This is a genomic window from Burkholderia sp. Bp8994, from assembly GCF_003853805.1.
Classification (GTDB): Bacteria; Pseudomonadota; Gammaproteobacteria; order Burkholderiales; family Burkholderiaceae; genus Burkholderia.
This window is the reverse complement of record NZ_QTQH01000001.1, coordinates 115344-173014: the sequence shown is the minus strand read 5'-3', so window position 1 is coordinate 173014 and position 57671 is coordinate 115344. Positions and strand designations below refer to the sequence as shown.

At 66.8% G+C, this 57671-nt stretch carries 51 protein-coding genes (2 of these 51 cut by a window edge); 23 read left to right on the top strand and 28 right to left on the bottom strand.

Going from position 1 to position 57671, the window contains the following annotated elements; translation table 11 throughout:
- Positions 1-457 carry the 5' portion of a response regulator gene (locus DIE04_RS00750; protein WP_124519565.1) on the bottom strand. It extends 218 nt beyond the left edge of the window, so only the first 457 of its 675 coding nucleotides appear in the window; it begins with the start codon at positions 455-457; its stop codon lies off the left edge, out of view.
- A 125-nt stretch (positions 458-582) separates the two neighbouring features.
- Between DIE04_RS00750 and DIE04_RS00745 the strand changes: the two genes are divergently transcribed.
- From DIE04_RS00745 to DIE04_RS00730, 4 genes are all read left to right on the top strand, one after another.
- Positions 583-1683, top strand: a complete 1101-nt coding sequence (locus DIE04_RS00745; RefSeq protein ID WP_044842979.1) for an ABC transporter substrate-binding protein — start codon at positions 583-585, stop codon at positions 1681-1683.
- A 115-nt stretch (positions 1684-1798) separates the two neighbouring features.
- Positions 1799-3571 carry an iron ABC transporter permease gene (locus tag DIE04_RS00740; RefSeq protein WP_124519567.1) on the top strand — a complete coding sequence of 591 codons (1773 nt, stop codon included), beginning with the start codon at positions 1799-1801 and terminating at the stop codon, positions 3569-3571.
- Entirely contained in the window at positions 3564-4631 is a 1068-nt protein-coding gene (locus DIE04_RS00735) for an ABC transporter ATP-binding protein (protein WP_059450179.1), read from the top strand. The genes DIE04_RS00740 and DIE04_RS00735 overlap by 8 nt, the downstream gene beginning before the upstream one ends.
- A gap of 153 nt (positions 4632-4784) precedes the next feature.
- On the top strand, positions 4785-5876 hold the full coding sequence (locus tag DIE04_RS00730; protein WP_124519569.1) for a porin: 1092 nt from the start codon (positions 4785-4787) through the stop codon (positions 5874-5876).
- A gap of 175 nt (positions 5877-6051) precedes the next feature.
- Here the strand turns inward: DIE04_RS00730 and DIE04_RS00725 are convergent, their stop codons facing one another.
- Together DIE04_RS00725 and DIE04_RS00720 are read right to left on the bottom strand one after the other, a co-directional pair.
- Complete coding sequence (locus tag DIE04_RS00725; RefSeq protein WP_124519571.1) at positions 6052-7014, bottom strand: zinc-binding alcohol dehydrogenase family protein; 963 nt, start codon at positions 7012-7014, stop codon at positions 6052-6054.
- 46 nt (positions 7015-7060) lie between these two features.
- A complete protein-coding gene (locus tag DIE04_RS00720) occupies positions 7061-7312 on the bottom strand; it encodes a hypothetical protein (protein ID WP_124519573.1) in 252 nt (83 codons plus the stop codon).
- 95 nt (positions 7313-7407) lie between these two features.
- Between DIE04_RS00720 and DIE04_RS00715 the strand changes: the two genes are divergently transcribed.
- On the top strand, positions 7408-8187 hold the full coding sequence (locus DIE04_RS00715; RefSeq protein WP_044842973.1) for a helix-turn-helix domain-containing protein: 780 nt from the start codon (positions 7408-7410) through the stop codon (positions 8185-8187).
- 155 nt (positions 8188-8342) lie between these two features.
- On the opposite strand, the gene hpaI is transcribed toward DIE04_RS00715, so the two are convergent.
- Genes hpaI through DIE04_RS00680 form a run of 7 tightly spaced genes read right to left on the bottom strand, consistent with a single transcriptional unit; the run spans position 8343 to position 14247 of the window.
- The gene (gene hpaI / locus DIE04_RS00710) at positions 8343-9149 is read right to left on the bottom strand and encodes a 4-hydroxy-2-oxoheptanedioate aldolase (RefSeq protein WP_124519575.1); all 807 of its coding nucleotides are present in this window, start codon (positions 9147-9149) and stop codon (positions 8343-8345) included.
- A gap of 12 nt (positions 9150-9161) precedes the next feature.
- On the bottom strand, positions 9162-9965 hold the full coding sequence (gene hpaH / locus DIE04_RS00705) for a 2-oxo-hept-4-ene-1,7-dioate hydratase (RefSeq protein WP_124484945.1): 804 nt from the start codon (positions 9963-9965) through the stop codon (positions 9162-9164).
- 20 nt (positions 9966-9985) lie between these two features.
- The gene (locus DIE04_RS00700; RefSeq protein WP_124519577.1) at positions 9986-10378 is read right to left on the bottom strand and encodes a 5-carboxymethyl-2-hydroxymuconate Delta-isomerase; all 393 of its coding nucleotides are present in this window, start codon (positions 10376-10378) and stop codon (positions 9986-9988) included.
- 29 nt (positions 10379-10407) lie between these two features.
- A complete protein-coding gene (gene hpaD, locus DIE04_RS00695; RefSeq protein WP_124519579.1) occupies positions 10408-11256 on the bottom strand; it encodes a 3,4-dihydroxyphenylacetate 2,3-dioxygenase in 849 nt (282 codons plus the stop codon).
- 54 nt (positions 11257-11310) lie between these two features.
- A complete protein-coding gene (hpaE, locus tag DIE04_RS00690; RefSeq protein WP_124484947.1) occupies positions 11311-12774 on the bottom strand; it encodes a 5-carboxymethyl-2-hydroxymuconate semialdehyde dehydrogenase in 1464 nt (487 codons plus the stop codon).
- A 22-nt stretch (positions 12775-12796) separates the two neighbouring features.
- Entirely contained in the window at positions 12797-13561 is a 765-nt protein-coding gene (locus DIE04_RS00685) for a fumarylacetoacetate hydrolase family protein (protein WP_124519581.1), read from the bottom strand.
- The gene (locus DIE04_RS00680; RefSeq protein WP_124519583.1) at positions 13558-14247 is read right to left on the bottom strand and encodes a fumarylacetoacetate hydrolase family protein; all 690 of its coding nucleotides are present in this window, start codon (positions 14245-14247) and stop codon (positions 13558-13560) included. Before DIE04_RS00680 ends, DIE04_RS00685 begins: the two co-directional genes overlap by 4 nt.
- Before the next feature lie 153 nt (positions 14248-14400).
- On the opposite strand from DIE04_RS00680, the gene hpaR reads away from it, so the two are divergent.
- Entirely contained in the window at positions 14401-14841 is a 441-nt protein-coding gene (hpaR, locus tag DIE04_RS00675) for a homoprotocatechuate degradation operon regulator HpaR (RefSeq protein WP_044842965.1), read from the top strand.
- A gap of 82 nt (positions 14842-14923) precedes the next feature.
- Here the strand turns inward: hpaR and DIE04_RS00670 are convergent, their stop codons facing one another.
- Entirely contained in the window at positions 14924-16135 is a 1212-nt protein-coding gene (locus DIE04_RS00670) for an SDR family oxidoreductase (protein ID WP_124519586.1), read from the bottom strand.
- Between the two features lie 640 nt (positions 16136-16775).
- Here DIE04_RS00670 and DIE04_RS00665 point away from each other — a divergent pair.
- The 3 genes from DIE04_RS00665 to DIE04_RS00660 all read left to right on the top strand — a co-directional run bounded on the left by DIE04_RS00665 (position 16776) and on the right by DIE04_RS00660 (position 19476).
- Positions 16776-17123, top strand: coding sequence for a DUF3564 family protein (locus DIE04_RS00665; protein ID WP_044842963.1), 348 nt, complete (start codon positions 16776-16778; stop codon positions 17121-17123).
- Between the two features lie 139 nt (positions 17124-17262).
- The gene (locus tag DIE04_RS29620; RefSeq protein ID WP_185500282.1) at positions 17263-17547 is read left to right on the top strand and encodes a hypothetical protein; all 285 of its coding nucleotides are present in this window, start codon (positions 17263-17265) and stop codon (positions 17545-17547) included.
- Positions 17548-17583: 36 nt separating this feature from the next.
- Positions 17584-19476, top strand: coding sequence for a penicillin-binding protein 2 (locus tag DIE04_RS00660; protein ID WP_124519590.1), 1893 nt, complete (start codon positions 17584-17586; stop codon positions 19474-19476).
- Between the two features lie 195 nt (positions 19477-19671).
- Here the strand turns inward: DIE04_RS00660 and DIE04_RS00655 are convergent, their stop codons facing one another.
- The 5 genes from DIE04_RS00655 to DIE04_RS00630 form a co-directional block, all read right to left on the bottom strand.
- On the bottom strand, positions 19672-21387 hold the full coding sequence (locus tag DIE04_RS00655) for a cation:proton antiporter (protein WP_124519592.1): 1716 nt from the start codon (positions 21385-21387) through the stop codon (positions 19672-19674).
- A gap of 209 nt (positions 21388-21596) precedes the next feature.
- Positions 21597-23024, bottom strand: a complete 1428-nt coding sequence (locus DIE04_RS00650) for a cytochrome c (protein ID WP_124519594.1) — start codon at positions 23022-23024, stop codon at positions 21597-21599.
- Entirely contained in the window at positions 23021-24799 is a 1779-nt protein-coding gene (locus DIE04_RS00645) for a GMC family oxidoreductase (RefSeq protein ID WP_124519658.1), read from the bottom strand. Before DIE04_RS00645 ends, DIE04_RS00650 begins: the two co-directional genes overlap by 4 nt.
- A complete protein-coding gene (locus tag DIE04_RS00640; protein WP_124484955.1) occupies positions 24799-25536 on the bottom strand; it encodes a gluconate 2-dehydrogenase subunit 3 family protein in 738 nt (245 codons plus the stop codon). Before DIE04_RS00640 ends, DIE04_RS00645 begins: the two co-directional genes overlap by 1 nt.
- Before the next feature lie 638 nt (positions 25537-26174).
- Positions 26175-26591 (bottom strand): DUF3995 domain-containing protein, encoded by a 417-nt coding sequence (locus DIE04_RS00630; protein WP_124519598.1) that lies wholly within the window; start codon positions 26589-26591, stop codon positions 26175-26177.
- 350 nt (positions 26592-26941) lie between these two features.
- On the opposite strand from DIE04_RS00630, the gene ald reads away from it, so the two are divergent.
- Complete coding sequence (gene ald, locus DIE04_RS00625; protein WP_124484957.1) at positions 26942-28057, top strand: alanine dehydrogenase; 1116 nt, start codon at positions 26942-26944, stop codon at positions 28055-28057.
- A 33-nt stretch (positions 28058-28090) separates the two neighbouring features.
- On the opposite strand, the gene polX is transcribed toward ald, so the two are convergent.
- Positions 28091-29884, bottom strand: coding sequence for a DNA polymerase/3'-5' exonuclease PolX (polX, locus tag DIE04_RS00620; protein WP_124519600.1), 1794 nt, complete (start codon positions 29882-29884; stop codon positions 28091-28093).
- A gap of 167 nt (positions 29885-30051) precedes the next feature.
- On the bottom strand, positions 30052-30444 hold the full coding sequence (locus DIE04_RS00615) for a TraR/DksA C4-type zinc finger protein (RefSeq protein ID WP_124519602.1): 393 nt from the start codon (positions 30442-30444) through the stop codon (positions 30052-30054).
- Positions 30445-30750: 306 nt separating this feature from the next.
- Between DIE04_RS00615 and DIE04_RS00610 the strand changes: the two genes are divergently transcribed.
- A complete protein-coding gene (locus tag DIE04_RS00610; RefSeq protein WP_044842953.1) occupies positions 30751-30960 on the top strand; it encodes a hypothetical protein in 210 nt (69 codons plus the stop codon).
- A gap of 73 nt (positions 30961-31033) precedes the next feature.
- Here the strand turns inward: DIE04_RS00610 and DIE04_RS00605 are convergent, their stop codons facing one another.
- Positions 31034-32425 (bottom strand): undecaprenyl-phosphate glucose phosphotransferase, encoded by a 1392-nt coding sequence (locus DIE04_RS00605; RefSeq protein ID WP_185500281.1) that lies wholly within the window; start codon positions 32423-32425, stop codon positions 31034-31036.
- A 32-nt stretch (positions 32426-32457) separates the two neighbouring features.
- Positions 32458-33240 carry a Crp/Fnr family transcriptional regulator gene (locus tag DIE04_RS00600; RefSeq protein WP_124519605.1) on the bottom strand — a complete coding sequence of 261 codons (783 nt, stop codon included), beginning with the start codon at positions 33238-33240 and terminating at the stop codon, positions 32458-32460.
- A 904-nt stretch (positions 33241-34144) separates the two neighbouring features.
- Between DIE04_RS00600 and DIE04_RS00595 the strand changes: the two genes are divergently transcribed.
- From DIE04_RS00595 to DIE04_RS00570, 6 genes are all read left to right on the top strand, one after another.
- A complete protein-coding gene (locus DIE04_RS00595; protein ID WP_185500280.1) occupies positions 34145-34927 on the top strand; it encodes a Crp/Fnr family transcriptional regulator in 783 nt (260 codons plus the stop codon).
- 168 nt (positions 34928-35095) lie between these two features.
- The gene (locus DIE04_RS00590; protein WP_044842951.1) at positions 35096-35347 is read left to right on the top strand and encodes an acyl carrier protein; all 252 of its coding nucleotides are present in this window, start codon (positions 35096-35098) and stop codon (positions 35345-35347) included.
- Positions 35344-36540 (top strand): acyl-CoA dehydrogenase family protein, encoded by a 1197-nt coding sequence (locus DIE04_RS00585; RefSeq protein WP_124519607.1) that lies wholly within the window; start codon positions 35344-35346, stop codon positions 36538-36540. The genes DIE04_RS00590 and DIE04_RS00585 overlap by 4 nt, the downstream gene beginning before the upstream one ends.
- Positions 36537-37508, top strand: coding sequence for an amino acid--[acyl-carrier-protein] ligase (locus tag DIE04_RS00580; RefSeq protein WP_124519609.1), 972 nt, complete (start codon positions 36537-36539; stop codon positions 37506-37508). Before DIE04_RS00585 ends, DIE04_RS00580 begins: the two co-directional genes overlap by 4 nt.
- Positions 37505-38560: a DUF1839 family protein gene (locus DIE04_RS00575; protein WP_124484966.1), complete on the top strand. Its 1056-nt coding sequence runs from the start codon at positions 37505-37507 to the stop codon at positions 38558-38560. The genes DIE04_RS00580 and DIE04_RS00575 overlap by 4 nt, the downstream gene beginning before the upstream one ends.
- Positions 38557-41031, top strand: a complete 2475-nt coding sequence (locus DIE04_RS00570) for a glycosyl hydrolase 2 galactose-binding domain-containing protein (protein WP_124519612.1) — start codon at positions 38557-38559, stop codon at positions 41029-41031. The genes DIE04_RS00575 and DIE04_RS00570 overlap by 4 nt, the downstream gene beginning before the upstream one ends.
- A gap of 63 nt (positions 41032-41094) precedes the next feature.
- On the opposite strand, the gene DIE04_RS00565 is transcribed toward DIE04_RS00570, so the two are convergent.
- Both DIE04_RS00565 and DIE04_RS00560 read right to left on the bottom strand, forming a co-directional pair.
- Complete coding sequence (locus DIE04_RS00565) at positions 41095-42486, bottom strand: sigma-54 dependent transcriptional regulator (RefSeq protein ID WP_185500279.1); 1392 nt, start codon at positions 42484-42486, stop codon at positions 41095-41097.
- A 472-nt stretch (positions 42487-42958) separates the two neighbouring features.
- Positions 42959-43489 carry a hypothetical protein gene (locus DIE04_RS00560; protein ID WP_124519614.1) on the bottom strand — a complete coding sequence of 177 codons (531 nt, stop codon included), beginning with the start codon at positions 43487-43489 and terminating at the stop codon, positions 42959-42961.
- 293 nt (positions 43490-43782) lie between these two features.
- Between DIE04_RS00560 and DIE04_RS00555 the strand changes: the two genes are divergently transcribed.
- Both DIE04_RS00555 and DIE04_RS00550 read left to right on the top strand, forming a co-directional pair.
- A complete protein-coding gene (locus DIE04_RS00555) occupies positions 43783-44367 on the top strand; it encodes a drug:proton antiporter (protein ID WP_124485079.1) in 585 nt (194 codons plus the stop codon).
- Positions 44364-45938 carry a mannose-1-phosphate guanylyltransferase/mannose-6-phosphate isomerase gene (locus tag DIE04_RS00550; protein ID WP_124519616.1) on the top strand — a complete coding sequence of 525 codons (1575 nt, stop codon included), beginning with the start codon at positions 44364-44366 and terminating at the stop codon, positions 45936-45938. Before DIE04_RS00555 ends, DIE04_RS00550 begins: the two co-directional genes overlap by 4 nt.
- A gap of 114 nt (positions 45939-46052) precedes the next feature.
- On the opposite strand, the gene DIE04_RS00545 is transcribed toward DIE04_RS00550, so the two are convergent.
- On the bottom strand, positions 46053-47342 hold the full coding sequence (locus DIE04_RS00545) for a nitrous oxide reductase family maturation protein NosD (RefSeq protein ID WP_124519618.1): 1290 nt from the start codon (positions 47340-47342) through the stop codon (positions 46053-46055).
- 434 nt (positions 47343-47776) lie between these two features.
- Between DIE04_RS00545 and DIE04_RS00540 the strand changes: the two genes are divergently transcribed.
- From DIE04_RS00540 to DIE04_RS00530, 3 genes are all read left to right on the top strand, one after another.
- Entirely contained in the window at positions 47777-48826 is a 1050-nt protein-coding gene (locus tag DIE04_RS00540; protein WP_124519620.1) for a glycosyltransferase family 2 protein, read from the top strand.
- A 439-nt stretch (positions 48827-49265) separates the two neighbouring features.
- Entirely contained in the window at positions 49266-50414 is a 1149-nt protein-coding gene (locus DIE04_RS00535) for a glycosyltransferase (RefSeq protein ID WP_124519622.1), read from the top strand.
- Positions 50415-50441: 27 nt separating this feature from the next.
- Complete coding sequence (locus DIE04_RS00530) at positions 50442-51521, top strand: glycosyltransferase family 1 protein (RefSeq protein WP_124519624.1); 1080 nt, start codon at positions 50442-50444, stop codon at positions 51519-51521.
- 59 nt (positions 51522-51580) lie between these two features.
- Here the strand turns inward: DIE04_RS00530 and DIE04_RS00525 are convergent, their stop codons facing one another.
- The 4 genes from DIE04_RS00525 to DIE04_RS29615 all read right to left on the bottom strand — a co-directional run bounded on the left by DIE04_RS00525 (position 51581) and on the right by DIE04_RS29615 (position 56645).
- Positions 51581-52750 (bottom strand): acyltransferase, encoded by a 1170-nt coding sequence (locus tag DIE04_RS00525; protein ID WP_124519626.1) that lies wholly within the window; start codon positions 52748-52750, stop codon positions 51581-51583.
- A gap of 111 nt (positions 52751-52861) precedes the next feature.
- A complete protein-coding gene (locus DIE04_RS00520; protein WP_124519628.1) occupies positions 52862-54292 on the bottom strand; it encodes an MBOAT family O-acyltransferase in 1431 nt (476 codons plus the stop codon).
- A gap of 52 nt (positions 54293-54344) precedes the next feature.
- Entirely contained in the window at positions 54345-55499 is a 1155-nt protein-coding gene (locus DIE04_RS00515) for an SGNH/GDSL hydrolase family protein (RefSeq protein ID WP_124519630.1), read from the bottom strand.
- 3 nt (positions 55500-55502) lie between these two features.
- A complete protein-coding gene (locus DIE04_RS29615; protein ID WP_185500278.1) occupies positions 55503-56645 on the bottom strand; it encodes an HAD family hydrolase in 1143 nt (380 codons plus the stop codon).
- 102 nt (positions 56646-56747) lie between these two features.
- On the opposite strand from DIE04_RS29615, the gene DIE04_RS29610 reads away from it, so the two are divergent.
- Positions 56748-57323 carry a hypothetical protein gene (locus tag DIE04_RS29610; protein WP_185500277.1) on the top strand — a complete coding sequence of 192 codons (576 nt, stop codon included), beginning with the start codon at positions 56748-56750 and terminating at the stop codon, positions 57321-57323.
- Positions 57324-57501: 178 nt separating this feature from the next.
- On the opposite strand, the gene DIE04_RS00505 is transcribed toward DIE04_RS29610, so the two are convergent.
- On the bottom strand, positions 57502-57671 hold the 3' portion of the coding sequence (locus DIE04_RS00505; protein WP_059666713.1) for an acyl carrier protein. The gene runs 76 nt beyond the window's last position; 170 of the gene's 246 nt are visible here — the last part of the coding sequence; its start codon lies beyond the right edge, outside the window; the stop codon is at positions 57502-57504.

The window sequence follows — 57671 nt, the reverse complement described above, 5'->3', positions numbered from 1 at the left end:
GCGGCGTGAGCGGCAGCGGTTCGCCGGCGAGGTGGAAGCTGCGGTCGATACTGTCATACGAAAGCGGCCCGCACTCGACCCGCGAATGCTCGTGGCCGAGGCTGCGCCGGATCAGCGCGCGGGCGCGCGCCTCCAGCTCGGTCAGCTCGAACGGCTTCGCGAGGTAATCGTCGGCGCCGAGATCGAGCCCCTTCACGCGGTCCTCGACCGAGCCGTGCGCGGTGAGGATCAGCACCGGCACCGGATTGCGGCGCGCGCGCAGCCGCCGCAGCACCTCGAGCCCGTCGAGCTTCGGCAGCCCGAGATCGAGTATCACCAGCGCGTAGTCCTGCGTGCGCAGCACGTGATCCGCCGCCTCCCCGTCCGCCATGTGATCGACCGCGAAGCGCGCGGCACTCAGCGCGTCGTTCAACGACTGCGCAAGGTTCGGGTTGTCTTCGACGAGCAGCACACGCATGGGGACCTCGGGAAATCCATGACACAAAGGACACTATTGTGAACCGAAATGAAAGCAGGCTGAAAGTGCCTCGCAATTAACATCCGCGTCACTCGAACAACACACACGCATAACTGGAGGAAGACATGCCGTTTGCACCGAAGCAGCTCGCCGCCGCGCTGGCGATCGTCCTGGGCACCGCCGCCGGCGCCGCCACCGCGCAGGTTCCGGCCGGGTATCCGGGTAACTACCAAGGTGTCGTCGACGCCGCGAAGAAGGAAGGCAAGCTGATCGTCTACTCGACGACCGACACGGGCCTCGTGCGCCCGCTGATCAAGGACTTCGAAAGCCTGTATGGCGTGAAGGTCGAGTACAACGACATGAACAGCACCGAGCTGTACAACCGCTACATCAGCGAGAACGCCGCGAGCAGCACCAGCGCCGACGTGCTGTGGAGCTCGGCGATGGACCTGCAGGTCAAGCTCGTCAACGACGGCCTGATGACGTCGTACGATTCGCCGGAAAGCGCGAACGTGCCGCAATGGGCGCAATACCAGAAGCAGGCGTACGGCACGACGTTCGAGCCGCTCGCGATCGTCTACAACAAGCGGCTGATTCCCGAGAACGAGGTGCCGAAAACGCGCACCGACCTGATCAAGCTGCTCACGTCGCAACCCGACAAGTTCAAAGGCAAGCTGACGACGTACGACGTCGAGAAATCCGGCGTCGGCTTCAACGCGCTGACGCAGGACGCGCACCTGAACGAGAAGGTCACGTGGGAGCTCGTGAAGGCGATCGGCGCGACCGGTCCGAAGCTGCAGTCGAGCACCGGCGCGATGATGGAGCGCATCTCGTCGGGCGAGAACCTGATCGGCTACAACATCATCGGCTCGTATGCGTACGCGAAGGCGAAGAAGGACAAGTCGATCGGCTACGTATTCCCGAAGGACTACACACAAGTCGTGAGCCGCCTGGCCACGATCTCGAAGAAGGCGAAGAACCCGAACGCCGCGAAGCTGTGGGTCGACTACCTGCTGTCGAAGCGCGGCCAGACGCTGATCGCGAACCAGGCGAACCTGTACGCGATTCGCACGGACGTGACCGGCGAAACGTCGGCCGCGAGCCTCACGAAGGAACTCGGCGATTCGCTGAAGCCGATCCCGATCGGCACCGGCCTGCTCGTCTATCTGGACCAGTCGAAGCGGCTCGCGTTCCTGAAGCAATGGCAGCAGGCGATCAAGAGCTGATCCACTGATCGGCTTCGGCCGACCGACGGCCGCCCGCCGCACGCCGCGCGGGCGGCCCCCTTCCCCTTACCGACTTCCTAGAGGCGGCCATCCGGATGGCCGCAGGGGCGAACTCATGCTTTCAACCAGCACACGCGGAGCGGCGCCGGCCGTTCCGCCCACCACCGGCCAGGGTGGCGCGATTCCCGCGCTGCAGGTCAGCAACCTGCAGCCGCTCGCCGGCATGCTGCGCTGGATCGTCGTCGCGGTGCTCACCGTCGCGGTCGCGCTGCCGCTCGGCTTCATCCTGTTCCAGAGCCTGCTGTCCGCGCCGTTCTTCGACGCGAACAAGACGCTCGGCGTCGAAGGCTTCCGCTTCATCTTCACCGACCCGGACTTCTGGTCGGCCGTGAAGAACTCGTTCATCATCGCCGGCGGCATGCTGTTCATCTCGATCCCGCTCGGCGGCATCCTCGCGTTCCTGATGGTGCGCACCGACCTGCCCGGCCGCCGCTGGCTCGAGCCGCTGCTGCTCACGCCCGTGTTCGTGTCGCCGATGGTGCTCGCGTTCGGCTACGTGGTCGCGGCCGGCCCGGTCGGCTTCTATTCCGTTTGGTTCAAGGAACTGTTCGGGGTGCATAACGTACCCTGGAACGTGTACTCGATCTTCGCGATCACGATGATCGTCGGCCTCACGCACGTGCCGCACGTGTACCTGTACTCGTCGGCCGCGCTGCGCAACCTCGGCTCGGACGTCGAGGAAGCGGCGCGCGTGACGGGTGCGCGGCCGTTCCGCGTCGCGCTCGACGTGAGCCTGCCGATGACGATGCCCGCGCTGCTGTTCGCCGGCGTGCTCGTGTTCTTCCTCGGCTTCGAGGTGTTCGGGCTGCCGCTCGTGCTCGGCGATCCGGAAGGCCACCTCGTGCTCGCGACCTACCTGTACAAGCTGACCAACAAGCTCGGCGTGCCCTCGTATCACCTGATGGCCGCGGTCGCGGTGTGCATCGTCGCGATCACGTTCCCGCTCGTGCTGCTGCAGCGCCGCCTGCTGAAGACCGCGAACCGCTTCGTCACGGTGAAGGGCAAGGCCGGCCGTGCGACGGTGCTGCCGCTCGGCGTATGGCGCTGGGTCGCGCTCGCGATCGTCGCGCTGTGGCTGATGCTGACGGTGATCGTCCCGATCTCGGGCATCGTGCTGCGCGCGTTCGTGACCAACTGGGGCGAAGGCGTCGCGCTCGCCCAAGCGCTGACGCTGCAGAACTTCATCGAGCTGTTCGAGCAGGACAACCTCGTGCGCGCGATCGTCAACACGCTCGGCATCGGCGTGATCGGCGGTGCGCTCGCGATCGGCTTCTACTCGCTCGTCGCCTTCGCCGGCCATCGCCGCAACGACTGGGCGACGAAACTGCTCGACTACCTCGTGCTGCTGCCGCGCGCGGTGCCGGGCCTGCTCGCCGGTCTCGCGTTCCTGTGGATCTTCCTGTTCGTGCCGGGCCTGCGCGAGCTGAAGAACTCGATGTGGAGCATCTGGATCGCATACACGGTCGTGTGGCTCGCATACGGGATGCGGCTCATCCAGAGCGCGCTGCTGCAGGTCGGCCCGGAACTCGAGGAAGCCGGCCGCAGCGTCGGCGCGACGCGCAGCCGCGTGTCGCTCGACGTGACGCTGCCGCTCGTGCGCTTCGGCCTGCTCGCCGCGTGGCTGCTGATCTTCATGATCTTCGAGCGCGAATACTCGACCGCCGTCTATCTGCTGTCGCCCGGCACCGAAGTGATCGGCGCGCTGCTCGTGTCGCTGTGGGCGACCGGCGCCGTCGACCAGGTTGCCGCGCTCTCTGTCATCAACATCGCGATGGTCGGCGCCGGTCTCGGCGTGGCCCTGCGCTTCGGAGTGAAACTTCATGGATAAGCTCATCGTCGACGACCTGCATCTCAGCTATGGCGCCAACCCGATCCTCAAGGGCGTGTCGTTCGAACTGAAGGCCGGCGAAGTCGTGTGCCTGCTCGGCGCGTCGGGCAGCGGCAAGACCACGCTGCTGCGCGCGGTGGCCGGCCTCGAACAGCCGTCCGACGGGCGCATCCAGCTCGACGACCGCGTGTTCTTCGACGGCGCGCGGCACGTCGACCTGCCGGTCGAACAGCGTTCGCTCGGCCTCGTGTTCCAGTCGTACGCGCTGTGGCCGCACCGCACCGTCGCCGACAACGTCGGCTACGGGCTCAAGCTGCGCCGCGTGGCGCCGGCCGAACAGAAGCGCCGCGTGCAGACCGCGCTCGACCAGCTCGGCCTCGGCCACCTCGCCGAGCGCTTTCCGCATCAGCTGTCGGGCGGCCAGCAGCAGCGTGTCGCGATCGCGCGTGCGCTCGTCTACAACCCGCCGGTGATCCTGCTCGACGAGCCGCTGTCGAACCTCGACGCGAAGCTGCGCGAGGAAGCGCGTGCGTGGCTGCGCGAGCTGATCGTGTCGCTCGGGCTGTCGGCGCTCTGCGTGACGCACGACCAGACCGAAGCGATGGCGATGTCCGACCGCATCCTGCTGCTGCGCAACGGCCGCATCGAACAGGAAGGCACGCCGGCCGAGCTGTACGGCGCGCCGCGCTCGCTGTACACGGCCGAATTCATGGGCAGCAACAACCGCATCGACGCGCGCGTCGCGGCCGTCGACGGCGAACGCGTGACGCTCGCCGGCGACGGCTGGGAGCTGCAGGCGCTCGCCCGCGACACGTTCGCGCCGGGCCAGGACGCGCAGGCCGTGATCCGCCTCGAACGCGTGCAGGTCGCCGACGGCCCGGGCGCGAACCGGCTGCAGGCCGACCTCGTCACGTCGATGTATCTCGGCGACCGCTGGGAATACCTGTTCCACTGCGGCGAGATGCGCCTGCGCGCGTTCGGCCACGTGCCGCGCGCGGCCGGCAAGCACTGGATCGAATTCCCGACCAACGACTGCTGGGCGTTCGCGAAAGCCGGCTGACCCGCTTCGCGGCGGCTCATGTGCCTCCGCGCGTGCATTCAACATGCTTTTGCGACTCGAATCGGCGGACGCCTCATGGCGTCCGCCGATGGCGCACCGAGTACGCGTTTTCCGTTTCGACCAACCCACAACAACCAAGGAGACACCGTCAAAATGAAGTCACGCGCAGAACGTTCTATTCGAACAGTAGTCCTCACCGGTTCGGCCGCGGCAGCCTGTCTCGCCGCGCCGGCCGCGCACGCGCAGTCGTCGGTCACGATCTACGGGATCATGGACGCCGGCATCGAATACACGAGCCATGCGGCACCGGATGGCGGCAATTCGTTCAAGCTGAAGTCGGGCAACAAGAACACGTCGCGCTGGGGCTTGCGCGGCGTCGAGGATCTCGGCGGCGGGTTGAAGGCCGTGTTTCGCCTCGAAAGCGGCATCGATCTCGCGAATGGCGCGTCCGACGACGGCCCCGACTCGATCTTCGCGCGCCGTGCGACGGTGGGCCTGAAAGGCAAATGGGGCGAGCTGACGCTTGGCCGCAACTTCACCGTCACGTACGACTACATGATGCCGTTCGACCCGATGGGTTACTCGCAAAACTATTCGTGGGCGTCGTCGTCGATGGCGACCGGCGGGCGCAAGGACGGCATGTTCACGCGCTCGTCGAATGCGGTGCGTTACGACGGTGAATTCAGCGGCTTCAAGTTCGGCGCGCTGTATGGCTTCGGCAACGTGCCGGGCAGCGTGAAGACCAGTTCGAAATACGACTTCGCGCTCGGCTACGAGACCGGCCCGTTCGCGGCGGTGCTCACGTTCGACCGGCAGAACGGCGCGGCCGACAGCGTCACGCCGGCCGATACCGTCAACTACATCCAGGGGATTCACGCGGGCCTGAGCTACGACTTCGGCAACCTGAAGACAATGGCCGGCTATCGCAACTACAAGCGCACGTTTCGCACCGCGGCGGCGAACCAGCTGAGCGATATGTACTGGCTCGGCGGGTCGTACCAGTTCACGCCGACGTTCTCGCTGATCGCGGCCGTCTATCACCAGAACATCAAGGGCGGCACGGATGCCGACCCGACGCTGGTATCGGTTCGGGCGCAATATGCGCTGTCGAAGCGCACGGTGCTGTATGCGGCCGGCGCGTTCGCGATCGCGAAGCACGACCAGAAGGTCGGCGTGTCGCGCGATTTCGCCGGGTATGGCACCACGCAGGTCGGCGTGACGGCGGGGATTCAGCAGCGGTTCTGAGTGTGACGACGCGGGCGGCGGGTGACTTTCATGTCGCGCCGCCCGTTGTCGGTACGCACCACCGCCCGTCTTCGCACTGCACGTTCGCATTCGTCGAACGGCTCAACGCGACGGTGGACGCCCGGCTGCCGATGGTGCGCGCACCGATCGCGTCACGTCCACGGCCTGCGGACGGTCAATCGCCGCGCATCGTGAATACCGGGCGCACCCGACTGTTCGCGTCGCCCCAGTGTTCGCCGACCGCCGACAGCGGCACCGTACGCGTTTCGAGCGTCAGCCCCGCCGGGCCCGCCGCGTCGAATACGCCGCGCACCGAAGCCAGCAACCCCGGCAGCGACACGCTGCCAATACCGCTGCCCAGCAATTCGATCGCGGTGGCACGCAATACGGCGCCCGGCAGCAGCACGTCCGCGCCGCCGATCGAGCCGATCTGCACGAAGCGCAACCGACGGCCGTCGGGCGTCGCCTTCGCGGCGGAAATCAGCAGTGCGAGCGCGCTCGCCCCCCAAAGATAGTCGAGCACGACGTCCACACCCGCGCGGAAATGCGGTTCGAGCGCGCGGGCCAGATGCGCGTCGTCCTGCTGCAGCGACACGACGGCGTCCGCGCCGGCGTTCAGCAACGCGTCCAGCGCGGCCACGTTGCGGCCCGTCGCGATCACCTTCGCGGCGCCCAGATGCTTCGCGATCCGCACCGCGAGCCCGCCCGAGGCGCCCGTCGCGCCGTTGACAAGCACCGTTTCGCCCGCGACCAGCCGCGCACGCTCGGTCAGCGCGGCCCAGGACGACATGCCGGGAATCGCGATCGCGGCGGCCGCCACGTCGTCGAGGTCGTCCGGCAGCGGCACGCACTGCGCGTCGGGCACGATCGTGCATTCGGCCATCGCACCGAACGGCGCGGGCGCGCCGAAGAAATAGACGCGCCGGCCGTCGTCGCCGCGCCCCACGCCGTCGACGCCGACGACGAACGGATAGCCGCCGCCGGACGAATAGTGCGTGCCCGCCGCGCGCGCCTGCGCAAGACGGCTCAACGCGGACGCCGTCACGTCGATCAGACGGTGGCCGGGTATCGCATGCGGCGCTTCGAACTCCATATGAACGGGGCGCTCGCCGGCGCCCGTCACGACTGCTGCTTTCATGCCGACTCCTTGATTGATGGATCTCGATCGACGGTTCCGTCGTGTATCAGCGTGCGTCGAGCCACGCGCGCAGTGCTGGATCGCGCACTTCCAGCACGTCGAACAGGCCGAGCGCACGCAGCGCGGGCAATGCGTCGAGCGCGTCGGCTTCGGCACGGGCGCGCTCGGCGGGCGCCGCATCCGGATCGGTCAGCACGCGCGCATTGACCAGGAACGCGCCGACGGTGCCCTTGCGGATCGTCGTTCCGCCGGCCTTGATCCGGTCGGCATGGTCGGGAAGCATCTGTTCGGCTCGCATCGCGTCGTACTCCGGTTGTCATCGATGGACGCAGTTTAGGCGTGCGCAGCCGGCCGATCTCCGGTATAACAGTCATTCGATACTGAAATCCGGCCATGACCGATCCACTCCTGCCCGCCCGATTCGTCACGTCCGACGACGGCCCGTTCGTCGTCGCCGCCGTGCTGTCGCAGCGCGACCCGCGCATCACGCCGCCGCATGCGCACGCGCGCGGCCAGCTCGTCGGCGCACTGAGCGGCGTGGTGTCGATCGGCCTCGACGACCAGGACTGGGTCGTACCGGCGATTCATGCGATCTGGATTCCGCCGCATTGCCGGCATTCGCTGCGCTCGTTCGGGCCGATTTCCGGCTGGTCGGCGTTCGTCGCCGAAGCGCGCTGCGCGGGGTTGCCTGACGCGCCGCGCGCGATCCGCACCACGCCGCTGCTGCGCGAAGCAGTGCAGCGCGCGGCAAGCTGGGGCGATGCGGAACTCGATGCCGCGCAGGCGCGCATTGCCGACGTGATCCTCGACGAGATCGCGTCGTCACAGGTAGAGGCACTGGGGCTGGTACGGCCGCAGGACCCGCGGCTCATGAAGATCACCGATGCGCTCGCCACGAACCTCGCGAACAACCGGCGACTGGAGGAATGGGCAGCATGGGCCGGCATCGGTGCCCGGACGATGAGCCGCCGCTTCGTCGCCGAGACAGGGCTGACGTTCGCGCAGTGGCGTCAGCAGGCACGGCTGCTGCGGGCGCTGGAGAAAATCGCCGACGGCGTGCCGGTCACGACGATCGCGCTCGATCTCGGATACGACAACGTGAGCGCGTTCATCGACATGTTCCGGCGGGCGACGGGGACGACGCCGGGAAGGTATATGGAAGCGGGACGATAAGGTCGGCGCGATGCGCGGCGATGACGCAAACCGATTTCTCGTATTCCGTGCGATTCAAATCATCGCCCGATCCAACCGGGCAGCTGTCCGGTCGAGTTGCGCAGCGGCCGGGGCTGCCCGGTTGCGCAGCAGATTCCTTATCCCGTCCGCTTCGCTCAATACGTCCCATCCCCCTTCTTCACCACCTCCCCATCGCTCCCCTTGAACAGCGCCGCCAACCGCTCCGCACTCCGCGCCAGCAGCGTCGTATCGACCCCCACCGCAACGAACAACGCCCCCGCTTCCAGATACCGCCGCGCCGCCGCCTCATCCGCGCTGAGAATGCCCGGCGCCTTGCCTGCCGCCTTGATCGCCCGGATCGCGCCGTCGATCGCCGCCTGCACGTCCGGATGCCCCGGATTGCCGAGGTGCCCGAGATCGGCCGCCAGATCGGCCGGCCCGATGAACACGCCATCGACGCCCTCCACCCGCGCAATCGCATCGATCGCGTCGAGCCCGGCACGCGTCTCGACCTGCACGAGCACGGCCATTTCGTCGTTCGCGCGATGCAGATAGTCGCCGACGCGGTTCCACCGAGACGCGCGCGCGAGCGCACTGCCGACGCCGCGAATCCCGTGCGGCGGATAACGCGTCGCGGCCACCGCCGCGCGCGCTTCGTCGGCGCTCTGCACCATCGGCACGAGCAGCGTCTGCGCGCCGAGATCGAGCACCTGCTTGACGATCACCGGATCGTTCCACGGCACGCGCACGACCGGATGCGACGGATACGGCGCGATCGCCTGCAACTGCGCGAGGATCGTCGGCACCGTGTTCGGCGCATGTTCGCCGTCGATCAGCAGCCAGTCGAAACCGGCGCCCGCGACGACTTCGGCGCTGTACGGATTCGCGAGGCCGAGCCACAACCCGACCTGCGCGTCGCCACGCTCGAGCGCGGCCTTGAAGACATTCGACGGAATCTGCATCGCTCGCTCACCTCACGCGAAATAGCACTGGATCGTCCCGAGCGGGCCGTAGTCGACGCTGAACGTGTCGCCCGAGCGCGCCGCGCACGGCCGCGTGAACGAGCCGCCGAGCACGACCTGCCCCGGCTCCAGCGCGACGTCGAAGCGCGACAGCCGATTCGCCAGCCAAGCGACGCCATTGGCCGGATGGTTCAGCACGCCGGCCGCGACGCCCGTTTCCTCGACCACGCCGTTGCGCGACATGATCGCCGCGACCCAGCGCAGGTCGACGTCCTGCGGCCGCACCGGCCGCCCGCCGATCACGACGCCCGCGTTCGCCGCGTTGTCGGCGATCGTGTCGAACACCTTGCGCGGCCGCTTCGTATCGGGGTCGATCGACTGGCTGCGCGCGTCGATGATCTCGAGCGCGGGCACCACGTAATCGACCGCGTCGTACACGTCGAAGATCGTGCAGTTCGGGCCGGTGAGCCGCTTGCCGAGCACGAACGCGAGTTCGACCTCGACGCGCGGCACGATGAAGCGCCCGGCCGGGATCGTGCCGCCGTCGTCGAAGAACATGTCGTCGAGCAGCGCGCCGTAATCGGGCTCGTCGATCTGCGACGTGTTCTGCATCGCCTTCGACGTGAGGCCGATCTTGTGCCCCTTGAGCGTGCGGCCTTCCGCGAGCTTGAGGGCGACCCACGCGCGCTGGATCGCATACGCGTCGTCGATCGTGATGTCGGGATGGTCGAGCGAGATCTGGCGGATCTGCTTGCGTTCGCGCTCGGCGTCGTGCAGACGCTGCGCGAGCTGGTCGATGATGGCGGGTTCGAGCATGGTCGGATCGGGAATGGGGTTCAGCCGGCCCGCTTGTAGCGGGCGTGAATGTTGTTGTGCTTGTACGAGCCACTTTCGCTGAACTCGGTCAGCTCCATCGACAGCGCGAGATAGCGCTTCGCATACAGCTCCGAGAAATGCGCCTTGATCGCATCGAACAGCGCGTCGCACGCGGCCTGCTTGGTCTCGTCGCTGCGGCCCGAGCCGATCTTCAGCGTCACGTGGACGAACGCGTCGTCCTCCGTGCCGTCGGCGACGCAGTAATCCTGCAGCTCGATCGCGCGCGAGCGGATGCCGCCGGTCGGAAACACGCCGCCCTGCGCGATCAGCGTCGCGTTGATCATGCGCAGCAGCGCGGGAATGCGCGCGTCGTCGCGGATGTTCGCGGTGTATTCGACGACGATGTGTGGCATGGCAACGCTCCGGATAAGTGATGTGGCGCTCAGGCGAGCGGGAAGATCGCGTTGATCTGCCCGGTGCCCGAGCTCGCGAAATAGTCGGTGACGATCTCGACGGGCTTGTCGTAACGATCCCAGCCGAGCAGGCCGAGCAGCATCGCCGTGTCGTGCATGCCGCCTTCGCCGTGACAATGCGTGTTGTACTCGGGCAGCATCGCGCAGAAGGTCTTGAAATCGCCCTGCTTCCACAGCTCGACCACGCGCAGGTCGACCTGCCGGAAGAACTCGCGGCTGATCTCGTGAATCGATTCCTCCGGACTGCCGTTGTCGTTGAAGCGATGCGACAGCGAGCCGCTCGCGAGGAACGCGACGTTCGAATCGCTCTTCTCGATCGCCTCGAGCAGCGCCTCGCCGAAGCGCCGGCTTTCGTCGAGCGTATGCCACATGCACCAGCCCGCGATCGACACGACCTTGAAGTGCTGGTCGGCGTTCATGTAGCGCATCGGCACGAGCGTGCCGTATTCGAGTTCGAGGCTGTCGATCTCGTGTGCGCGCGTCGCGATGCCGCGTGCGCTGGCCGTCTCCGCGATCAGGCGGCCGAGTGCCGGGTTGCCCGGATACGCGTACTGCATGTCGCGGATGAAGTGCGGCAGCTCGTTGCTGGTATACGTACCCGCGAACCGCGCATTGCAGTTCACGTGATAGCCGGCGTTGACGAGCCAGTGCACGTCCGACACGACGATCGTATCGACGCCGAGCGCGCGGCAGCGCTCGCCGATCAGCTGGTGGCCGCGGATCGCCGCTTCGCGGCAGCCGTGATGCCTGCCGGGCAACTCCGACAGGTACATCGACGGCACGTGCGTGATCTTCGCGGCGAGGGACAGTTTGCCCATCGTTCAAGTCTCCGTATCGTTCGTTCTTGCTGGCGGCGCCACGACCCGCGCCCGTCACACGCCCCAGCGGGGAATGTGATGCGAACCCATCGAGATGCACACGTTCTTGATCTCCGCGAACACCTCGAAGCTGTACTCGCCGCCTTCGCGCCCGGTGCCCGACTCCTTCACGCCGCCGAACGGCTGGCGCAGGTCGCGCACGTTCTGGCTGTTCACGAACACCATCCCGGCCTCGATGCCGCGCGCGAGGCGATGCACCTTGCCGACGTCCTGCGTCCAGATGTACGACGCGAGCCCGTAGGACGTGTCGTTCGCAAGCCGCAGCCCTTCCTCCTCGTTCTCGAACGGAATCAGGCACGCGACCGGCCCGAAGATCTCTTCCTGCGCGATGCGCATCCGGTTGTCGACGTCGGCGAACACGGTCGGGCGCACGAAATTGCCGTTGCGCAGATGGTCGGCGAGGCCGGCCGGCTTGTCCGCGCCGCCTGCCACCACGCGCGCGCCTTCCTGCTCGCCGATCCGGATATAGCCGGTCACCTTCTCCCAGTGCTGGCGCGTGATCATCGCGCCGAGCTGCGTCGCCTGATCGGACGGATCGCCGACCACCAGGTTGTTCGCACGGCGCGCGAATTCCTGCACGAAGCGGTCGTAGATCGTGCGCTGCACGAAGATCCGCGAGCCCGCGGTACAGCGCTCGCCGTTGATCGAGAAGATCGTGAACAGCGACGCGTCGAGCGCGCGGTCGAAATCGGCATCGTCGAAAATCAGCACGGGCGACTTGCCGCCGAGCTCCATCGAGTATTTCTTCAGGCCCGCGCGCTCCATGATCCGCTTGCCCGTGACCGTGCCGCCCGTGAACGACACCGCGCGCACGTCCGGATGGCGCACCAGCGCGTCGCCGGCCGTCGCGCCGTATCCCTGCACGACGTTCAGCACGCCTGGCGGAATGCCGGCTTCGAGCGCGAGCCGGCCGAGCTGGTCGGCCGTCAGCGGCGACAGCTCCGACATCTTCAGCACGGCCGTGTTGCCGAGCGCGAGACACGGCGCCGTCTTCCACGTCGCGGTCATGAACGGCACGTTCCACGGCGACACCAGCGCGCACACGCCGACCGGCTGGTACAGCGTGTAGTTCAGCATCTGGTCGTCGACCGGATACGTGCGGCCGTTCATCTGCACGCACACTTCCGCGAAGAAGTTGAAGTTCTCGGACGCGCGCGGAATCAACTGCTTGCTCGTCTGCGCGATCGGCAGGCCGGTGTCCTGCGTCTCGAGCGCGGCGAGCATCGGCACGTTCTTCTCGATCAGCTCGCCGAGCTTGCGCATCAGCTTCGCGCGCTCCTTCGCGGGCGTGTTCGCCCACTTCGGGAATGCGTCCTTCGCCGCGCGCACGGCCGCGTCGACTTCGGCCTCGCCGGCCGACGCGACGTCGGTGATCGCGTCGCCCGTCGCGGGATTCAGCGTCGTGAAGGTCTCGCGGCTCTCGACCTCACGGCCGCCGATCCAGTGCTTGATGGTCATGTGCTCTCCTTGGGCGACGGGCTCAGCCGGCGCGATAGTAGTCTGCTTCGCCGACGATCGTGTTCACGAGCCGGCCGATTCCTTCGATTTCGGTCACGACCTCGTCGCCCGGCTTCGTGTCGGCCAGCCCTTCCGGCGTGCCGGTCAGGATCAGGTCGCCCGGCGAGAGCGTCATGAAGCTGCTGATGTGCTCGATCAGCGCGGGCACGTCGAAGATCATGTCGCGCGTGCTGCCGCGCTGCGTCTCCCGGCCGTTCACCGTCGTGCGCAGCGTCAGGTCGCCCGCGTCGCCGATCTCGTCGCGGCTGACGAACCACGGCCCGAGCGGTGTGCAGGTGTCGCGGTTCTTCACGCGCAGGTTCGGGCGGTAGTAGTTTTCGAGGTAATCGCGGATCGCGTAGTCGTTCGCGACCGTGTAGCCCGCGACGTGGTCGAGCGCCTGCGCGCGGCTCACGTTGCGCGCCGGGCGGCCGATCACGACGGCCAGTTCGCACTCGTAGTGCATGTGCGTCGCGTCCGCCGGGCGCACGGTGCGCGAGCGGTGGCCGATGAACGTGTTCGGCCCCTTCAGGAAGATCAGCGGCTCGCTCGGCGCCTTGAACGCGAGTTCCTTCGCGTGGTCCGCGTAGTTGAGGCCGAGCGCGAACGTCGTGCGCGGCGCGACGGGCGGCAGCCACGTCACCACGTCCTCGGTGACCACGCGGCCCGTGTCGAGGCGGATCGCGCCGTCGCCGGCCGGTTCGGCCGCATGCAGTGCGCCGTTGTAGATCACGCGCGCCGTCTTCATCGTGCTTCCTCCGCAATCAGCGTATGCCGCAACGTGCCGATGCCGGCGGCGGTAATCCCGATCGTGCTGCCCGCGCGGGCACGCGGTGCGCGACCCGCGACGCCGAGCAGCAGCACGTCGCCCGCGTCGAACGACATGAACGCCGTCACGTCGGCGATCAGTTCCCGCACCGGGCGGATCAGCGTGGCGGTCGACGCGGACACCACGGCGTCGCCGTCGATCCGCACGGTCAGGCCGATCGCGTCGACATCGCCGAGCGCGGCCGCCGGCACGATCGCCGGGCCCAGCGGGCAGAAGCCGTCGCGACACTTGAAGCGCACGGCCGGACGGTAGTAATCGGGATGCGGGACCGACACGTCGCTCGCGAGCGTGAAGCCGTGCACGTAGTCGAGCGCCTGCGCGGCCGGCACGCGCGTCGCGCGCCGCGAGAACACGACGGCCAGCGACGCGCCGATCTCCAGCGCATCGACGCCCGCGGGCACCACGACGGCCGCGCCATCGGCCGCGTGCGTGTTGGCCGGTTTGATGTAAAGGATCGGCGCCTGCGGCGGACGACCGTAAGGCGGTGCGTGCACGGCATCGCCGAGCGCGTCGAGTGCGGCGCGCTCGTTGAGCAGCGCACCGTAGACGGTACCGATGGCGACCGGCAGCGGCGGCGCCGCGGCGGTCCTGCAAGACAGCTCCATGCGTCATTCCCCTGCCGCGCGTCGCGGCGCATCGTCAATAGTTAACATCTTAAGTAAACAATCGGACACTGGCAACCGCGATTACCCTGATACATGAAATTCAGCACCGTCGGCTGTTAAGATTGATGCGTCCCCGTCCATTCCCCACCCCCGATGAACCGTACGCTCGACCATCGCAACCTGGCCATGCTGCTGCTCGAGGCCCGCGAAACGCTGATGGGCCTGTTCCGCCCCATTCTCAAGGAATTCGCGCTGACCGAACAGCAATGGCGGATCATCCGCGTGCTCGACGGCGAGCCGGCGAATGCGCTCGAAGCGGGACAGATCGCGCGCCGCTGCTGCATCCTCAGCCCGAGCCTCACCGGCGTGCTGGAACGGATGGAGCGCGACGGCCTGATCACGCGCACACGCGCGCAGGAAGATCAGCGCCGGCTGCTGGTGAGCCTGACGCCGCAAAGCAGGAAGCTGGTGACCGAAATCGGCCCGCGCATCGACGAGCAGTATCGCCAGCTCGAAGCGCGTTTCGGCCAGGACGGCCTGGACGACATCTACCGCGCGCTCGACCGGCTGATCGAACTCGGCAACGCGTCGTAGGGCCCGCCGCGGCCGGACCGCGGCGAGCGGCGGCGGGCGAACCCGAACCCGGGAACCGGCAAGCCGCGGATCGCGCGGGCCGTCAGTGCAGCGCCCCGCGCATCAGTTCGGTCACCGCGACGCCGCGGGACGTGCGCATGCATTCCTCGACGTAATCGATGAACGGCAGCGGCTCGAAATCGATTTCGTCGCGCACGCGGCGGTTGTCGAACACGCGATCGACCGTCGCGAACTCCGCGCCACGCTGCAACGCCCGGCCGATCACGCGCTCGAGCGCCGGATCGGACCGCCCGAGCACGTCGCGCACCACGAACGGCAGGTCGGCCGGCGCACACGCGGCGTAACGCGGCGCGCCCGTCATGCCGGCCGCCTCGTCCATCGCACGCACGATCTGCGCGACCTGCGGCGCCTCGTCGCCGGCCGACACGTGGTACACGTCGTGCATCAGCGTCGGCTTCACGGCCAGCAGCATCGTCGCGCGTGCGACGTCGTCGACCGACACGATGTCGATGCGCGTCATCGGCCGTGCCGTGAAGCGGCGCGCCGCGTGCGCGACGCGGAACATCCAGAACGAGTTCGGCGCGGGCCGCGTGCCGAGCACCGTGTGACCGACGACGTGCGACGGACGCACGACGACGAGCGGCAGCCCGAGCGCGCGCAGGCGCTGCTCCGTTTCCGCCTTCGCCTGCAGGTAGCCGGCCGCGAGCACCGCGCCGTGCAGCCCGTCGCTGCCCTGCGCCGCGTCGCTCGCCGCCGCACCCGCCATCTCCTCGTAAACGATCCCGCCGCGGCCCGCATGCGCATAAGCGGTGCCGACGTACACGAAACGCTGCAGTTGCGGTGCGTGCGCGAACCGCTCGGCAAAGCGCAGCGAATCGGCGAGGTCAGCCCGCAGATGCCTGCCGTCGGCCGGCGACGCGTGGCCCGCGCAGTGAATCACGTGCGTCGCGCCGGCGAGACGCGGCGCGTCGGCGCCCTGCCACACGTCGCCGAGTGTACCGACGACCACGTTCGCGTCGCCGAGACGCGATGCCCAGTACGGCGCGAGCCCCGCGCGCAGCGCCGCTTCACGCAAACGCGCGACCGCGTGGCCGCGATTCCCGGCGCGCACGACACACACGATGCGCTCGAGCAAGCCTGCGTTGACGAGCGCCGTCAGCACGGTACTGCCGATGAAGCCGGTGGCGCCGGTGAGCACCAGCCGCCCGACGTTGGCCGCCGCGACCGGTGCGCTGGCCGGCGACACGAGGCTCGTGCGCCAGTTGAGCGACAACGCGGTTTTCCAGATCAGCACGATAGTCTCCTTCGAAGAATCGGCCGGACGGCGCGGCAGCCCCGGATCGCGGCGCTGCGCACGGCGGTCGGCCGGGCCGGGGCCGACGCTCGCCCCGGCAGTCCCGACCGGCTGCGGCCCGCGATCGCGTCGATCGCGTCTCTGACACGAGGCGGCGGCCCGCCACGGACGGACGTCCGCGGCGCAGGATCGGGAAAATCCAAGTGTGGGGCCGGATCGTCCGCAAGTCTGTCCTGAAAGTTTCGTGAAAGTGTGTGGATTTGTGCACGAATGTCGGGGTGTGTCGTGCCGGCCGGCTCGTCAAATCGGTGAAACGCCCGGTCGGGCAGCTTGCGACGGAGGTTCGCCGGCGTGCTGCGGGCCAGCGCTTCGGCGCGACACATCGACGCGCCCCGGCCTAGTCATCGCATATCCCGGGCAGACCCGGAGCGAGGCCGCGGCATGCAGATCGCGGTGTCGTCTGCGTTTGCGCGCGGGGCCGGAATCCGCGCGTATCGTCAGACGTCCTTTCATCCGAGACACCAATAGACACAATGCGGATTTATTGAGGATTATCGCTTGCGTTTCACTGCAGTCTATCTAGACTATCCAAACCAAATCGGTCGAATGTGTCATTTTCTACTTTCCAGGAGACGTTCCAATGCGCCTCACTATCCGGATTAATGGCAGCGAATCGGCAACCCGGCACTCGTACGCGGTGTTGTGGGTCGATACCGACGAGCGGCTGTGGTCGCGCGAGGCACACCAGGGCATCGATCTACCGGCCTGGGGCAAGGTTCGGGACGTGGAAGGCGCGATGGCCCTCTGCGCCGCCGACAGCGGGAATGCCGTGTGCCAGTTGAAGGGCCTGTCGTTCAGCGCGATGCAGCGCGAACAAGGTCCCGCGGTGCTCGCCGGCGAGCACCCCGACGGCGCGTGGCGCCTGCAGGCGGTCGATCGCTCCACGGCGGAGCCGGAATACCACGAATTCATTTCCGTCGCGCGATAGGTATTTTTGACGGCAATCCTCTGCGGTTTTCGGGTTTATTCCGGTTTCCGTGATATTCATTTCGATATTCAGAAATAACGGCGCCTCTCTTCGAGGCGTTTTTATTTTTCCGTCCCGAAAATAATCGGGGCCGGGTTGATTGAGTCGCATCCGCGGTCAAGACCCGCCGCGCCATTCCGATTCGGCGGCGACATCGGGCAATGCCCGCGCCGCCGTTCCTGCCTTCGTTCCTGCCTTCGTTCCTGCCTTCGTTCCTGCCTTCGTTCCTGCCTTCGTTCCTGCCTTCGTTCCTGCCTTCGTTCCCGCCTTCATCCCGCCTTTTCCGCCCGAAGCCCGGCCGCCGACGCGCATCTTTTACGGGGCCGAAGCACAGTTTCCCCACACGACGTTTACTCATTTATTACAATCACATTATTCCGATTGACTTGCCGCCCGTCCGGCGGCCCGACCCGGCCCTTGCATGCGCGTGAAAAAGAAGACCCACCCCGCCGATCCGTACGCCGCCGCGACCAAGCACCCGATGCTCGCGTCGCGCTTGCCGATGTGGCGCTCGAAGCTGGTCGTGATCATGGTGTCCCTCGGTTTCGCCGCGCTGATCGGACGCGCGTTCTGGGTGCAGGTCGCGAACCAGGATTTCTATGTCGGGGAAGGCCAGAAGCGGTACCAGCGCACGATCGAGCTCGACGCGATGCGCGGGCGCATCGTCGACCGCAACGGCGCGATGCTCGCGGTCAGCCTGTCGACCTATGAAATCTGGGCGAACCCGAAACAGGTCGCCGAAATCGACTATCCGCAGATCGCGAAGCTGCTCGACATGCCGCTCGCGGAGGTGAAGCGCCGCCTGCGCAACGACCGTACGTTCGTGCTGCTCAAGCGGCAGATCGACGCCGAGACCGCAAGCCGGCTCGGCAAGCTCGAAATCGACGGCATCACGCAGATCGCCGATTCGAAGCGCTTCTATCCGGAGGGCGAATCGGCCGCGCACGTGGTCGGCTTCACCAACGTCGAGGACAAGGGCCAGGAAGGCGTCGAGCTCGCGGCGAACGGGCGGCTGTCGGGTACGTCCGGGCAGCGCGAGGTGATCCGCGACCGGCTCGGCCGCATCGTGTCCGACACGCGCCCGCTCGTGCCCGCGCAGCACGGCGCGACGATCGAACTGACGATCGACCGGCGGATCCAGCAACTCGCGTTCAGCCAGCTCAAGGCCGCGGTGCTCGAGAACAACGCGGTGGCCGGCAGCGTCGTCGTGCTCGATGCGCAGAACGGCGAAATCCTCGCGCTCGCGAACTATCCGACCTTCGACCCGAACGACCGTGCACGCCTCACGGGCCAGCAGCTGCGCAACCGCGCGGTGATCGACACGTTCGAGCCGGGCTCGACGATCAAGCCGCTCGTCGTCGCGCTGTCGATCGACGAGCGCAAGGTCACGCCGAACACGATCATCAACACGTCGCCGGGCACCTACAAGATCGGCCCGGCCGTGATCCACGACACGTCGAACCACGGCTCGCTGACCGTCTCGCAGGCACTGCAGAAGTCGAGCAACGTCGCGCTCGCGAAGCTTGCGCTGAACCTGCCCGCCGAAACGATCTGGAACAAGTACCAGGAATACGGGATCGGCCGCGCGCCGGAACTGACGTTCCCGGGCGTCGCGTCGGGCCGCCTGCGCGGCTACAAGCGCTGGCGGCCGATCGAGCAGGCGACGATGGCGTACGGCTACGGGCTGTCGATGTCGCTGCTGCAGATCGCGCAGACCTACACCGCCTATGCGGGCGACGGCACGCTGCACCCTGTGTCGCTGCTGAGGAACGGTTCCGACCCGCAGACGATCGAGGCCCATCGCGGCCATCGCGTGACGTCGCCGCAGACCGCGGCGGCGATCCGTTCGATGCTCGAGTCGGCCGTCGGCGAAGGCGGCACGGGGCGCCGCGCGCGCGTCGACGGCTACCGGATCGGCGGCAAGACGGGCACGGCGCGCAAGCAGGTCGGCGCAACCTATGCGAAGGGCAAGTACCGCGCACTGTTCGCGGGGATGGCGCCGATGAGCAACCCCCGCCTGATCGTCGCGGTGATGATCGACGAGCCGCGCGGCAAGGGTTATTACGGCGGCACGGTGGCCGGCCCGGTGTTCTCGTCGGTCACGAGCGGCTCGCTGCAGCTGCTCGGCGTGCCGCCGGACGCGCCGGTCGAGCCGACACCGAATGCGCCGCTCAAGGCTGCCGCGCCGCAAAAGACGGTCGTGGCGCCGAAGGCCGCCGTGCAACCAAAGACGGCAGCCGGGCAACAGGCGTCGGCACCTGTGAAAACGGCCGCGCAATCCGGCACGGCCGTACAGACGAAGGCGGCGGGCTGAAGCCGCCTGGGCGTTGGTGAAGTCGCCGGGGCGTGGCGCGGCGGCGAACAGGTCGGCTGACCGATCGAGATCGGCTATTCGCTACGTAGAACCCGCCGCACGCGCCGTTCCGAGAGGCCGGCGCAATCCTGTAATCCCGGCGATCCGCGCAGTCGCAGCGATCCTGTCGATCCGAGCGATCCCGGCCGCTAACCATCAATGCGCGGCCGCCACCGGCTTCGCCATCCTGCCGAGCACGTGCTCGGTCATCCCGCGCGCGAGTTCGCTCTCCCCCATGAACACGATGCCGATGCCCTCGCTCGACAGCAGGTCGGCCTCGTCGCTGCTGTTCGTGCACAGCACGACCTCCAGCGCCGGATTGAGCGTGCGCGAGATCTCGACGATCTGCCGCACGTCGAATACGTCCGGCAGCGTGACGACCAGCATCCCGGCGCGCGCGATATGCGCCTGCACGAGCACGATCGGCTCGATCGCGTCGCCCGACACGGCCGCGACGCCGTCCGCGCGCAGCTTCTCGACGAGCTCGCGATTCTGCTCGACGACGACATAGGCGATCCCGCGCTCGTCCAGCGCATGCGCGATCCGCGTGCCGACCTTGCCGTAGCCGACGATCACGACCTGGCCGGTCAGGTGCGTCTGCGGCGTCGACATCGGCAGCGCGGCGAGCGGATCGTCGCGTGCCTCGAGCTTGCGCGCGAACGCCGAATGCTTGCGGATCCATACGAGCGCCGGATCGATCATCGCGAACAGCAGCGTGTTCATCGCGATCGAGATCAGCGCGACCGCGAGAATCAGGCTTTGCCCCTCGGCCGACAACAGCCCGAGCGCACGGCCGAGCCCCGCGAGGATGAACGAGAACTCGCCGATCTGGGCGAGGCCGGCGCCGACCGTCAGCGCGGTGTTCAGCGGATAGCGGAACGCGATCACGAGCGCGACCGCCGCGAGCGTCTTGCCGATCAGCACGATCGCCGCGACCTCGATCACATGCAGCGGCTCGGCGAGCAGCACCTTCGGGTCGAACAGCATCCCGACCGAAATGAAGAACAACACCGAGAACGCGTCGCGCAGCGGCAGCGTCTCGTCGGCGGCACGCCGGCTGAACTCCGACTCGCGCATCATCATCCCGGCGAAGAACGCGCCGAGCGCGAACGACACGTCGAACAGCTTTGCCGCGCCGAACGCGATGCCGACCGCCGCGGCGATCATGCACAGCGTGAACAGTTCGCGCGAACCGGTACGGGCGACGAGCCACAGGATGCGCGGGAACACGCGCTTGCCGACCACGAGCATCAGCGCGATGAACGCGGCGACCTTCAGCATCGTGACGCCGAGCGTGCCCCACACGCTGCCGCCGGCCGCGTGCGCATCGCCGGGCGGCGTGCCGCCGAGCAGCCCCGCGACGGGCGGCAGCAGCACGAGCACGAGCACCATCACGAGATCCTCGACGACGAGCCAGCCGACCGCGATGCGTCCGTTGACCGTCTCGACGAGCCCGCGCCCCTCGAGCGCCCGCAACAGCACGACCGTGCTCGCGACCGACAGCGCGAGCCCGAACACGAGCGCCGCGCCGAGGCTCCAGCCCCAGGTGAGCGCGAGCCCGCCGCCAAGCAGCGTCGCGACGATAATCTGGACGACGGCCCCCGGCAGCGCGATCTTCCTCACCGCGAGCAGGTCGCCGAGCGAAAAATGGAGGCCGACGCCGAACATCAGCAGCATCACGCCGACTTCCGCGAGCTGCTGCGCGAGCGACAGGTCGCCGACGAAACCGGGCGTGCCGGGGCCGATCACGATCCCGGCGAGCAGATAGCCGACGAGCGGCGGCATTTTCAGCAGCGACGCGAGGTAACCGAAGATCATCGCGAGACCGAAACCGGCCGCGAGCAACGCAATCAGGCTGATGTCATGAGGCATCCCCCCTCCCGAGTTCTTGTAACGATTTAGTAAGGTTCAAGAATGGAAGGATAAGGGATGAGGCGAAAAATTGGCGCGCCACGGCGAAAAATTCACGCGTCGGCACGCCAGTGCGGGGTACAACCCCGGGCGGGCGGAACACGCCCCGCGGGCCGGTGGGCGCCGCGAGGCGGATCGATCGGGCGGGGCCGGATACCCCGCCGCGTGCGTCAGCGCGACGCCTGCGGGAACCGCGCGCCCGGCGGCGGCTCGGGCCGCGTCGACGGCGTGCCCTTGCGCACCTTCGCGACCTGCGCGGCCGTGATCGGCGCGCCCGTATTGCCCCAGCTCGTGCGCACGAAGTTCGACACGTCCGCGACTTCCTGGTCCGACAGGCGCCAGCCGAACGGCGGCATCGTGAAGGTCGACGGCGCCGTATGGGTGCCCTGCAGCGCGCTGCCTTCCAGCACGACGTGGATCAGCGACGTCGGATCGTCGCCCTGCACGACCGGGTTGCCGGCGAGCGCCGGGAACACGCGCGTGTAGCCGTGGCCGTCGCTGCGGTGGCACGCCATGCAGTTGTCGCGATAGACGGCGGCGCCCGGCTTGCTCGCGTCGCCGGTCTGCAGCGCCTTCGCCGCGGCCGCGTCGTACACGTGCGGCTGCTCGCCCTGCACGCGCGGCGGCAGCGTCTTCAGGTAGCGCGCGATCGCGGTCAGGTCGCCGTCGCTCATGTGCTGCATGCTGTGGCCGACCACGTCCGTCATCCCGCCGAACGCGGCCGTGCGCAGCGTGCGGCCGGTCTTCAGGAACTGCACGATCTCCGTTTCGTTCCACGTGCCGAGCCCGGTGCGCGGCTCGCCGCGCAGGCTCGTCGGCACCCAGCCGTCGATCGCCGCGCCGCCGGCCAGGAAGTCGAGGCCGCCCGCGTCGGTCAGCGCGCGTTCCTGCATCGTCGCCGCGCGCGGCGTGTGGCACGCGCCGCAATGGCCGAGCCCCTGCACGAGATACGCGCCGCGCGCGACCACCGGATCGCTGTACGGCGCCGCATCGAACGGCTTCGGCGCCGGCGCGAACATCTTGCGCCAGAACGTCAGCGGCCAGCGCATCGACAGCGGCCACACGATGTCGACCGCGCGGTTCGCGTGCTCGACCGGCGCGACGCCGTGCATGAAGTACGCGTACAGCGCCTTCATGTCGTCGTCGGTCAGGCGCGCATAGGACGGGTACGGCATCGCCGGGTACATCGTGTCGCCGTTCTTGCGCACGCCCTCGCGCACCGCGCGGGTGAAGTCCTCATACGTCCAGCCGCCGAGGCCCGTCTTCGGGTCCGGCGTGATGTTCGTCGAGTAGATGCCGCCGATCGGCGTGTCGAACTTCAGCCCGCCCGCGAACGGCTTGCCGCCGCTCGCGGTGTGGCACGCGATGCAGTCGCCCGCGCGGGCCAGATATTCGCCGCGCTTGACGAGGTTGGCGTCGGCAGACTGCGCGACCGGTGCGGCGGCCGGGCCCGAAGCCGCGGCGGGCGCGGATACCGGCTGCGCGAACGCGGCGCCGCCCGCGAGACCGAACGCCGCCCATGCCGTGCCGATCGCCAGTGCGCGCCGCAGCGGGGAAATCCGGCGCGCGGCGTTGTGGTGGTTCACTGTCCTCTTCATACGGTCACCAGCGGGGCGGGATTTTTCAGGTATTGCTCGCGGATCGCACGTGCCGACCAGTAGGCCAGCGCCGCGATGATCCCGGTCGGGTTGTAGCCGATGCCCTGCGGCAGCGCCGACGCGCCCATCACGAACACGTTGTGCACGTCCCAGCACTGAAGGTAGCGGTTCAGCACGCTCGTCTTCGGGTCGGTGCCCATGATCGCGCCGCCGACCAGGTGGGTCGTCTGGTATGCGCGCGAATCGAAGTGCTTGCCGAACTCGCGCGTCGACACGCCGATCGCCTTCGGCCCCATCGCCTCCGCGATCTTCTTCATCTGTCCGGTCACGTATTGCGCCATCCTGATGTCGTTGTCCTTCCAGTCGAACGTCATCCGCAGCAGCGGCTGGCCGTACGAATCGCGATAGGTCGGATCGAGGTCGAGGTACACGTCGCGATACGACATGTTCGTGCCGTGCGCGTCCATCGAGATCGTGTGCGCGTAGTTGTCCTTCACGGCCTTCTTCCACGCCGAGCCCCACTGCGGTGTGCCCGGCGGCGTCGCGATGCCGCTGATCGGCTTCACGCCGGCCTGGTTCACCCACAGCGGCGAGCCGCCGACGAAGCCGAGCGGGCCGTGGTCGAAGTTGTCCGCGTTGAAGTCGTCCACCGCGACGCCGTTGCCGCCCGCGCCGATGAACGGGTTCGTGAAGGTGTCCTTGTCGAAGAACGCCTTGATCGTCGACAGGTTCTGGTACGCGAAATTGCGGCCCACCACGCCTTCGCCCGAGATCGGGTCGTACGGCTTGCCGATGCCCGACAGCAGCAGCAGGTGCACGTTGTGATACTGGAACGCGGCGACGATCACGAGATCGGCCGGCTGGTGCACTTCACGGCCGGCCGGGTCGACGTAGGTGACGCCCGTCGCGCGCTTCTTCGTGTCGTCGAGGTCCACGCGCAGCACGTGGCACTTCGAGCGCAGCTCGAAGTTCGGCACCTGCTTCAGCGCCGGGAGGATGTTCAGGTTCGGCGATGCCTTCGAGTACATGTAGCACGCGTAGCCGCTGCAGTAGCCGCAGAAGTTGCACGGCCCCATCTGCACGCCGTATGGGTTCGTGTACGGACCCGACGTGTTCGCCGACGGCAGCCGGTACGGATGCAGCCCGAGCGACTTCGCGGCGTCGGAGAAGCGCTGCGCCGAATACGTATTGAGCTGCGCGGGCAGCGGGAAGTTGTCGCTGCGGTTCGCCTCGAACACGTTGCCGTCGCCGACCACCTTGCCGCCGACCTTGTACGCCTGCCCCGACGTGCCGAACACCTTCTCGGCGAAGTCGAAATACGGCTCGAGTTCGTCGTAGGTGACGCCCGTGTCCTGGATCGTCATCCCTTCGGGGATGAACTTCTTGCCGTAGCGCTCTTCGTAGTGGCTGCGCAGGCGCAATTCTTCGGGCGTGATCCGGAAATGCACGCCCGACCAGTGCAGCCCCGCGCCGCCGACGCCCTCGCCCGGCAGGAACGCGGCGAGCTGCCGGTACGGCAGCGCGGTGTCCTGCACGCCGTGGCGGATCGACACGGTCGTCTTCGACAGGTCGAGGAAGAGCTTCTTGCGGACGTTGTAGGTCAGCTCGTCGATCGTGTTCGGATACGCGCCGTCCGGATAGGTGTCGCGATACTCGCCCCGCTCGAGCGCGACGACGTTCAGGCCCGCTTCGGTCAGTTCCTTCGCGAGAATCGCGCCGGTCCAGCCGAAGCCGACGATCACCGCATCGACGTGCGGCTTCTTTTCTGCGGCCATCAGGTGCGCTCCCCGTTGATCGAGACGGGGCCGTACGGATAGGGCTTGCCGTTCTGATTGACGAAATCCATGAAGTCGGCGCGCGCGCCCGGAAAACCGATCATCTTCCACGCGGCCATGTCGTGATTGCCGCCGTGCACCGGATCGCAGAAGTAGCCTTCGCGCGTGTTCTGCAGCAACAGGCCGAAGAACACCGCGGACGGCACGTCGTCGATCTGCGCGCCGCCTTTTTCCAGTTCGCCGAGCACGGTGTCGCGGGTCGGCGAGTCGAGGTCGGCGAACGCCTTGCCGTGGGCCTTTTCGCAATAGCGGTTGACCGCCGCGATGCCGAGCCGGTAGATGTCGCGCGGCACGAGCTTGAGCTGGTAGCCGAGCTCGGGCACGCCCTGCTGGAACGGCCCCTGCATGTACCACGTCGCGCCGTGCGCATACGGGGTTTCCATCTGGCGGTCGATGAATTCGGGCACGCCCGATTCGAGCGCGCCGGGGCCTTCGGCATCGGCCGGGATCAGCCGGTCGACGGCGGCCTGGACGAATGCCCACTCCTTCGCATCGAAGAAGGTCGGCTTGTACGGCGCGCGTTCGGCGCCGGCCGACGCAGTGGAGGCATTGCCGGCCGCGGTCGAGGACGACGACGAGCGCAGGTCGCAACCGGCGACCGACGCGATCGGCACGAGCGCGACCGACGTGCGCAGGAAGCGGCGACGCGAGTTGGGTTTGTCGGGTGGCGTGGACATGGTCGGATGTTGATCGTTGGGGAGCGTGATGCGGGAACCGCATTCCGGATGCGGCATGCCCGACACGGCAGCCATGCCGCGCGCGGCCGGCCGTCCTTTCTTGCGATGTTGCGAGCAAGCTCGATGCAGGCGCCGGCCGCGCACTGCGCGGTGGCGCCCGTCATGCAGCCGCGCGGCGCGCCGGTTCCGGCAGCCGCGCGGGGTCGACCTCTTCGCGGGTCTTATCGTCGGACAAATACGGGCTTGCCGCCCGCATCTGGCCCTCATCGCCATGGCCTATTCAACTTAGACGCCGCGCCGGCCGACGGCAAGCGCAACGTGCACGACCCTCATTTCGGGCCCGGCGACAAATGCCGCGAATTATAGATGGAACCGGTTCCATTTCCAAAGAGTTCGGTGCAATTCATTACATCGAAAATCGCAATAATGAGGAAATCGTTTTCCGGAATACGCAAGAGCCGTGGCGCGGCCGCGGCGTCGATCGCAGGGCCGGACGCACGCGCGGACGTCGCCCGACCGGCGCCCGTCGTTTTTCAGGGTTGCCGTGCCCGCGCCGCTCGGTGCTTTCCGATGCGGCGCCCGCGACGCGCGTTACCGCTTGGCTCGCGGCAAAACGGCCGTCCCGCTCGCCGCAGTGCTCACCACGGCCACAGCATCGACGCGATCGACAACGAAAGTGCCAAACACAGCGGCGAGTAACAGAGGCTGTCCATGCGCGCGAAACGCGACCCGCGAACCCGCTTGAAGAAGCCGACGTAGCGGAAATCGCCGACGGCGCGCACCGCGAAGATCAGTGCGAGCGCAACGATCGCGAACGCGATCGCGCCGGGATACAGGTTCTGCCACAGCCAGCCCGCGCGCGACGCCACCGCGCTTGCGCCGGCCAGCAACGCCGCCGCGACGGCGAGCGTGCCGGGCACGGTCGGCCGCAGCAACGGTACGCCGTCCTGTTCCGGAATGGCCGCACGCTTGCCGAGCTGTCCGCCGAACGCCCAGTAGACGTGAACGAGTGCGATCGCACAAAGCGTCGGCACGCTGAAATACGCGCCCGTCATGTCGGTAAGCTTCCTTGTCTCATCGTGTCGTCGTGTCGTGATCCAGCCGGAAGGAATCCGGCGCGCGGCCCCGCTCCGCGCCACACGAGACGATACCCAAACCGCGTGCCGCATGCAGTGCGACGTCCGGTCGCAATACGCCATGCCGCGTGTTGCGGTGCAGTGCGCGCGCCGTCGCATCGGGCCGCCGCTTGACTTCCCTCCGGGCACCGCTACCCTCTTATTCCAGTACGGCACGCGAACCGTGCATGCGCAACCGTCGCACACGTGCCGTTCGCCGGCACGCACGATCGGACGATCGCGGCGCGCCCGGGCACGACAACCATGACAAATACCCATGGAGACAACTCATGCTGATCGGTGTGCCGAAGGAGATCAAGAATCACGAATACCGCGTCGGCCTCACGCCGGCCGGCGCACGTGAGCTCACGCGACACGGCCATCGCGTGCTCGTGCAGCGCGGCGCGGGCACGGCAATCGGTCTGCTCGACGACGACTACACGGCCGCCGGCGCCGCACTGTGCGACGACGCGCGCGACCTCTTCGCGCGCGCCGACATGATCATCAAGGTCAAGGAGCCGCAGGCGGCCGAGTGCGCGATGCTGCGGCGCGGACAGATTCTTTATACGTATCTGCATCTCGCCCCCGATCCCGAGCAGGCGGCCGCGCTCGTGAAGTCCGGCGCGGTCTGCATCGCGTACGAAACCGTGACGGGCCCGGGCGGCGGACTGCCGCTGCTCGCGCCGATGAGCGAGGTCGCGGGCCGCATGTCGATCCAGGTCGCGGCGACGCACCTCGAAAGCCCGCGCGGCGGCCGCGGGGTGCTGATGGCCGGCGTGCCCGGCGTGCCGGCCGCGCACGTCGTGGTGCTCGGCGCGGGCGTGGTGGGCACCGGTGCGCTGCAGATGGCGGTCGGCCTCGGCGCGCGCGTCACCGTGCTCGACACGAACGTGGGCCGGTTGCGCCAGCTCGATCTGGTCTTCGCGAACCGGATCGCGACCGTCTGCTCGAACGCGCATACGATCGACGAAGCCGTGCGCGACGCCGACGTCGTGATCGGCGCGGTGCTCGTGCCGGGCGCGTCGGCGCCGCGGCTCGTCACGCGCGACATGATCGCGACGATGCGCACGGGCGCCGTCGTCGTCGACGTCGCGATCGACCAGGGCGGCTGCTTCGAGACCTCGCATGCAACGACGCATGCGCAGCCGACCTTCGTCGTCGACGGCGTCGTGCATTACTGCGTCGCGAACATGCCTGGCGCGGTCGCGCGCACATCGACGTTCGCGTTGAACAACGCGACGCTCGGCCATGCGCTCGCGCTCGCCGACAAGGGCTGGAAACGCGCGATGGCCGACGACCCGCATCTGCGCGCGGGCCTGAACGTGTGCGACGGCCACATCACGTACGAGGCCGTCGCGCTGGCGCTCGGGCTGCCGTACGTACCGGCGGAAGACGTGCTGGCCTGACTTCGGCATGCGTAACGGCGCGCACGTGCGCCGTCACGCGCGCTTCGGGCGGCCGCGCTTCGACGCGATGCTTGTGCCGGTTGTGCCACTCGCACCACTAGCACCCATCGTGCGCGCCAGCAGCGGCCGCAGTTGCGCGAGCGTGCGCGTGTTGAGCACGTCCTGTCGCGTGAGCCACCCGCGCCGCGCCTGGCCGATACCGTATCCAAGATTGTCCAGATCGTCCGCGCACCGCGCGTCCGAGCCGATCGCCACCGCGACGCCGGCCTTGGCGGCCTCGCGGCACCAGACGTCCGGCAGATCGAGCCGCCGCGGGTCGCCGTCGAGTTCGACGAAGCAGTGGCGCGCGGCGGCCGCGGCGAGCACGCTCGGCACGTCGAGTTCGCATGCGTCGCGTTCGCCGAGCAGCCGGCCGGTCGGATGCGCGAGGATCGTGAAATACGGGTGATCGATCGCGCGCAGCATCCGCTCGGTCTGCGCGTCGCCCGGCAGGTCGAAGCGGTCACGTACCGCGCCGACCACGAGATCGAGCCGGCCGAGCACGTCGTCGGCCACATCGAGGCTGCCGTCCTCGCGAATGCCCGCCTCGACGCCCTTCAGCAGCACGAAGTCGTCGAATGACGCATTGAGGCGGTCGATCTCGTCGATCTGCCGTACGAGCCAGTCGGCATCGGTACGGCCGCCGCCGGACTCCGGCGTGCGATCGGTGACGGCCAGATACGCGAGCCCGCGCGCACGCGCCGCGTCCGCCATCGCGCGCAGGCTGTCGCGCCCTGCCGATGCGTCGGTATGCGCATGCAGATCGCCATGAACGTGCTTGCGTTCGACCAGCGCCGGCAGCGCGCCGACGCGCGACGCGTCGATCTCGCCGCGGCCCTCGCGCAACTCGGGCGGCACCCAGTGAAGGCCGATCGCCTCGTAGACGGATGCCTCCGTCGCGCCCGCGATCCGCTCGTCGCCGCGGAATACGCCGTATTCGTTGATCTTCAGCCCGCCGGCCTGCGCGATCCGGCGCAGCGCGATGTTGTGCGCTTTCGATCCCGTGAAGTAGACGAGCGCCGCGCCGAACGCGTCGGCGTCGACGACGCGCAGGTCGACCTGCAGCCCGTTGCCGAGCACGACGCTCGAACGCGTCTTGCCGTTCGCGAGCACGCGTGCGACCTCGCCATAGCCGACGAACGCATCGGCCACGGCGGCCGGATCGCGTGCGGTCACGAGGATGTCGAGATCACCGACCGTCTCGCGGCAGCGGCGAAAGCTGCCGGCCGGCACCGCTTCGCCGACGCCGCCCACCTTGCGCAAGCGCTCGAGCAACGGCATCAGCGATTGCGCGGCATCCGGCAGCAGAAAGCGCTGCGGCTCGCGCTTCAGGCGCTCGTCGAGCGCGTCGAGCAGGTGCGCTTCGGTCTTCGCGCCGAAACCCGGCAGCGCGCGCACGTGCCCGCTCTTCGCTTCGACGCGCAGTTGCTCGAGCGAGTCGACGTGCAGTGCGTCATGCAGCGCCTTGACGCGTTTCGCGCCGAGCCCCGGCACGTCGAGCAGTTCGACGATCGCGCCCGGCAACGCATGGCGCAGCGTTTGCTGCAGTTCGCAGGTACCGGTCGCGGCGATCTCGCGCAGCTTCGCCGCGAGATCGGCACCGATCGATGGAATCCGGCCGAGATCGCTGCCGCTCTCGATCATCGCCGGAATGTCGCGCCCGTAGTCGGCGATCGTACGGGCCGCGTTGCGGTAGGCACGCACCCGGAACGGGTTGGCGCCCTGGATCTCGAGCATGTCGGCGATTTCGGTGAAGACGGCCGCGCACTCGGCATTGTGGATCGGCATGATCGGCGTGGCTCCCTTCCACGTGGATGGCGCCGTGCGCCGGCGTGCCGGCGTCGGCCCGCCCGGCGCCGCATGTCGACGGCGGCGGGTGCCCGTTGGTCATCCTGCGCCGATTGCCCGTGTCGTTCCGCGCGGGGCTCGCTGCTTGCGTGGCCCCTGCACCGACGTCACAGCGATGCGCGCGGTGTCGTCGCGTAGCGCCGCTCGTATATCGACTGGCAATGCGTGCAACGCTCGGCGGTCGGGCGCGCGAGCAGTCGCTCGTAGCCGACCGGTGCATCGCAATCGATACACTCGCCGTAGCTGCCGTCGCGCATGCGCTGCTGCGCGCGCCCGATCGCGCGCAACTCGGCCAGCTTCATCCCGATCAGCGCGTGATCCATGTCGACGAACAGATCGGCATTGGCCTCGTCGCCCTCGTCCGGCGCCGCGCCGGCAAGCTCCGCATAGGACTCCGACGCGCGCTGGTCCTCGCTCGTCCGGATCTCCGCACGCAACGCCAGCTCGCTCTCGGTCAGCCGTCGCTGCAGCGTCTGCCGTTGTTCTCGATCGAGCGCCATCGCCGTCCCTCCTTTTCCGGGTTCCGCGCAATGAGGCATGCGGCGCGCGGTTGTCGCGCCGGTGCACGGCGGCCCGGGATGCCCGGCTCGTCGTGCCCGGATGCGCGTCCGGCCACATGAAGTGCGGGACGCATTCGACGCAGCATAAACCCAATGCACACGCGTGTGTTGACCGGCGTCAGCGCCCGCATCGCGCATCAGAAACCGGGGACCGATGCGAAAACCCCGCGGAGCAGCATTCGTCTGACGCAGCCGCCGTTGAGGTCGATCAATCCCCTGTAAAAAGTTGCGTCGTAGATTGAGAGCATGCGCGGCGAATCCGCGGCTTTCCGGGAGAACGTCATGTTGTTCGGCGTCGTCATCTGGGTGGCCCTTGCGGCCCTGTTCCCGACGATGGTCGTGCCGACGATCCAGCACGCCATCCAGCCGTCGAGCGCGCAAGCCGCGCCCGACGCCAGCCCCGCCGTCTCGCCCGCTGCGTTGCCGGCAGCCGCTCAGCCGCCGGCGCACAGCTGAAGCGCGGCTGCGGGACGCGTCGTATCGAGGCCGGAAGCACGAGTCGACGCTCGATACTTCGCAATCCTCTTCATCAAAATGCGTTGCGCCCGACGAAGCCGCGCACGACCGTCATCAGGATGATCTTCATGTCGAACCAGAAGCTCCAGTTCTGCATGTAGAACAGGTCGAACTTCACGCGCGCGGCCATCGCCTCGACCTTGCGCGTCTCGCCGCGATAGCCGTTCACCTGCGCCCATCCCGTGATTCCCGGCCGGACGCGATAGCGATACATGTAGCAGTCGATCAGTTGCCGGTAGAAGTCGTCGTGTTCGATCGCGTGCGGACGCGGGCCGACCACCGACATCTGGCCGAACAGCACGTTGAAGAACTGCGGCAACTCGTCGAGCGACGTGCGTCGCAGGAACGCGCCGACCGGCGTGATGCGCGCATCGTTGCGCGAGGCCTGTCGCACGATACCGGGCTGTACGCGATGCACGCGCATCGTCCTGAACTTGAGGATATGGAACTCGCGCCCGTCGGCGCCCTTGCGGCGCTGCCTGAACAAGACGGGCCCCGGCGACGACAGCTTCACCGCGATCGCCAGCGCCGCGAGCAGCGGCAGCAGCGGAATCAGCACGGCGCCGGCGAACAGCCGGTCGAACGCGAACTTCGCCCACAGTTCCGGCGCGGAACGCGGCGTGGTCGCGAGGTTGATGGCCGGCATGCCGAGCACATCGGTCGCGGATCGCTCGACGACCGCCATCTGCCGCACGTCCGGCAACAGCCGCAGCTCGACGAACTCGTCGCGCAGTTCGCGTACGATGCGCTGGATGCGTGACTCGTGCGACATCGGCAGCGTAAGCCACACTTCGTCGATCTCGCCGCCGCGGATCATGCGCCGCAACGCGCCCCAGTCGTCGATCACCGGCACGCCGCCGATCCCGTCAGTCGTGGCCACGGCCGGTGCATCGTCGTCGAACACGCAGGCAGCCGCGAACGGCCCGGCCGGTTCGAGCTGCATGCGCTCGATCGCCACCCGTCCGTAAGCGGTCGCCCCGACGACCGCAACCCGCCGCTGCCGCGTGCGCGGATCGCCACGCTTCATCGCCAGCACGCAGAGTGCCAGCCTGCCGAGCAGCAGTGCCGCGTCGCCGGACAGCACCGTCCGCGCGATCCAGCGCGTCGTGACCGTGCCGCCGCGGTTCATGATCCACATCGTGCCGGCCACCGTCAGCGTGCCCACGCACACGACGGCCACCACCGTGCGCGTCAGCACGGCACCGCCGTCGTGCGGCGACGCCGCGCCGCGCGTCACGCGCACGCTGCGCGGCAACAGCGCGACGGTCAGCACGCACAGCAATGCGACCGTGCCGCGCTGCGCGTCCGACAGATCGTGCCACGCGAGCCCCATCGCAGCCTGCGCGGCGAGCGCACCTGCCAGCACCAGCGCAACGTCGACCGCGGCGATCGCGGCGCGTCGCATCGCATTCGTTCCACCCGCCATCGCATGCATCGTCACACACCGTGCGCGGGGAAACCGCCGTGCAGGTCCTGCATGCGCGGCCGCACCGGCAACGCACGCGTGCCGGCCCGCGTGCCGAGCAGCCGGCGATAGTCCGCGCGAATCAGCTCGTAGCACTCGCATGCCTGGCGCTCGAGACCGTCGCGATCGAGCACGGTGATGCGGCCGCGACGCTGACGGATCAGCCCGGCTTCCTGCAGGTTGCCGGCCGCTTCCGTCACGCCTTCGCGACGCACGCCGAGCATGTTCGCGATCGTCTGCTGCGTGACAGCCAGTTCGTCGCCGTCGATCCGGTCATGCGCGAGCAGCAGCCAGCGGCTCAACTGCTCGCTGACCGAGTGATGCCGGTTGCACAACGCGCTGCGCGAAATCTGCGCCATCGTCGCCTGGCAGTAGTTCAGCAGCAGCCGATACGTCGCCGGCGAACGTTCGAATTCCGAGCGCATCACGCAGGTCGGCACGCGGTAGGCCATCCCGCCGATACGGACTTCGACGCGATTCGATACCGCGGTGCCGCCGACGAGCGTCGCCAGGCCGACCACACCTTCGCGGCCGACCACGGCGACCTCGACCATCGCTCCGTCCTCCATCAGGTGCTGCACCGACATCATGGCGGTGGTCGGGAAATGCAGGTGGCGCATCGGTTCCCCGACACGGTCGAGCATGCCGGCCTTGATCCGGACCAGTTCGAGGTGCGGTGCGATGGCACGGATGCTGTCCTCCGGAAGGGCATCGAGGATGGCATTCGCCGAGTAGCTCGAGTGAAGATGAAGCATGTCTGTATCCCTTTTATCGTCCGCGCCGCATGCAGCCGCGTCAGCGGAATTCGTTATCGCGATGCGCGCCCGGACGGCGACGCGGGTTGCGGCCCACAACCCTCGATCCAATCGACCCACAGCGTCTCGCCGCTGGATCGAATCGGCAGTCCCGTTTCGACACGCCCGTTTCGATAAGCGATTTACGTGCCAATACCCGCTCCATCCTTAATATATAAATGACTTGCGATTTAGCGCCCCCGAATAGCCGGTCGAAAACCGCAAAAAACGTCTCATTTCCGGACACCCGCTTGCGTCGCGGACGCAGCCGGCAATTCGACTGATCATTGAGCGCGGGGCCGGCAGTGGAACCGGCAGCGGCGCGGGAGTCTTATCGTTCAATAACTTACACCCTGTTTTCAATTGTTTCCATGATGTCTCAAACGGGCCAGAGTGGCGTGCCGCACGCTCGAATGGTCGTTTGAAACTGTCTCAAATATGAATCGCTGGATTAATTTACAACACTGTAATCAAACGCACATATCTCACGCAACACCATGATTCAATTAATAAATCATACCCACGAATCTAAATTGTCAAATAATGTTCAATGCATTCTAGATATTTTTCTTGTACGATGCACTTCGTTGCCGGATTGATTCTCGATCAGCACCGAATTCGCGATTCACCCTCCAGTGCAATTAATTCATACGAAGACGATCTTCAAATACCTATAACCTTTTCATTTACCCCAAATCGTCAAACATTGTGAAGTGACGTAATGCGCAATTTATCGAATTGAATTGCGTGCTAGCCTTTTCCGCCATCGGCATTCGAATTTCTATGAACACGAATCCGCACGTGCGTGCTAAATCCCCGTGGATGGCGTCGCGCGATGTGCGATCGCTCCCTACGAGGATCCGCCGTGACCCACCAGGCCAATGACGCCGTCGCCCATGCGAGCGGCATGATCGAGCTTTCCCACAGCTTCGACGCCAACCGGTTCCTCGCGGCCCTCGACCGCGACGAACGCGCGACGCTGATTGCCAACCTCCAACTCGTTCACCTGAAATCGGGCCAGGTGCTGTGCGAACCGGGTGAAATGCTCACCGCGGTCTACCTGCCCGTCACGACGGCGATTTCGCTGCAGTACGTGTCGTCCGGCGGCATGACGCTGGAAGTGGCCGAGATCGGCAGCGAGAGCGTCGTCTGCGACGACGTGATCGGCGGCAGCGGCCGGATGCCGTGCCGTGCCGTCGCATGCCGCGACGGCTTCGTCTACCGGCTCGACCGGCGCATCTTCGCCGCCGCGTTCGACGCGTCGCCGGTGATTCGCCATCTGGTGTTCGTCTGCGTGCGGCTGCTGATGGCCCAGGTCTCGCAGATCACGTTCTGCAGCCGACATCACGTGCTCAAACATCAGTTATGCAGATGGTTCCTGCTCGCGTACGACCGGTCGCGCAGCATCGAGATCCAGATCACCCACAGCATGCTCGCGCAGATGCTCGGCGTGCGGCGCGAGACGGTCACGGATGCGGCCGGGGAGATCCAGAAACTCGGCCTGATCCGTCAGTACCGGAGCTCGATCGAGCTTGCCGACCTTGCGGGCCTCGAGAAAATGTCGTGCGGCTGCCGCGCGATCGTGCGCGACGAGATGAAGCGCATCCTGTCGGCCGACTCGGGCGTGAGCGCCGCGGCACGCGCGTGATGCGCACGGCGTGTCGTCGCACGCGTGCGACGCGAGTCAGCCGATTGTAGGGTGGCGAACAGAACGCCGGGCGTGCGAATGGTCTACTGATGCCGGACTGCCGGGGGGATGTCAGCGCGCTGCGCGCGTCCGCCCTTGCGGACGACACCTCACACGCCGGAGCAGCACGTGAAAAACGAAATCAGAACCATCCTCAAGCACGTCGCCCACCTCGAAGCCGCGATCGACTCGATCGGTGACGGGGATGACCTCTACGAAGCGGGCCTCTCCTCGCTCGATACGATCCAGCTGATGCTCGCGATCGAGAAGCAGTTCAACATCGAGATTCCCGACGAGATGCTGAACCGCAATCTGTTCCGCAGCGTCGACGCGCTCGCGGACACCATTGCGACCCTGCAGCGCGCCGAGCATTCCGCATGAGCGCGCTGCTTCCCGAACTCGCGGCCGACGACGAACCACGCCGGCTCGACGAGGCCGCGCACGCCGTCGCGCAAATCGCCGCCCAGCACGCGGATGCGGTCGACCGGGACGCGCGCTGCCCTGTCGAGGCGATCGAGGCCATGCGTGCGCGCCGCCTGCTGAGCGCAATGGTCCCGACCCGGCTCGGCGGCGCCGGCGCGTCGCTGGCCGACGTCGCATCGGCATGCTCGATCCTCGGCCAGGCCTGCGCGTCGTCGGCGATGGTGTTCGCGATGCACCAGATCCAGGTGGCCTGCATCGTCAATCACGCGGCCGACCAGGGCTGGCACAAGCTGTTCCTGCAACAGCTCGTGCGCCATCAGTGGCTGCTCGCGTCGGCGACGTCGGAGGACGGCGTCGGCGGCAACCTGCGCGCGAGCCAGTGCGCGCTCGAGACCAACGGCGGCGAATTCCGGCTGCACAAATCTGCGCCGACGATCTCGTACGGCGACTACGCGGACGGCATCCTCGCGACCGCGCGGCGCGACGCCGACGCGCCGGCGTCCGAGCAGGTGCTCGTCACGGTGCTGCGCGACGGCTATACGCTCACGCGCCGCGGCGAATGGGACACGCTCGGCATGCGCGGCACGTGCAGCAACGGCTTCGTGCTCGATGCACAGGGCACGACCGTGCAGTGCCTGCCCGTGCCGTTCGCGCAGATCGCCGAACAGACGATGGTGCCGGTTTCGCACATCCTGTGGGCGGCGGTGTGGATCGGCGTGGCCGGCGACGCGTTCCATCGCGCGCACCAGTTCTTCCGCACGCAGGCGCGCCAGACCGACGGTGCGCCGTCGCCCGCGTCGCGGCGCATCGCCGAATCGCTTGCGCTGATGCAGGCAATGCAGGCCCGCGTCGACAGCGTGCTGCGCCTCTATGCCAGCGCGTCGCCCCGCTCGTGGTCGGCCGGCATGGCCTGGGCGGCCGAGATCAACACGCTGAAGACCTATGTGTCGTCGACCGCGCTCGAAGTCGCCCAGCAGGCGATGATGATCTGCGGGATGGCCGGCTACAAGCACGGCACGCCGTTCAGCATCGGCCGCCACCTGCGCGACCTGCACGCGGCGCCGCTGATGATCAGCAACGACCGCATTGCCGCCAATACCTCGAGCCTGCTGCTCGCACTGCGTCCCGCGACGCTGGAGAAACATTCGTGAACGATCGCCTCTCCGTGCCTTCCGCCGCCACCCCGTCCGACGCGCCGCTCGACCGCGCGGGCGTCAATCCGCTGCGCGACGAGCTGATCGATGCGGGACTTCTCGTGTCGACCGGCATCCAGGGCCTGTTCGGCCGCAGCGAGCGGTTCGAGCGCGTCGTCGAAGCGCTCGACGCCTTCGTCACGCGCCTCGGCGCCGACCAGCAGGCCGAAGTGCTGCGCTTCCCGCCGGCGATGAGCCGCACCGAATTCGAGCGCAGCGAATACATGAAGAGCTTCCCGCAACTCGCGGGCAGCGTGCATGCATTCTGCGGCGACGAACAGCGGCACCAGCGCTTGCTGCAGTGTCTCGACCGCGGCGAGGACTGGACCGAAAGCCAGAAGCCGACCTACGTCGTGATGACGCCGGCCGCCTGCTATCCGGTCTATCCGGTCGTCGCGCGCGCCGGTGCGCTGCCCGACGACGGCCGCATCGTCGACGTGTTCTCGTATTGCTTCCGCCACGAGCCGTCGCTCGACCCGACCCGCATGCAGCTGTTCCGGATGCGCGAATACATACGCATCGGCACGCCCGAGCAGATCGTCTCGTTCCGCGCGACGTGGATGGAGCGCGGCACACGGATGATCGAGGCGCTGCAACTGCCGAACGCGATCGATCTCGCGAACGATCCGTTCTTCGGGCGCGGCGGCAAGATCGTCGCGAACAGCCAGCGCGAGCAGAACCTGAAGTTCGAGCTGCTGATCCCGATCGAGCACGACGACCGCCAGACCGCGTGCCTGAGCTTCAACTACCACATGGATCACTTCGGGCTGCTGTGGGACATCCGCACCGCGACGGGCGACGTCGCGCATACGGGCTGCGTCGGCTTCGGCCTCGAGCGGCTGACGCTCGCGCTGTTCCGTCATCACGGTTTCGACCTCGACGCATGGCCGGCCGACGTTCGCGACGTGCTGTGGGGTACGCGATGAAATTCGTGTCCCGCGACGGCGAGGACGCGTCGTTCGAGGACGTGCGCCACCGCGCACGCCACTATCGGCCGCACCCGCTGCACAGTCAGGAGATGGTCTGGAAACAGACCAACTGCTATGTCGACATGTGGCTCGAGGTGCTCCGCTGGTGGGGCCTCAACCCGTACGCGGCGCTGCCGTTTACGATCGCGCTCGACTTCGAGGGTGACCAGTTCACGTTCTTCAAGTTTCCGCACGACGAACTGGAGCGGCTGTACGGCATCGTCGTGCAGGAACACTCGATCTACGAGCCGCTCGACCAGCACATCGAGACGCAGGTCGCGCGCGGTCACCTGATGATCGTCGAGGTCGACGCGTGGTTCCTGCCGGACACGCGCGGCAGCAGCTACCGTACGCAGCATACGAAGACGACGATCGGCATCGACTCGATCGATCGCACGCGCCGCCAGATCGGCTACTTCCACAACAGCGGCTATTACGTGGCCGAGGACTTCGACTACAACGGGCTCGTCGGCGGCTGTTCGCCGATGCCGCTGCCGCCGTACGTCGAGTGCGCGAAGCGGCGTTTCGCACCGCTCGACGAGCGCGCGCTGTGCGAGGTCTCGCTCGCGTCGCTGCAGCGGCATCTGCGCCGGCTGCCGGTCGTCAATCCGGTCACGGCGTTCCGGCGCCAGCTGCAGCTCGATGCGAAATCGCTCGCCGATTCCCCGCTCGAACGCTTCCACGCGTACTCGTTCAATTCGGTGCGGCAACTCGGCGCGAACTTCGAACTGTTCGGCCATTACGCGCGCTGGCTGCAGGCGAGCGGCTGCGTCGGGCCGTTCGCCGAGATTCGTACCGCCTGCGACCGCATCGCATCCGAGGCGATGGTACTGGAGTTCCGGCTGGCGCGGGCGTGTGCGCGCGGCAAGGAAGAGCGCGGCGACGCGACGCTCGAAGCGATCGAAGCGGCTTACGCGGACCTGATCGACTGCGCGCGGCAGATCGCCCCGCCGCTGCAGCACGCGGCGCCCGTGCGCGTCGACGCGGCCGCCGTGCCGTTGGTGCGGTGACGCGCGCGCATGCCGCGCTCGCGTGGTCGCTGCTCGCCACGCCCGCGGGTGCCGCGCGCGGGCCGCTCGATCTTCCGGCCGACGGCTGGATCGCCGCCCCCGTCCCCGGCACGGTCGCGCAGGCGCTCGCGCTGGCCGGCCGGGCCGACGATACCGCGTCGCTCGACGAGCGCGACCACTGGTATCGCGTCGAACTCCACGGGCACGGGCCGCGCGTGCTGCGCTTTCACGGCCTCGCGACGCTCGCCGAGGCATGGCTCGACGACACGCCGATCCTGCGCTCGGACAGCATGTTCGTCGCGCACGACGTGCCCGTGTCGCTCGACGGCACGCACCGGTTGACCGTCTGCTTCCGCGCCCTCGCGCCGCACCTGCGCGATGTGCGCGCACCGCGCCGCGCACGCTGGCGCACGCGGCTCGCCGAACCGGCGACGTTGCGCACCGTTCGCACGGCGCTGCTCGGGCACATGCCCGGCTGGTTTCCGCGCTGCGTGCCGACCGGTCCATGGCGGCCCGTCGACGTGCTGGACCCTGCCGACGGTCCCGTTCTCGTTCATTGCGACCTGCACGCGCGCCTCGACGGCGATACCGGCTGGCTCGATGCGGCACTCACATTCGCTGGGCCGCTGCCCGAGGCGTTTGCGGCCCGGCTGTCGTGCGGCGAGCACCACGCGACGCTCGAACGCCGCGGCGCCGACCGGCTCCATGCGACCGTCGCGGTGCCGAACGTGCGCCGCTGGTGGCCGCACACGCATGGCGAACCGGTGCTTTACGACGTCGCATTGCACATCGGTGCCGAACGGCGGCCGCTCGGCGCGACGGGCTTTCGCACGATCGAACCGGACGCTGGCGACGACGGCAAGGGGTTCGGGTTGCGCGTCAACGGCGTGCGCGTGTTCGCGCGCGGCGCATGCTGGAGCAGCGCCGCACCGCTCGCGCTGCACGCCGACGACGCGACCTACGGCCGCCTGCTCGGATACGCGCGCGACGCCGGCTTCAACATGATTCGCGTCGGCGGCACGATGACCTACGAGGCCGACGCATTCCATGCGTGGTGCGACCGGCTCGGACTGCTCGTCTGGCAGGACTTCATGTTCGCGAACTTCGACTATGCGCTCGACGATCGTGCCTTCGCGGACGCCGTCGGTCGCGAAGCCGAGCAGTTCCTCACGCGCGTACGCGCGTCGCCGTCGCTCGCGGTGCTGTGCGGCGGCAGCGAGATTGCGCAGCAGGGCGCGATGTCGGGTCTCGGGCCGAAGCAGCGCTTCCTCGAACTGACCGCCGAGCGCCTCGCCGACCACGCGGCGGCACGGCGGCCCGACGCGCTGTACGTCCCCGACTCGCCCGACGGCGGCGTGCTGCCGTTCATGCCGCGCGAGCGCGTGTCGCACTATTACGGTGTCGGCGCGTACCTTCGCCCGCTCGACGACGCGCGTCGCGCCGACGTGCGCTTCGCGAGCGAATGCCTCGCGTTCGCGAACGTGCCGTGCGATGCGATGCTCGCCAGCCTCGGCTGGCCGGGCGTGCACGAGCCGCGGTGGAAAGCGGCCGTGCCGCGCGACCCCGGCACGTCGTGGGATTTCGACGATATTCGCGATCATTATCTGCAGACGTTGTACGACGTGGCGCCCGACCGCCTGCGGCGCGAGGATCCGTCGCGCTACTTCGAGCTATCGCGCGCGGTGATCGCGGAACTGATGCGGGACACGTTCTCGGAGTGGCGGCGCACCGGCTCACGCTGCGCGGGTGCGCTCGTCTGGCAGTTCCAGGATGTGATGGCGGGCGCCGGATGGGGCTTGCTCGATGCGGCGCATCGGCCGAAATCGGCGTGGTATGCGCTGCGCCAGGTACTTCAGCCCGTGCAGGTCCTGCTCGTCGACGAAGGGCTGAACGGGCTCGACGTGCACGTGATCAACGAGCGGCCGGCGCCGCTGTCGGCGGCCGTCGAGCTGGTCGCGCTGCGCGACGGCCGCACGCCGCTCGCGCGTGCCGGCGCTCCGGTCCGGATCGCCGCGCACGACACGGTGCGGCTCGATTCGGCCGAATTGCTCGGCCGCTTCTTCGACTGGACCTACGCGTATCGCTTCGGCCCGTGCGAGCACGATACCGTCGTCGCGACACTGCGCGCCGACGACGGCACGCTGCTGTCGCAGGCGTTCTACTTCCCGTCCCGCACGCACCCGGCCGTGTTCGCCCGTCGCGAACCCGGCATCGAGGCATGCGTGTCGCGCACCGGCGACACGTGGCACGTCGACATCGGCACGCGCCACGTCGCACGTCACGTGCAGATCGATGCACCGGGCTTCGTGCCGCGCGACGACTGGTTCGATCTCGCGCCCGGCACGCCGGCGCGTGTCGCGCTCGTGCCGCTCGCGAACACCGGCGGCCATGCTGCCGCCGGCGCGCCACCGACCGTCGAAATCCGCGCGGTCAACGCCGCGCGAACCGTGCGTGCGGCGTTGACCGGCTGACGCGAGCGGGCGCGGGACGGGGATCACGCACGCGCACACGCTCGCGCGGCCGCACCGCGCGCGTCAGTCCGACGACCCCGTGCTGCGCGGCCGCTCGATGCCGTACGCTTCCATCCAGCGATAGAGCGTTGCACGCGACACGCCGAGCTCGCGCGCGGATGCGGCGACGCGTCCGCGCGTGCGCAGCAGCGCGGTTTCGATCGCTTCGCGCTCGATCGACTTGCGGATGTCGGCCACCGACGGCGACGCCGCGTCGAGACAGTATTCGAGCTCGAGGTCCTGCGCGGTGATCAGGCGCCCTTCCGTCATCACGACCGCGCGCCGCACGCGGTTGATCAGTTCGCGCACGTTGCCCGGCCAGTCATGCTTGTAGAGCGCCGTGATCGCATCCGTCGAAAAGCCGCGCACGCGATGGCGCGCGTCGCCGCGAAAGCGTTCGAGCATGTGATGCGCGAGCAGCTCGATGTCCTTGCCGCGCGCGCGCAGCGGCGGCTGGTCGATGCGCATCACGCAAAGGCGGTGGAACAGGTCCGCGCGGAAACGCCCTTCTTCCATCGCTTCGCGCAGGTCGACGTGCGTCGCGGAAACGATCCGCACGTCGACCGGCACCGGGTCGCTGCCGCCGAGGCGATGGATCGCGCGCTCCTGCAGGAAGCGCAGCAGGCTCGCCTGGCTCTCGTGCGGCAGGTCGCCGATTTCGTCGAGCAGCAGCGTGCCGCCGTTTGCGGCTTCGACGTAGCCGATCTTGCGCGCGTTCGCGCCGGTAAACGCGCCGCGCTCATAGCCGAACAGTTCCGATTGCAGCAGGTGGGGCGGGATCGCTCCGCAGTTGACCGCGACGAACGGGCCGTTGCGCCGTTCCGAATGACGATGGATCGCGACGGCCGTCAGTTCCTTGCCGGTTCCCGTCTCGCCGAACACGAACACGGGCGCGTCGGTGCGCGCGAAGCGCCGCACCGTATCGAACAGCCGCAGCATCGCGCTGCAGGTGCCGACGATGCCGTTCTCCTGCGATTCGAGGCGTTCCCGATCGCGCGCGAACAGGCATTCCATTCCGTACGCATGGCCGACCGTATCGGCAATGCGTTGGTGCGACGCGGGCAACGTGATGTAGTCGAAGCAATAGTCGCGCAACAGCGCGCGCACGTTCGGCGAGGCGGTCTGGCCGGTCTCGACGAGCGCGACCCACACGACGTCGCGCATCGACGCGCAGGTCGACGCGATGCTGCCGATCGCGTCGGCGTGACCGCCGCTCAGGTCGAGGATGCCGCAGGTGATTTCGCCGGAGGTATCGCGCAATTCGCTGGCGTGCGCGACGAGCGTCACTTTCCAGTCGCGTCGCGCGAGTTCCTTGCGCAGCATGACGGACGGCGACTGGGTCCAGTAAATCAGAGGACGCTGCCCGGTAATCCTCTCCCCGCCGGCGCTCTTATCGCGCGTTATTGGCATATTCATAGCGAACCATCACTTTCTCCACTCCGCGAACCGTTCGCGTGCGCTGCGGCCGGCGGCGCATGGCCACCTGTCCGCGCTGCGTTTCCGCAGCTTTGGCGAAGATCGAAACTGCACACGGCGAGAGCCCCCGGAGGTCGAGCCGAATGTCATCCGGCCTCGTTGTCATCGAACTCGAAGGGAACGCGCGGCCGCGGGAGCCGCGGCGTTCCGGCTTTCATACGACGCGCCGTCAGGCGGAGCGCGTCGGCAAACGGGATTTCCGTCCGCATTTGCGTCGCGTCGTACACGACAGCCGCGCCCGATGCTGAACCGGATGGCCGCCAACCCGCTTTCGGAATGGTGGCCTCATTTCATCCGTTCCTGAATCTACACCCCGTATCGAGATGGCCTTGTTACCAAAAGATAAAATCGATTCAGCCGATTACGCTGCCGCCCCGGCGCGCGCGGCGCGCGTTTAGCGCCTCAGATTTGATTATCCACGACCATTCCCGTCAATCAGTGCCAAATACCACTTTTCCGCAAGATCGGCGCCTTCCATTGCCCCCGATTCTCGCTTGAATCGCGCAAATAATCCGGGAAGCGTTTTCATCCGTGGATAATCGCGCGCCCCGTGCGACGCCGCCATCACGCATCGAACGCGGGCGAACCGCGCGTGTTCGTTACAACATCGTAACGAAGCAGCCGGTCGTGCCGTCCGTCTCCTGACGCGATGCAGCATGGCGTCCATGCGTGTCGTGCCACCCATGATCGCTGCCGACAGGCCGGCGCGACGGGCACTGTGCTGGTGCAGGGCCGCATGCAGCGCGAAAGCATCGGGCAGCGCACCGTCGCAAGTATGCGCGTGTTGGCCGGCGCGTCGAAACGATTGCGTCCCGATGAAGGATGCGCGCATCGCGACGACATCGACGATGCGGCGGATGCCGGCCTGCGAGCAGCCGGTCGCGATGCGCGGCCGACCCGCCGTGAACGATCGCAATCTCAAGTACAGCCCCCGATTCTTCAATCGCGTTCGATGCGGACTGCCCGCTGCGCTGTTCGCAGCGGACAATCGCGACGAATCAATTATGGGAAAGCCGGCATGCGGCCACTGTGTGATACCGCACAGTGCCCCGCTCACGTCACGGCCCGTTTCGCGCTGCCGGCATCGCCCGCACGAAACGCGCATAACGAGAGTGTGAGTATGCTTTCGAACAGACCGGCGCGCCCCGCATCCGCATCATGGACATCGGCGAGCCGCACCGGACAAACGCGTTCATGCGGCTCGGCGTGCTGAAGGCTTCACACGAGGACCGCATCATGGAATGGCATTGTTGTGAATTCGAACATCTGAGCGCCGTCGATCTCTATGCAATCCTGCGCTCGCGCAACGCAGTGCTGGTGGTCGAGGATGCGCATACGTATCTCGACATCGACGGCAAGGATGCGCATGCGCTGCACGTGTTCGCGTGCATGCACAAGGGCGACACGACGGAAGTCGTCGCCTACGCGCGCGTGCTGCCCGGCGACGACGCCGATCCGGACGTCGTGATCGACAAGGTGCTGACGAGCGAGGCATGTCGCGACGACCGCACCCTCGAGCAACTCATGCAGCGTGCGCTCACGGCCGCGCAGGCCGCATGGCCCGACGTGGCGGTGCGCACGCACGTTCCCGCGCAACGCCAGTCCTTCTACAAACGTTTCGGATTCCGCAAGGCCTACGGTCCCTATCTCGAACAGGGCGCGCCGTTCGTCGGTCTCGTCCGGCCCGCCGACCGCGCCGCCGGCGCGCTGCGTCAGTTGCTGTCTCGGACCGTCTCGGCGCCGCGATCGCGCAACGAGGACACGCGCGTCGACGGCCGCGTACACAACCGGCTGCCCGCCGATACCGGAGCTAATCGATGAACGCCAACCTTCGCCCGGTTCCCGATCCCGAGTTGCCCTGCGTCCTGCCCGTCATACTCGCCGGTGGTTCCGGCACGCGCCTCTGGCCGCTGTCGCGCGAGCAGTATCCGAAACAGCTGATCGAGCTGACCTCGAACGAATCGCCGCTGTCGGCGACCGCGCGCCGCCTGAACGGCATCGCGAACGCGGCGCTCGGCGACACGCTGCTGCTGGTGTGCGGCGAACAGCATCGCATCATGAGCGCCGCGCAGGTGCTCGGGCGCGCGGCCCCCGCCCGCATCCTGCTCGAACCGGCCGCGCGCAATACGGCGCCCGCGCTGACGCTCGCGGCGCTCGACGCCAGCGTGCTCGCGGACGATCCCATCCTCGCGGTCATGCCGGCCGATCACGTGATCGGCGACGTCGCCGCATTCCAGGAAGCGGTCGGGCGCGCGGCGCGCTACGCGCAGGAAGGCGCGGTCGTCACGCTCGGCGTGCTGCCGCGCCGCGCGGAAACCGGCTACGGCTACATCCAGGTCGGCGAACCGCGCGCCGGCCGCCTCGGTGGACAAGGCGGCTATGCGATCGGGCGCTTCGTCGAGAAGCCGAACGCGGCGCTCGCCGAGCGCTACCTGCATTCGGGCGATTACTGGTGGAACAGCGGGATTTTCGTCACGCGCGCATCGACCTGGCTGAAGGCGATCCGCGCGCTCGCACCCGACATCCATGCGGCCTGCGACGCGGCATGGCGCGCGGGCACCGCCGAGCATCCGTTCTTCCGGATCGACGCGGCGGCCTTCGACGCGTGCCCGTCCGACTCGATCGACTACGCGGTCATGGAACGCCTCGCGGAGCACCCCGAACTCGGCATCGAAGGGATCGTGGTACCGCTGTCCGCAGGCTGGTCGGACGTCGGCACCTGGGATGCGATCTGGGAAATCATGCCGAAGGACGATCAGGGCAACGTCGCGCGCGGCCCGATCGTGTTCGAGGACACGCAGGACAGTCTCGTGCGCTCGGAGGGCCGGCTGATTGCGTGCGTCGGGATGAAGGACGTCGTCGTGATCGAGACGCCCGATGCGGTGCTGGTCGCGAACAAGCACGACGTGCAGCGCGTGAAGAACATCGTCGCGCGCCTGAAGACCGAGCAGCGCCCGCAGGCGAGCGAACACCGCAAGGTGCAGCGGCCGTGGGGCCACTACGATTCGATCGATCTCGGCGAGCGGTTCCAGGTGAAGCGGATCGTCGTCGAACCCGGCAAGCGGCTGTCGCTGCAGATGCACTATCACCGCGCCGAGCACTGGATCGTCGTGCGCGGCACCGCGAAGGTCACGCGCGGCAACGAGACCTTCCTGCTCAGCGAAAACGAATCGACCTATATCGCTGTCGGCGAGGTCCACCGCCTCGAGAATCCCGGCCGGATTCCGCTCGAGATCATCGAGGTGCAGTCGGGTGATTATCTCGGCGAAGACGATATCGTGCGGTTTGATGATCAGTATGGAAGGCCGGTCGTCGAGAGCGTGCGGCAGCGCCCGTCGATCGCCTCGCGCGAACCGGACGAGGAAGCCTCGGAACGCAACGTCATCCGGTAAGCGCATGCGGATCGAGGCGGCGTGCGCGATGGCGATGCGCGCCGCCGCGCGAACAAGGGGTGGCCGCCTATTCGCCGCATGGCGTCGCCGAACCGCGGCCCACCCGACGCACGATCAGTCGATGCCGCCTTGCGACCAGCGCGCTTGCCTGACCGATTCGCGCACGCGCGGCAACAACGACGTATCCGCGCCGATCGCGTCACCTGCCGCCGACAACGGCTGACGCGCGGCCGCACACGGCGCGCCCCTCGCCTGCCCTCCCGACGCCCCCGCCGGTCGGCCGGTCGCGCAATCGTGCGCGGGGTCGACCCGGACCGGCATTCCGCCGATCCCCGACAGTTGATTGTCCGCGAGCCGCACACCCGACACGTTTCCCCACAGGCGAATGCCGTCGAATCGCGCATGCGACACACGGTTGCCGATCACGGTCACGCGCGACACCGAACCCGACCACGTGCTGACCTCGATCGCCGCCTGCTGCGTGACCGGACGAGGATCGGCCCGGCCCGTCGCTGTCTGGATATCCGCGATCGAGTTGCCCTCGATACGGATGTCGGACGAGCCGGCAGTTCGATTGCTGTCTTCCTGCGCGACGAGAATGCCCGAGCTCACCTGTACGTTGCGCACGATATTGTTCGAGATGGTGACGTTCGCACCGCCGACCACCGTGATGCCCCGGCCCCACGGGTTGCCCTCCAGCGAGTTGCCGGTAATCAGCACGTTGCGCGTCAGCACGCCTTCCGCCTGGTAACTCACCACGGCGATCATGTCGTCGCCGGTCCCGCGCACGACGTTGCCCTGCACGAGCACGTTGTGCGAGCCGTGCGTCATGTGAATGCCGTCGGCCAGCGTCGACAGCACCTCGTTGCCGACGATCGCGACGTCAGCGCCGCCGAACACGAAGATCCCGCCGCCCGCGCCACCGTCGATGACGTTGTCGAGCACCTGCACGCCGCGCCCCGTCACCTCGACCTTCGAAGACTCCGGCGTCGTGAGGCGTGCCGTGCCGGTTCCGGTGAGCCGAAAACCGACGAGCGTCGTACCCTCGCCGCGCATCTCGACCGTCTGGTCGCCGGGGGTTGTCGCGATCAGCGTCGCGCCGTAGCCCGACAACACCACATTCCGCTGCCGCACGACCAGCGACCGGCCGACCACATACCGCCCCGGCGCGAACACCAGTCGCTGGCCAGGCTGCAACGCGTCCAGCGCATGTTGCAGCATGTCGGCCTGATCGGCCGCGTCCGCAGCGGGACGAACGTACGCATCCGGTACAGCCGAACGAAACGCACCAGGCGCAGGCGTGCTGGATGCCGCCGCGGCACTGCCCGGCCAAGCCAGCCCGCCTGCCACGCACATCGCGGCAAGCGCCACACGCGCAAGAATCGGGCCGTGTGATCTATGCATGTCGAGTCGACTCCCTGGAATGACTTCGCGCGCGTCCGCCGGCGCGCCCGAATCGCTGCATGCCGGCCGAGTTGTCGGCCCGCGATACCGCCAAAACAGGCGGTGTACTACGTTCGATTGGATCATTCGAACCCGCCGCGTTTCAGTGCGTCAACAGACCAATACATCCCGTCTGCGCGGCGGATCCGACATGCCGTTGACGATTCATCGCGCTTCCAATGAAGCGAATCGCGGAACGGTAGGCTCGCGAACCGAGTGCCGGTCTGCGACACGTATCATGGCCACCATGCGACGCGACCGTGCGCCGGGATCGCCCGACAGCACCGGTCGCACCCGATCCCGCGTCGCGGTCTCGGCGTGCCGTGCGCCGGGGCACCGAACCCTGCCCGCCGGGCCCCCGGATCGTCCGCACTTCGCTCGTCCAGAATCCGTTCATGACCGACCTGACCATCGCAATCTGCAACTACAACCACGGCGCATACCTGCGCTACGCGATCGATTCGGCGCTCGCGCAGGGCGCGCACGGTGTACGCGTGCTGGTCGTCGACGACGGTTCGACCGACGATTCGCGCGACATCATTCGCTCGTACGGCGAGCGCGTGACGGCGGTGTTCCAGGAGAATCGCGGTCAGGTCGCCGCATACAACCGCGCGCTCGAACATGTCACGACGCGCTACGTGATCCTGCTCGACGCTGACGACCTGCTCTATGCCGACGCCGCGGCCCGCGTGCTCGCCGCGTTCGCGTCCGGCGACTTCGTGAAGGTGCATTTCCGGCTCGACGTGATCGCGCAGGACGGTGCAATGACCGGGGCGAGCGTGCCGCAGTCGGCCGTCGACACCGATTGCGGCCGCCTGTTGCGCGCGGGCTGGCTGTACCCGTCGCCGCCCGCATCGGGCAACGCGTATCGGGTCGATGCACTCAAGCGCATCTTTCCGGTACCCGTCACCCCGGACAACCTGCATGGCGCGGATTTCTATGCGATCTACGGTATCGCGTTGCTCGGCGCCGTACACATGATCGATGCAACGCTCGGCGGCTATCGCGTCCATCAGCAGCCGGGGACGCGCCCGTCCGCCGACACGCCGGCCCTCGCCCTCACCAATTCGGAAGACGCCGCGACAGGCGCGCTGAAAGCCGAACGCCGATGGGCGACGCTGCGCATGCTTGCCGGCACACGGCTGCACGAAGCATTGCCGATCGCGCCGCTCGACTTCGCGATCGAGAAGGCCCGCTTCGCAAGCACGCTCTATCACGCCCCACTCGTGCGGCGCTGGCGCTGGTTCCTGTGCGAATCCGGGCGCTACTGGCAAACCGTGCTGCGCAACCCGTTCTGGGGGCCCGCCAAGAAAACGGCCGTGGCCGGGCTGTCACTCGCATGCTTGCTGCCGTCGGCAACGCTCAGCAACCGTGCGATTCGCTATATCTCCAATCCGCTCGCGCGCGTGCGGAAGTCATCCGGCCATCACGCCGACGCTCGATAGCGTCGCCGAGTCGCGCCTTCGGTAAGCCATCGCACCCAGCGGGTCGCGCATGCGCTGCACAATGATCCGGACCAGTGGATTCACGCGCACTGACCGGATTTCGTCGTTGTCTCGTCTCCAGTCGTCGTAGTCGAACGCCGGTATCCGATGTTCGGAGGAATCGAGCCGACACGTAGAACGCGGCATTGGTTCGTCACGCTGCGTCGTGTTCGGCACGCTCCGGCAACGTCGACCCGATATTCCATCGGCGGAAACCATCCGGCTGCCTCGTCAGCTCGAACAAGTGACTGCGACAGCAGGATCCAATGGCCACGGCAGCCATGCATTTATCAATCAGGAATGCATAGTTTAACGAACTCGACACCGAGACAACACGATTCGCGGGCGGCTCATCGTCACAACGGGCGATGAATGTGCGATCGGATCGCTAGACCGAAAGATGACCCAAGAAAAGATCGTTCATATCGCCGAAGCGTTTGGTGGCGGCGTGCTTTCGATGCTGACCCATCTCGCCAACCATGCCGCGGCGACCGGCGTCGACGTGACGGTTCTGCATTCGATCCGACCGGAAACCCCGACCGATTTTTCAACGCTGTTCCTGCCTGACGTGAAGCTCGTGTACGTCGACATGGCGCGCGAGGTGAGCGTCAAACAGGATCTGCGGAGCTTGCGTGCGCTGGTCCGGAACCTGCGCGACTGCAAGCCGACCGCGATTCATCTGCACTCGTCGAAGGCCGGCGTGCTGGGGCGAATCGCCGCCCGGATCGCCGCCCCGAATGCGAAGGTCCTCTACTCGCCGCACGGACTCTCGTTCCTGCGCCGCGACGTGTCGCGCATGAAGCAGTACGCCTACCTGAGCTTCGAGCGCATCGCGGCGCACATCGGCGGAACCATCGTCGCGTGCTCCGGCAGCGAACTCGCCGAGATCCGGGGAAAGGTCCGGGCGAAGTCGGCAGTCCTGGTGGAAAACGGCGTCAATGCGGCTGAGATCCCACCGCGTCGAACGCGCGACGATCGCAAAGTCGTCATCGGGATGAGCGGCCGGGCGTCGTTCCAGAAAAATCATGAAGCATTCGTGCGCCTTGCCGACACGCTGCACGGCGCGGACGTCGAGTTTCTCTGGATCGGCGGCGATGCCGCCGAGATTCCGGACCCCGGCCGGCGCCGGGCAGTCGTCTGCAGCGGCTGGGTCACCCGCGCACGCGCGCTCGCGCTGACGTCGGAACTGGATATCTACGTCCAGACCTCCCGATGGGAAGGCATGCCGGTCGCGTTGATCGAAGCGCAGGTCGCCGGCATACCGGCCGTGGTGACGGATGTCGTGGGCAATCGCGACGTGGTGATTCACGGCGTGACCGGCTATGTCGCGTCGAACGCCGACGAGATGGCCGCATATCTGACCCTGCTGCGCGACGACCGGCAGCTTCGCGAGGAAATGGGCGCAGCTGCCCGGCAACGGGCGATTCAGCGATTTTCGATGAACGCGATCTTCCGTCAGTGGCACGCCCTTTACGGACTCGACACCGACGGGGCGCGAGTCGACACGCACGACTTCAAGCCGGTTGTTCCCGATCACGTCAAAGCCTGATTCCGATTTCGACATCCCCTTATCGACATGATCGCTTTCAAGAAACCGAAGCAACTCGTATACAACGGCCGATTCACCACGCAGAAGACGACCGGCGTGCAGCGCGTCGCGCGCGAGCTGATCGCCGCACTGATCAAGTTTCAGCCTCAGGATCCGGTGACCGTGCTGGTGCCTCCGCAGCCCGGCGTCGAGGTAAGCGGTGCGAGGACGGTCAAGGTCGGTTTTTACAAGGGCGTGGTCTGGGAGCAGCTGGTGCTCCCGCTGTTCGCTCGCCGCGGACGCATCGTCAATCTCAGCAATTCGGCATCCATTTTCATCGGCAACCAGATCATCTACATGCACGATGCGGCGGTGTTCGACACGCCCGCGCATTTCTCCCGGCCATTTCGCGTGTGGTACCGGATCATGTTCTGGATCCTGGCGCGAACCTCCGTTTGCGTGCTGACCAACTCCTATTTCTCGCGGGATCGCCTCGCGCATCACTGCGGCGTCTCCGCGGAGAAGATCAGCGTCGTGCCGCTCGGTGCGGATCATCTCGATGCCCTGGAAGCGGACGCGAGCGTGCTCGCCAAGCATGCGCTGACGCCCGGCCGCTTCGTGCTCGCGGTCAGCAGCATGAATCCGACCAAGAACTTCGGGCGGCTGATCGCGGCATTCCGGCAGATCGACGATCCGTCGGTCGATCTCGTCATCGTCGGCATGCAGAACGCCACCGTGTTCGGCAAGCAGGATCATCTCTCGGCATCCGAGCCGAACATCAAGTACGTGGGCTACATCAGCGACGAGCAATTGAAGGCGCTGTATCAGAACGCAGCGTGCTTCCTTTATCCGTCGATCTACGAAGGCTTCGGCATACCGCCTCTCGAGGCGATGCGCTACGGCTGTCCGGCGGTTGTCGGCAAATCGGCCGCACTGCCGGAAGTCTGTGCCGATGCGGCGCTGTACTGCGATCCGTTTTCGCAGGACGACATCGCGCAGAAATTGCGGAGCCTGCTCGATTCCGCCGAGCTCAGGGCCGAGCTCAAACGCAAGGGAAGCCTGCACGCGGAGAAATATCGCTGGAGCCGAAGCGCCGAGATGATGACGGAGATCTTCGAGGGGCTGTAAAAGCGACTCCCGCACTCCGGCGCCACAACGACGCCGGCGTGCTGCGCGAACTGCTCCGTTTACCCGACGTTGACCGGGTTGCCGGTGGCGGCCCGATGATTTCCGAACATGCGCGTGCCCAGATACGACCTGATCGGTTCTTCAACAAATTTCGCCAGGATGGCGGCGGACACGATCGAAAGAGACGCGGCGATCATCGCGGTTCGGACAACGTGGATGTCGGCCTGTGGCGCATACGCGAACACCAGCCTTCCGATCGGATAGTGCACGCAATAAAGCGGATACGAGATCCAGCCGAGGAACGCGCTGAGCCTTGCAATCGTCTTGCCGCTCGGCGCGAGCATGGCCCCCCGGTAAACCAGCGCAGGTGCGACGAACAGCAGGATAGCCACTGAATACATCCCCTTGATCGACGACGGAAACGCGACGACCAGCAGGAAAACGACAAACAGCATGTAGTCGTTCTTTATGAGCCTGGCGACGAACCAATGCGGCTTCGCCGGAAGATCCGATTCGTACATCTTTCCAATCGCGATGCCCAACAAGAACCCGTAGCCCACCCTGAAGAAGCCGCCGACGAAGTTATCCGCCGCCCAGCCCTGGTTCATCATGATCGCCAGCTTGGCGTTATCGAGACTGGCAAGGAACCCATATACGAGGAATGCGACGAGACAGGCGTAGGCCCATCTCGACAGATTCCGCGCGGTCATCTTGATTGCCGCGATCAGGATGACGCTCGCGAACAACTCGAAGAACAGCGACCAGGCAGGTGGATTCAGCGGGAATACGCCAGGATCATTGACGGACGGCAAGCTGTGATTCGCCGCGCCGACGAAACCCGACACCGAAAAGCGACCGAGGTATGGAACGAGAAAAAAATTCTGGCCGGTGGCGGCCGCCAGGTTGCCCAATGAGAACCGGGCGGACGAATTGGCCTGCATGACGATCAGGCTCGCGAAGCCGATCGCGAACCCGATGAAAATCATCGGGTACAGGCGTATTAACCTGCGCTTCAGATACTCGCCACGCCATGCGTCCTGGCGTAATCTTTCACCATAGGAATACGAAAGAATGAAGCCGCTCAGCATGAAAAACATGTCGACGGAAAGATAGGCACCCTGCAGGATCGTGCTCGATAGTTCCTGCAGGAAATGCATGAACATCACGCTTATCGCAGCGATGCCTCGCAAGCCGTCCAGGATTTCGAACTTCTGCTTGTGACTGGCCATGAAAGTGAGTGGCTCCGGGAAATATCGATCTTGCAGGTTCGGCGCGCGTCGGCGCACACTTCACGTTTCCGGCGACCCGGCACCCTACGATCGCCGTGCCGCCGCCGCGGGTCAGAAAGTCTTGTAGACGATGTCCGGCGCGGGCGAATCGGAAATGACCAGCACCAGCACGGTCACGACCGCCAATACCGTGCACCACGAGGTACGGGCGTAACGCGACAGGAACAGTCCGGCCATGCCGCCTTGCGTCACACGCTCGTATACAGCGTTGAGCAAGGCAAGCGTCACCGTCGCGCCCACGAATACCAGCAGCCATACGAACGCGACGAGCGCCGGGCCGAGCGTCGTCGCGATAGTCTGGATTTCGCTCCAGGTCGACCAGAACCACAACAGGCTGAATGCGAAAAACGTGAACGTCAGCCCGCGCGCGCAATGGGCGTAGAGCGGCGTGTTGCACAGCGCGACGTACCGTTTCTTGCCAAGCCATTTGGTCATGCGGATCTGATACAGCTTGTTGACGCTGACGCCCCCGCCCTGCAGGACACCGAAGAACAGAAACATCGACGTCTGGCCGTGCCAGGCGCCGACCAGGAAGAACGTCACGAAGAACGCGACGACACCCAGATACGGCTCCAGTGAGCGCGACGGAAAGCGACGCATGAGTGTCATCAGCAGCGGGTTGTATACGTAGGTCTTGAGCCAGCCGGAAAGCGTGATGTGCCAGCGACTCCAGAATCCGATGAAGTTGGTCGACGAGAACGGCCGGTCGAAATTCTCCGGCAGTGAGATCCCGAAGAAGCGCGCTACACCGACGACCGCATCCGTGTAGCCGGAGAAGTTGAAATACAGATAGACCGGGTAGATCGCGGCGATCGCCAGCCCGGTCAGCATGCGCTCGCCGAGCGGTTGCATCGGCGACAGTTGCGCAAGCGCCTGATGATGGAGGTGCGACAGTGCCGCCGACACGATCGCCACCTTGAAGAATCCCACGATGATGCGCTCGAGCGCGACGCCGTAGTCGATTGCATCCGGTCCCGGCCGCTCGCTCGTCTGCGTCACGCTGTAATCCTGAAAGCGTTGAATCGGCCCCGACACGAGCGACGTGAAGTTGAGCACGTAATTCAGATACACCACCGGCGTCACGCGAACCGACAGGCCCGGACTGCGAGCGTCGATGATGAGATGGAGCATCCGGAAAAAGATGTAGGACACGCCGATCGTCGCGTAAGGGTGCGACAGCAGCAACGCGGACGGCACGAACGTATAGCGTTTGAGCCAGAAGAACAGCGCGATCACGATCGCAACGATCGGCGCGAACGCAGCCAGCCACTGCTTCGTTTGCATGCCCCGGACGCTCAGATAACCGACGAGCAGGAATGCGGCGAACGGAATCCACGCGACCGGATCGCGGGAAAACGTCGCCAGGAACAGCAGATTGACGACGAGAAATACCGCGTTTTGCCAGGTCAGCGAGCGAGACAGGTTGAAGATCAGCGCGGCGACGGCTGCAAAGGCGAAGAACTGGAAGGATGGAATATTCATCGGACGGCCTGAAAACGGTTCGAAACGATGGCGACGTCATGCGCCGCCAGGTTCAATGTGACCCGCATGCCGACAACGCGGGTGCCCCGCCGGCGGTAAGCGCCGTCACCATGCTTCGCGCGACAACGCGCGCGCCGGCGGCGTTCAGATGGTTGTCGACCGGGTAGTAGTAATCGGCCGGGTTCGCCGACTGCTTCAGGCTCGAAGCCAGATCGATGTAGCGCATGCCGTGCTTCGCGGCGATTTCGGCCATCGCGTGATCGAGCGCCAATGGATCGATGCCCGTCGGCAGCGATTTCGCGGCCAGGAGCCCGGCCTGCGTCCGTTGCGGAATCAGCATCAGCGCCACCGGCACGCCCGTCGCGCGAAACCTGTCCGCGACTGTTTCGGCCACTTTGTCGAACGTCTCGAGCCGCTCGCGCCAGGCGGTCGAAAATGGCGGCCGAAGGAAATCGGCCTTGTCGCCGTATTTCAGATACATCGGCACCTGAATGTCCGGATTTTCGAACATGTAGTGCTGTGCGACGGCGACGGCACGGCTGCCGCTCAGCCAGCCCTTGGCACGCGCCATCAGGTCGCTGCGCGGTTCCGGCGCGACGGTAGCCGCGGGCGCATCCGCGACGTCCGGCAGATTGATCTTTTCCAGATCGAACGGCGCAACCGTGAGTACCGCTGCATCCGGCTGCAAGGCCAGCGCCGGCCCGATCCGGTTCAGCACCTTGCGGAACGGCAGTTCGTAGACACCGAGATTCTGGACCTCCACCGGTGCGCCACACATCCTGCTCAGGTCATGTTCCGCCAGCGCCGCGAACGATTGGTCGTACGGGAGGCTCGTGCCTTCGGCAAACGACGTGCCGAGCAACGCAACGCGTCGCGTACCGGCCGGCTTCGGTCCGCAACCCTCGGTCGAGCGGAAACCGCAAGCGTTGTAGTGGTAAGTGATCCACGGCGTTTCCGGAGTCTTGACCGTCATCGTGCAGTTCGGGACGTTGCGCATGCCCTCCCTGGCATCGGCCACATGGCATTCGCCCCCGCGCGTACCCGCGCTCCAGATCGCCCTCGTCGCGAATTCGGCGGCAACGAAAAGGCAGACCACCGTCGCCACGACGATCAACGGCAGCAATACATAGTCACGGCGCGGCAGCTTGCGAGAAGCCGCAACGTCATCCGTCTCGCGCAACGACGTGAGTGATACGGTGTTTTTCATGATTCAGGCGGCAGCAATCGTATCGAAACCCGCCCGCGTCACGGCGAAATGACCCGGCGCGATCTCGCGGTCGCTGGCCATTTCCCAGACCGTCGTGCCGTCCGGCTCTTCGCTCACGGCTTCGAAACCGAGCTTCGCATAATGATCCTTGACCAGCGCATTGCGGTCGGTCGGGATGTAACGCCCGATCACGCGCGTGACATCGCGCTGGCGCGCATGCTGCAGCACTTCGCGCAACACCATCTGCTCGACCTGGCGCCCCAGCACGCGGCAGCTCATCAGCCACGAATCGATCTGCCAGGTACTCGGCGCACGTTCGTCGGGCCGGCAAATCACGACCGAGATCATGCCGTTGTCGCCGAACGTATCCGTCAGGCGAACCTGCAGCGTGAAAACCCGCCCGTCGCCTTCGAGCGCGTGGATCTCCGCGTCGGTATAGCGGCGCGTCGTCAAATTGAACTGGTTCGACTTGTTGATCAACTGAACAATGCGTGCCCGTCCGGTATCGTCGAACGGTGCGAAATCGATCTTCATGTCGAGCGAACGCAGGTACGCATCCATGTCGCCGGCCTGACTGCGCAGCGCCACGCGGCGCGCATTGTCCTGGTACATGTCGGCGCGCTTCTGATCTTCCGGCAAGAACGCGAGGGACTCGAAATAGCCCGCGGCGGCAAGGGTCCGCGCGTACAGCGAAGGATCATCGGGCAACTCGGGAACGGCGACTTCGGGCAACGTCGTACGGACCAGATTCCGCTCGACCGGATTGTCGTCGAGGAACACCATCGAATCGATACCGAGCGACAGCTCGTCGGCAATCGCGCGAATATTGGTAGCCTTGTCGTTCCAGTTGGCCTGGAACACCGCAAAGTGTTGCTCACGCAACAGCATTTCAGGGTGCTTTTGAAACGGCAGACGCGCCGTATCGTCGTTGTTCTTCGACGACACCGCGAGCACGATGCCGCGCGCCCTCAGCGAAAGCGCGAGCTGCTGTACAGCGAGATGGGCTTCACCGACCGCATCGCCCTGCGCCACCTTGATGCCTTCGAGCAAGTCGTCGCCGATCACCCCGCCCCAAAGGGTGTTGTCGAGATCGAGTACCAGCACACGCCGGCTCTTGCCGCGCGCCGCGCCCAGCAGCCGGCCCACGTGATCCGCATAGAGCGGCACGTAGTCGCCGGCAAACGGATACTTGGCCAGATTCCATTGGGCGGGCGAATGCCAGTTCGCCAGTCCGACCGTCCCCGCGACATGCGCAACGTCGAACAGGATGTCATTCGATTCCGCCACACGCTGCGCGAGCGCTCGATTGAAACGTTCGACGAGATTGAGCGGCGTGCCGGCAATCAGCGCATCCCGATTGCCGAACAGCGTGTCGGACGGCGGCGCGAGCGTCTGGACGATCGACGGCGCATTGCCGTGCTGCCTGAAGCCGGCCCGCAGTGCATCGATCTGATCCAGTGCCGCAGCCACGCTGTGCTGCGCCGCTTCCTCGTCGCCCGGTTGCGCGTTGAGCGGCAACCCACGGTAGTCCAGGGCCACCAGCACGGCATCGACTTGCGCGCGATTGATCGTCGAATCCGGCGCAAGGGCTTCCTGCATGACCTGCCCGTAGTGCCCCGACACGATCTCCAGCGCGACGCCATGACGCGCGGCGCTGGCGACGAGCGGCAACACGAGATGATCGAGCGTGCCGTTGCCGACCAGCCCGAGCCGGAACGGCGTGAGCGGCGCGAGCGTGCGCCCCGCGCCCTGCAAGGCAACGATCGCGCGCCCCAGCTTGATCAACTGATTTTCGCCGAGCGCGCAGTTGGCCAGTTGGCGTAAGCGGCGGCCCAATCCGGCACCCGGATCATCGTCGATCGATTCGACGAGCGTGCGGCATCGCGCGGAGAAATCGTCAGGCGGGCGCGGCAACCAGGCCAGCGCAGTGTACAAATCATCTTTCATCGAAGGGCGCTCTCGGCAAAGCGGGTTCTGGACGGGACATGCGGGCCGACCTGCATCATGCGGCGTGGCGCTTGCTGATCAGATCTGCAAATTCACCGACGTTCTTGAGGCCGGAAATATCGGCTGCGGCAAGCTTGATTCCGAACGCGCGCTCGACGCTCAGAACCAGGCGGATGTGCGACAGGCTGTCCCAGCCGTCGACGTCAGCGGCGGTCAGTTGAGGCG

Excerpts from the sequence above, each read along its gene's own strand:
- DIE04_RS00715 (WP_044842973.1), top strand. The coding sequence starts at position 7,408 with ATGACCGATCCACTCCTGCCCGCCCGATTCGTCACGTCCGACGACGGC.
- DIE04_RS00600 (WP_124519605.1), bottom strand. The coding sequence starts at position 33,240 with ATGCTTCATCTTCACTCGAGCTACTCGGCGAATGCCATCCTCGATGCC.
- hpaH (WP_124484945.1), bottom strand. The coding sequence starts at position 9,965 with ATGCTCGAACCCGCCATCATCGACCAGCTCGCGCAGCGTCTGCACGAC.
- DIE04_RS00545 (WP_124519618.1), bottom strand. The coding sequence starts at position 47,342 with ATGCATAGATCACACGGCCCGATTCTTGCGCGTGTGGCGCTTGCCGCG.
- DIE04_RS00540 (WP_124519620.1), top strand. The coding sequence starts at position 47,777 with ATGACCGACCTGACCATCGCAATCTGCAACTACAACCACGGCGCATAC.
- DIE04_RS00665 (WP_044842963.1), top strand. The coding sequence starts at position 16,776 with ATGCGCCTCACTATCCGGATTAATGGCAGCGAATCGGCAACCCGGCAC.
- DIE04_RS00655 (WP_124519592.1), bottom strand. The coding sequence starts at position 21,387 with ATGCCTCATGACATCAGCCTGATTGCGTTGCTCGCGGCCGGTTTCGGT.
- DIE04_RS00525 (WP_124519626.1), bottom strand. The coding sequence starts at position 52,750 with ATGGCCAGTCACAAGCAGAAGTTCGAAATCCTGGACGGCTTGCGAGGC.
- DIE04_RS00720 (WP_124519573.1), bottom strand. The coding sequence starts at position 7,312 with ATGCGAGCCGAACAGATGCTTCCCGACCATGCCGACCGGATCAAGGCC.
- hpaR (WP_044842965.1), top strand. The coding sequence starts at position 14,401 with ATGAACCGTACGCTCGACCATCGCAACCTGGCCATGCTGCTGCTCGAG.
- DIE04_RS00515 (WP_124519630.1), bottom strand. The coding sequence starts at position 55,499 with ATGAAAAACACCGTATCACTCACGTCGTTGCGCGAGACGGATGACGTT.
- DIE04_RS00680 (WP_124519583.1), bottom strand. The coding sequence starts at position 14,247 with ATGGAGCTGTCTTGCAGGACCGCCGCGGCGCCGCCGCTGCCGGTCGCC.
- DIE04_RS00640 (WP_124484955.1), bottom strand. The coding sequence starts at position 25,536 with ATGTCCACGCCACCCGACAAACCCAACTCGCGTCGCCGCTTCCTGCGC.
- DIE04_RS00585 (WP_124519607.1), top strand. The coding sequence starts at position 35,344 with ATGAGCGCGCTGCTTCCCGAACTCGCGGCCGACGACGAACCACGCCGG.
- hpaI (WP_124519575.1), bottom strand. The coding sequence starts at position 9,149 with ATGCAGATTCCGTCGAATGTCTTCAAGGCCGCGCTCGAGCGTGGCGAC.
- DIE04_RS00645 (WP_124519658.1), bottom strand. The coding sequence starts at position 24,799 with ATGGCCGCAGAAAAGAAGCCGCACGTCGATGCGGTGATCGTCGGCTTC.
- DIE04_RS00555 (WP_124485079.1), top strand. The coding sequence starts at position 43,783 with ATGGAATGGCATTGTTGTGAATTCGAACATCTGAGCGCCGTCGATCTC.
- DIE04_RS00735 (WP_059450179.1), top strand. The coding sequence starts at position 3,564 with ATGGATAAGCTCATCGTCGACGACCTGCATCTCAGCTATGGCGCCAAC.
- hpaD (WP_124519579.1), bottom strand. The coding sequence starts at position 11,256 with ATGGGCAAACTGTCCCTCGCCGCGAAGATCACGCACGTGCCGTCGATG.
- DIE04_RS00605 (WP_185500281.1), bottom strand. The coding sequence starts at position 32,425 with ATGCGACGCGCCGCGATCGCCGCGGTCGACGTTGCGCTGGTGCTGGCA.
- DIE04_RS00610 (WP_044842953.1), top strand. The coding sequence starts at position 30,751 with ATGCGCGGCGAATCCGCGGCTTTCCGGGAGAACGTCATGTTGTTCGGC.
- DIE04_RS00740 (WP_124519567.1), top strand. The coding sequence starts at position 1,799 with ATGCTTTCAACCAGCACACGCGGAGCGGCGCCGGCCGTTCCGCCCACC.
- DIE04_RS00630 (WP_124519598.1), bottom strand. The coding sequence starts at position 26,591 with ATGACGGGCGCGTATTTCAGCGTGCCGACGCTTTGTGCGATCGCACTC.
- DIE04_RS29610 (WP_185500277.1), top strand. The coding sequence starts at position 56,748 with ATGCGCAACGTCGAACAGGATGTCATTCGATTCCGCCACACGCTGCGC.
- DIE04_RS00660 (WP_124519590.1), top strand. The coding sequence starts at position 17,584 with ATGCGCGTGAAAAAGAAGACCCACCCCGCCGATCCGTACGCCGCCGCG.
- DIE04_RS00575 (WP_124484966.1), top strand. The coding sequence starts at position 37,505 with ATGAAATTCGTGTCCCGCGACGGCGAGGACGCGTCGTTCGAGGACGTG.
- DIE04_RS00535 (WP_124519622.1), top strand. The coding sequence starts at position 49,266 with ATGACCCAAGAAAAGATCGTTCATATCGCCGAAGCGTTTGGTGGCGGC.
- DIE04_RS00530 (WP_124519624.1), top strand. The coding sequence starts at position 50,442 with ATGATCGCTTTCAAGAAACCGAAGCAACTCGTATACAACGGCCGATTC.
- DIE04_RS00550 (WP_124519616.1), top strand. The coding sequence starts at position 44,364 with ATGAACGCCAACCTTCGCCCGGTTCCCGATCCCGAGTTGCCCTGCGTC.
- DIE04_RS00700 (WP_124519577.1), bottom strand. The coding sequence starts at position 10,378 with ATGCCACACATCGTCGTCGAATACACCGCGAACATCCGCGACGACGCG.
- DIE04_RS00730 (WP_124519569.1), top strand. The coding sequence starts at position 4,785 with ATGAAGTCACGCGCAGAACGTTCTATTCGAACAGTAGTCCTCACCGGT.
- hpaE (WP_124484947.1), bottom strand. The coding sequence starts at position 12,774 with ATGACCATCAAGCACTGGATCGGCGGCCGTGAGGTCGAGAGCCGCGAG.
- DIE04_RS00725 (WP_124519571.1), bottom strand. The coding sequence starts at position 7,014 with ATGAAAGCAGCAGTCGTGACGGGCGCCGGCGAGCGCCCCGTTCATATG.
- DIE04_RS00615 (WP_124519602.1), bottom strand. The coding sequence starts at position 30,444 with ATGGCGCTCGATCGAGAACAACGGCAGACGCTGCAGCGACGGCTGACC.
- DIE04_RS00520 (WP_124519628.1), bottom strand. The coding sequence starts at position 54,292 with ATGAATATTCCATCCTTCCAGTTCTTCGCCTTTGCAGCCGTCGCCGCG.
- DIE04_RS00685 (WP_124519581.1), bottom strand. The coding sequence starts at position 13,561 with ATGAAGACGGCGCGCGTGATCTACAACGGCGCACTGCATGCGGCCGAA.
- DIE04_RS00565 (WP_185500279.1), bottom strand. The coding sequence starts at position 42,486 with ATGAATATGCCAATAACGCGCGATAAGAGCGCCGGCGGGGAGAGGATT.
- polX (WP_124519600.1), bottom strand. The coding sequence starts at position 29,884 with ATGCCGATCCACAATGCCGAGTGCGCGGCCGTCTTCACCGAAATCGCC.
- DIE04_RS00745 (WP_044842979.1), top strand. The coding sequence starts at position 583 with ATGCCGTTTGCACCGAAGCAGCTCGCCGCCGCGCTGGCGATCGTCCTG.
- ald (WP_124484957.1), top strand. The coding sequence starts at position 26,942 with ATGCTGATCGGTGTGCCGAAGGAGATCAAGAATCACGAATACCGCGTC.
- DIE04_RS00650 (WP_124519594.1), bottom strand. The coding sequence starts at position 23,024 with ATGAAGAGGACAGTGAACCACCACAACGCCGCGCGCCGGATTTCCCCG.